General features: G+C 39.9%; 56 protein-coding genes and 1 tRNA gene (2 of these 57 only partly in view). 36 read left to right on the top strand and 21 right to left on the bottom strand.

Translation table 11 applies throughout. From position 1 onward, the window contains the following. Together FZF08_RS06570 and FZF08_RS06565 are read left to right on the top strand one after the other, a co-directional pair. Positions 1–126, top strand: the final stretch of a protein-coding gene (locus FZF08_RS06570) for a glycosyltransferase family 2 protein (protein ID WP_159467826.1). The gene continues 723 nt to the left of window position 1, outside the view; 126 of the gene's 849 nt are visible here — the last part of the coding sequence; its start codon lies beyond the left edge, outside the window; it ends in the stop codon at positions 124–126. A gap of 5 nt (positions 127–131) precedes the next feature. Continuing rightward, a complete protein-coding gene (locus FZF08_RS06565) occupies positions 132–839 on the top strand; it encodes a glycosyltransferase family 2 protein (protein ID WP_159467825.1) in 708 nt (235 codons plus the stop codon). 2 nt (positions 840–841) lie between these two features. Here the strand turns inward: FZF08_RS06565 and FZF08_RS06560 are convergent, their stop codons facing one another. Genes FZF08_RS06560 through FZF08_RS06550 form a run of 3 tightly spaced genes read right to left on the bottom strand, consistent with a single transcriptional unit; the run spans position 842 to position 2960 of the window. Then, positions 842–1735, bottom strand: coding sequence for a glycosyltransferase family 2 protein (locus FZF08_RS06560; RefSeq protein WP_159467824.1), 894 nt, complete (start codon positions 1733–1735; stop codon positions 842–844). After that, on the bottom strand, positions 1732–2097 hold the full coding sequence (locus FZF08_RS06555) for an FdtA/QdtA family cupin domain-containing protein (protein ID WP_159467823.1): 366 nt from the start codon (positions 2095–2097) through the stop codon (positions 1732–1734). The genes FZF08_RS06560 and FZF08_RS06555 overlap by 4 nt, the downstream gene beginning before the upstream one ends. A gap of 2 nt (positions 2098–2099) precedes the next feature. Beyond that, complete coding sequence (locus FZF08_RS06550) at positions 2100–2960, bottom strand: glycosyl transferase (RefSeq protein WP_229216437.1); 861 nt, start codon at positions 2958–2960, stop codon at positions 2100–2102. A 320-nt stretch (positions 2961–3280) separates the two neighbouring features. On the opposite strand from FZF08_RS06550, the gene FZF08_RS06545 reads away from it, so the two are divergent. Beyond that, positions 3281–4069, top strand: coding sequence for a methyltransferase, TIGR04325 family (locus FZF08_RS06545; RefSeq protein ID WP_159467821.1), 789 nt, complete (start codon positions 3281–3283; stop codon positions 4067–4069). 85 nt (positions 4070–4154) lie between these two features. Here the strand turns inward: FZF08_RS06545 and FZF08_RS06540 are convergent, their stop codons facing one another. The 4 genes from FZF08_RS06540 to FZF08_RS06525 form a co-directional block, all read right to left on the bottom strand. Then, complete coding sequence (locus FZF08_RS06540; RefSeq protein ID WP_159467820.1) at positions 4155–4907, bottom strand: SDR family oxidoreductase; 753 nt, start codon at positions 4905–4907, stop codon at positions 4155–4157. A gap of 79 nt (positions 4908–4986) precedes the next feature. Continuing rightward, positions 4987–5937, bottom strand: a complete 951-nt coding sequence (locus FZF08_RS06535; protein ID WP_159467819.1) for an AraC family transcriptional regulator — start codon at positions 5935–5937, stop codon at positions 4987–4989. A gap of 52 nt (positions 5938–5989) precedes the next feature. Then, positions 5990–8632: an ABC transporter permease gene (locus FZF08_RS06530; RefSeq protein WP_159467818.1), complete on the bottom strand. Its 2643-nt coding sequence runs from the start codon at positions 8630–8632 to the stop codon at positions 5990–5992. Next, positions 8629–8955: a PadR family transcriptional regulator gene (locus FZF08_RS06525; protein ID WP_159467817.1), complete on the bottom strand. Its 327-nt coding sequence runs from the start codon at positions 8953–8955 to the stop codon at positions 8629–8631. The genes FZF08_RS06530 and FZF08_RS06525 overlap by 4 nt, the downstream gene beginning before the upstream one ends. A 1193-nt stretch (positions 8956–10148) precedes the next feature. On the opposite strand from FZF08_RS06525, the gene FZF08_RS06520 reads away from it, so the two are divergent. Both FZF08_RS06520 and FZF08_RS31715 read left to right on the top strand, forming a co-directional pair. Beyond that, the gene (locus tag FZF08_RS06520; RefSeq protein ID WP_159467816.1) at positions 10149–11474 is read left to right on the top strand and encodes a Gfo/Idh/MocA family protein; all 1326 of its coding nucleotides are present in this window, start codon (positions 10149–10151) and stop codon (positions 11472–11474) included. A 443-nt stretch (positions 11475–11917) separates the two neighbouring features. Further along, positions 11918–12232 (top strand): hypothetical protein, encoded by a 315-nt coding sequence (locus tag FZF08_RS31715; RefSeq protein WP_229216436.1) that lies wholly within the window; start codon positions 11918–11920, stop codon positions 12230–12232. Positions 12233–12655: 423 nt separating this feature from the next. Here FZF08_RS31715 and FZF08_RS06510 read toward each other — a convergent pair whose 3' ends face one another. Then, positions 12656–13039, bottom strand: coding sequence for a nuclear transport factor 2 family protein (locus FZF08_RS06510; protein WP_159467815.1), 384 nt, complete (start codon positions 13037–13039; stop codon positions 12656–12658). 12 nt (positions 13040–13051) lie between these two features. Beyond that, positions 13052–13969, bottom strand: coding sequence for an aldo/keto reductase (locus FZF08_RS06505; RefSeq protein WP_159467814.1), 918 nt, complete (start codon positions 13967–13969; stop codon positions 13052–13054). Positions 13970–14653: 684 nt separating this feature from the next. Here FZF08_RS06505 and FZF08_RS06500 point away from each other — a divergent pair. The 13 genes from FZF08_RS06500 (at position 14654) to FZF08_RS06440 (ending at position 27091) form a co-directional block, all read left to right on the top strand. Then, a complete protein-coding gene (locus tag FZF08_RS06500; RefSeq protein WP_159467813.1) occupies positions 14654–15526 on the top strand; it encodes an AraC family transcriptional regulator in 873 nt (290 codons plus the stop codon). Between the two features lie 120 nt (positions 15527–15646). Continuing rightward, positions 15647–17059: a TolC family protein gene (locus FZF08_RS06495; protein WP_159467812.1), complete on the top strand. Its 1413-nt coding sequence runs from the start codon at positions 15647–15649 to the stop codon at positions 17057–17059. Positions 17060–17074: 15 nt separating this feature from the next. After that, complete coding sequence (locus FZF08_RS06490; RefSeq protein WP_159467811.1) at positions 17075–18121, top strand: HlyD family secretion protein; 1047 nt, start codon at positions 17075–17077, stop codon at positions 18119–18121. Further along, a complete protein-coding gene (locus FZF08_RS06485; protein ID WP_159467810.1) occupies positions 18121–19746 on the top strand; it encodes an MFS transporter in 1626 nt (541 codons plus the stop codon). Before FZF08_RS06490 ends, FZF08_RS06485 begins: the two co-directional genes overlap by 1 nt. A 60-nt stretch (positions 19747–19806) precedes the next feature. Then, positions 19807–20598 (top strand): isocitrate lyase/phosphoenolpyruvate mutase family protein, encoded by a 792-nt coding sequence (locus tag FZF08_RS06480; RefSeq protein ID WP_159467809.1) that lies wholly within the window; start codon positions 19807–19809, stop codon positions 20596–20598. 254 nt (positions 20599–20852) lie between these two features. Continuing rightward, positions 20853–22592 (top strand): biosynthetic-type acetolactate synthase large subunit, encoded by a 1740-nt coding sequence (gene ilvB / locus FZF08_RS06475; protein WP_200837044.1) that lies wholly within the window; start codon positions 20853–20855, stop codon positions 22590–22592. Between the two features lie 23 nt (positions 22593–22615). Next, positions 22616–23131 (top strand): G/U mismatch-specific DNA glycosylase, encoded by a 516-nt coding sequence (mug, locus tag FZF08_RS06470; RefSeq protein WP_159467807.1) that lies wholly within the window; start codon positions 22616–22618, stop codon positions 23129–23131. 222 nt (positions 23132–23353) lie between these two features. Then, positions 23354–23932 carry a Crp/Fnr family transcriptional regulator gene (locus tag FZF08_RS06465; protein ID WP_159467806.1) on the top strand — a complete coding sequence of 193 codons (579 nt, stop codon included), beginning with the start codon at positions 23354–23356 and terminating at the stop codon, positions 23930–23932. 97 nt (positions 23933–24029) lie between these two features. Beyond that, positions 24030–24563: a YceI family protein gene (locus tag FZF08_RS06460; protein WP_159467805.1), complete on the top strand. Its 534-nt coding sequence runs from the start codon at positions 24030–24032 to the stop codon at positions 24561–24563. 10 nt (positions 24564–24573) lie between these two features. Beyond that, on the top strand, positions 24574–24789 hold the full coding sequence (locus FZF08_RS06455) for a 4-oxalocrotonate tautomerase family protein (protein ID WP_159467804.1): 216 nt from the start codon (positions 24574–24576) through the stop codon (positions 24787–24789). A 25-nt stretch (positions 24790–24814) separates the two neighbouring features. Further along, complete coding sequence (locus FZF08_RS06450; protein ID WP_159467803.1) at positions 24815–25561, top strand: SDR family NAD(P)-dependent oxidoreductase; 747 nt, start codon at positions 24815–24817, stop codon at positions 25559–25561. A gap of 84 nt (positions 25562–25645) precedes the next feature. After that, a complete protein-coding gene (locus FZF08_RS06445) occupies positions 25646–26014 on the top strand; it encodes a nuclear transport factor 2 family protein (protein ID WP_159467802.1) in 369 nt (122 codons plus the stop codon). A gap of 3 nt (positions 26015–26017) precedes the next feature. Then, positions 26018–27091 carry a nitronate monooxygenase family protein gene (locus tag FZF08_RS06440; RefSeq protein ID WP_159467801.1) on the top strand — a complete coding sequence of 358 codons (1074 nt, stop codon included), beginning with the start codon at positions 26018–26020 and terminating at the stop codon, positions 27089–27091. 1087 nt (positions 27092–28178) lie between these two features. On the opposite strand, the gene FZF08_RS06430 is transcribed toward FZF08_RS06440, so the two are convergent. The 3 genes from FZF08_RS06430 to FZF08_RS32035 all read right to left on the bottom strand — a co-directional run bounded on the left by FZF08_RS06430 (position 28179) and on the right by FZF08_RS32035 (position 30740). Beyond that, the gene (locus tag FZF08_RS06430; RefSeq protein ID WP_159467800.1) at positions 28179–29921 is read right to left on the bottom strand and encodes an MOSC and FAD-binding oxidoreductase domain-containing protein; all 1743 of its coding nucleotides are present in this window, start codon (positions 29919–29921) and stop codon (positions 28179–28181) included. Positions 29922–30114: 193 nt separating this feature from the next. After that, the gene (locus FZF08_RS06425; protein ID WP_159467799.1) at positions 30115–30252 is read right to left on the bottom strand and encodes a hypothetical protein; all 138 of its coding nucleotides are present in this window, start codon (positions 30250–30252) and stop codon (positions 30115–30117) included. 362 nt (positions 30253–30614) lie between these two features. After that, positions 30615–30740 carry a hypothetical protein gene (locus FZF08_RS32035; RefSeq protein WP_255463422.1) on the bottom strand — a complete coding sequence of 42 codons (126 nt, stop codon included), beginning with the start codon at positions 30738–30740 and terminating at the stop codon, positions 30615–30617. A gap of 977 nt (positions 30741–31717) precedes the next feature. Here FZF08_RS32035 and FZF08_RS32270 point away from each other — a divergent pair. Together FZF08_RS32270 and FZF08_RS06415 are read left to right on the top strand one after the other, a co-directional pair. Further along, positions 31718–31984 carry a phage integrase SAM-like domain-containing protein gene (locus FZF08_RS32270; protein WP_159467888.1) on the top strand — a complete coding sequence of 89 codons (267 nt, stop codon included), beginning with the start codon at positions 31718–31720 and terminating at the stop codon, positions 31982–31984. Between the two features lie 538 nt (positions 31985–32522). Further along, a complete protein-coding gene (locus FZF08_RS06415) occupies positions 32523–34955 on the top strand; it encodes a sensor histidine kinase (RefSeq protein ID WP_159467798.1) in 2433 nt (810 codons plus the stop codon). Positions 34956–35134: 179 nt separating this feature from the next. On the opposite strand, the gene FZF08_RS06410 is transcribed toward FZF08_RS06415, so the two are convergent. From FZF08_RS06410 to FZF08_RS06395, 4 genes are all read right to left on the bottom strand, one after another. Next, positions 35135–35506: a DUF1634 domain-containing protein gene (locus FZF08_RS06410; RefSeq protein WP_159467797.1), complete on the bottom strand. Its 372-nt coding sequence runs from the start codon at positions 35504–35506 to the stop codon at positions 35135–35137. Beyond that, positions 35503–36342 (bottom strand): sulfite exporter TauE/SafE family protein, encoded by an 840-nt coding sequence (locus FZF08_RS06405; RefSeq protein ID WP_159467796.1) that lies wholly within the window; start codon positions 36340–36342, stop codon positions 35503–35505. The genes FZF08_RS06410 and FZF08_RS06405 overlap by 4 nt, the downstream gene beginning before the upstream one ends. Positions 36343–37049: 707 nt before the next feature. Next, positions 37050–37796 carry a hypothetical protein gene (locus FZF08_RS06400; protein ID WP_159467795.1) on the bottom strand — a complete coding sequence of 249 codons (747 nt, stop codon included), beginning with the start codon at positions 37794–37796 and terminating at the stop codon, positions 37050–37052. 1086 nt (positions 37797–38882) lie between these two features. Continuing rightward, positions 38883–40091 carry an MFS transporter gene (locus FZF08_RS06395; RefSeq protein ID WP_159467794.1) on the bottom strand — a complete coding sequence of 403 codons (1209 nt, stop codon included), beginning with the start codon at positions 40089–40091 and terminating at the stop codon, positions 38883–38885. 553 nt (positions 40092–40644) lie between these two features. Here FZF08_RS06395 and FZF08_RS06390 point away from each other — a divergent pair. From FZF08_RS06390 to FZF08_RS06335, 14 genes are all read left to right on the top strand, one after another. Beyond that, positions 40645–41667 (top strand): alpha/beta hydrolase, encoded by a 1023-nt coding sequence (locus FZF08_RS06390; RefSeq protein WP_159467793.1) that lies wholly within the window; start codon positions 40645–40647, stop codon positions 41665–41667. Positions 41668–41693: 26 nt separating this feature from the next. Continuing rightward, positions 41694–41936 (top strand): hypothetical protein, encoded by a 243-nt coding sequence (locus FZF08_RS31710; protein WP_229216435.1) that lies wholly within the window; start codon positions 41694–41696, stop codon positions 41934–41936. Positions 41937–41938: 2 nt separating this feature from the next. Next, positions 41939–42556, top strand: a complete 618-nt coding sequence (locus FZF08_RS06385; RefSeq protein WP_255463420.1) for an alpha/beta hydrolase — start codon at positions 41939–41941, stop codon at positions 42554–42556. Further along, complete coding sequence (locus FZF08_RS32030) at positions 42516–42725, top strand: alpha/beta hydrolase fold domain-containing protein (protein ID WP_255463419.1); 210 nt, start codon at positions 42516–42518, stop codon at positions 42723–42725. The genes FZF08_RS06385 and FZF08_RS32030 overlap by 41 nt, the downstream gene beginning before the upstream one ends. Before the next feature lie 153 nt (positions 42726–42878). Further along, on the top strand, positions 42879–43202 hold the full coding sequence (locus FZF08_RS06380) for a hypothetical protein (RefSeq protein ID WP_159467792.1): 324 nt from the start codon (positions 42879–42881) through the stop codon (positions 43200–43202). A gap of 541 nt (positions 43203–43743) precedes the next feature. After that, the gene (locus FZF08_RS06375; RefSeq protein WP_159467791.1) at positions 43744–45087 is read left to right on the top strand and encodes a site-specific integrase; all 1344 of its coding nucleotides are present in this window, start codon (positions 43744–43746) and stop codon (positions 45085–45087) included. Continuing rightward, entirely contained in the window at positions 45084–46052 is a 969-nt protein-coding gene (locus tag FZF08_RS06370; protein WP_159467790.1) for a hypothetical protein, read from the top strand. The genes FZF08_RS06375 and FZF08_RS06370 overlap by 4 nt, the downstream gene beginning before the upstream one ends. Positions 46053–46155: 103 nt before the next feature. After that, positions 46156–46470 carry a DUF3853 family protein gene (locus tag FZF08_RS06365; protein ID WP_159467789.1) on the top strand — a complete coding sequence of 105 codons (315 nt, stop codon included), beginning with the start codon at positions 46156–46158 and terminating at the stop codon, positions 46468–46470. Between the two features lie 68 nt (positions 46471–46538). Beyond that, entirely contained in the window at positions 46539–47675 is a 1137-nt protein-coding gene (locus FZF08_RS06360; RefSeq protein ID WP_159467788.1) for an AAA family ATPase, read from the top strand. Between the two features lie 131 nt (positions 47676–47806). Continuing rightward, positions 47807–48700: a PriCT-2 domain-containing protein gene (locus FZF08_RS06355; RefSeq protein WP_159467787.1), complete on the top strand. Its 894-nt coding sequence runs from the start codon at positions 47807–47809 to the stop codon at positions 48698–48700. A gap of 183 nt (positions 48701–48883) precedes the next feature. Further along, positions 48884–49372, top strand: coding sequence for a phBC6A51 family helix-turn-helix protein (locus FZF08_RS06350; RefSeq protein ID WP_159467786.1), 489 nt, complete (start codon positions 48884–48886; stop codon positions 49370–49372). Further along, positions 49362–49616 (top strand): hypothetical protein, encoded by a 255-nt coding sequence (locus FZF08_RS06345; protein ID WP_159467785.1) that lies wholly within the window; start codon positions 49362–49364, stop codon positions 49614–49616. The genes FZF08_RS06350 and FZF08_RS06345 overlap by 11 nt, the downstream gene beginning before the upstream one ends. Positions 49617–49621: 5 nt before the next feature. Beyond that, positions 49622–49783: a hypothetical protein gene (locus FZF08_RS06340; protein WP_159467784.1), complete on the top strand. Its 162-nt coding sequence runs from the start codon at positions 49622–49624 to the stop codon at positions 49781–49783. A gap of 19 nt (positions 49784–49802) precedes the next feature. Beyond that, on the top strand, positions 49803–50456 hold the full coding sequence (locus FZF08_RS06335) for a hypothetical protein (protein ID WP_159467783.1): 654 nt from the start codon (positions 49803–49805) through the stop codon (positions 50454–50456). Between the two features lie 102 nt (positions 50457–50558). On the opposite strand, the gene FZF08_RS06330 is transcribed toward FZF08_RS06335, so the two are convergent. Next, on the bottom strand, positions 50559–50954 hold the full coding sequence (locus FZF08_RS06330) for a hypothetical protein (protein ID WP_159467782.1): 396 nt from the start codon (positions 50952–50954) through the stop codon (positions 50559–50561). Between the two features lie 267 nt (positions 50955–51221). Between FZF08_RS06330 and FZF08_RS06325 the strand changes: the two genes are divergently transcribed. After that, on the top strand, positions 51222–51686 hold the full coding sequence (locus FZF08_RS06325; RefSeq protein ID WP_159467781.1) for a hypothetical protein: 465 nt from the start codon (positions 51222–51224) through the stop codon (positions 51684–51686). A gap of 96 nt (positions 51687–51782) precedes the next feature. Here the strand turns inward: FZF08_RS06325 and FZF08_RS06320 are convergent. The 4 genes from FZF08_RS06320 to FZF08_RS06305 all read right to left on the bottom strand — a co-directional run bounded on the left by FZF08_RS06320 (position 51783) and on the right by FZF08_RS06305 (position 56326). After that, positions 51783–51869 (bottom strand) — tRNA-Ser (locus FZF08_RS06320). 277 nt (positions 51870–52146) lie between these two features. Continuing rightward, positions 52147–52626 (bottom strand): DUF6265 family protein, encoded by a 480-nt coding sequence (locus FZF08_RS06315; protein WP_159467780.1) that lies wholly within the window; start codon positions 52624–52626, stop codon positions 52147–52149. A 708-nt stretch (positions 52627–53334) separates the two neighbouring features. Then, positions 53335–55284 carry a leucine-rich repeat domain-containing protein gene (locus FZF08_RS06310; RefSeq protein WP_159467779.1) on the bottom strand — a complete coding sequence of 650 codons (1950 nt, stop codon included), beginning with the start codon at positions 55282–55284 and terminating at the stop codon, positions 53335–53337. Positions 55285–55474: 190 nt separating this feature from the next. Further along, the gene (locus FZF08_RS06305) at positions 55475–56326 is read right to left on the bottom strand and encodes a neutral zinc metallopeptidase (RefSeq protein WP_159467778.1); all 852 of its coding nucleotides are present in this window, start codon (positions 56324–56326) and stop codon (positions 55475–55477) included. A 599-nt stretch (positions 56327–56925) separates the two neighbouring features. On the opposite strand from FZF08_RS06305, the gene FZF08_RS06300 reads away from it, so the two are divergent. Continuing rightward, positions 56926–57671: the 5' portion of a mechanosensitive ion channel family protein gene (locus FZF08_RS06300; protein ID WP_159467777.1), read on the top strand. It continues 40 nt past the right edge of the window; 746 of the gene's 786 nt are visible here — the first part of the coding sequence; the start codon lies at positions 56926–56928; its stop codon lies beyond the right edge, outside the window.

Here is a 57671-nt window from a genome sequence, read left to right as displayed (position 1 = left end):
CAGGAAAATGAAGGACGTTTGACTTATGCTCTTCAAAACAATTCGGTGTATTGCAGCCAGGGACTAGACCAGTATTTTAACACATTCAACGAAGTGGAACAAGTTGAAAATGAACTTATTGCTTAATTTACATGGTACATGATCAGGTCCTCTCTATTATTTTGGTCACTTACAATGCAGAAGAATTTTTACAAAGATGCCTGGATAGTATTTATATTCAGGAATATCCGCATATTGAGATCATTGTCATGGATGGTGCCAGTACCGATGGAACGGTAGACATCATTCAGGAAAATTCGGACAAACTTGCTTTTTGGAAAAGTGAAAAGGATAATGGAATTTATGACGCAATGAATAAGGCCCTGGATCTTGCCCGGGGCCAATGGATTTATTTCATCGGCGCTGATGACATATTAACACCTGCTTTCTCGAAATTTGCAGAAGAATTGAAGGAGCCTGATCGTATTTACTACGGGAGCGTTTTAAAAGCGGGTAAGAAATATTTAGGACAACTTTCACCTTACCATCAGGCTAAAACTGGTATTAACCATCAAGCCATCATCTATCCGGCTCAGGTATTCTATTGTTACCGGTATGATATGAAATATAAAATCTCTGCTGATCATGTCTTTAATATGCATCTCAACCGGCATGAGAAGTATCATTTTGAATTCAGGGATTTCACTATCGCCATTTTTAACGACAGCGGTATATCTTCACTCCAAAAGGATTCTTTGTTTGAAAGTCGAAAAAGTGGTTTGATTTTACAGCATTTCGGGCTTTTGATTTATATGCGGTTTCAGTTTAAAAGGCTTAAAGCGAAGTGGCTCAAAAGCTGATGTTACCACTTGCTAAAAACGATTCCTTCTTTTCTGTCGAAGATTATTTTGGGGGGAAGTTTCAGAACGTTTGCCAATATTCGTTCACGCCATTTTCTTTTTGGTATTAATCTTACCAAGCCAATCAGCAGGCGGTAAAACGTTAAGCTCAGTATTTTTGGGCCGACTTTTTTCTCACCGTCCAACAACATCTGAACCTGATCGAGATACTGGTTTCTCTGATGGAAACTTTTCTGGTTTTCATTTCTTAACCGAAATCCGGCCAACATAAATGACGTACTGTATAATTTTTCATATCTGAAAAATCTCAGCCATAATTCAAAATCGGCAGCTAAGGAGTAGTTTTGCTCAATGAAGCCGCCTGCTTTTTCCCACAAAGCACGCTTCCAAAATACTGACTCCTGTTGAATAAAATGACCGTTAAAAATATGCAGACGAGGTTGGGACCAACGCTGTGCATATGGCTGATCATTATAAAGAAATGGATGACCACTTTCATCGAAGAACGTATTACTTCCCATGACCCAATGAACGTGTCCGAATTTTTCAAAAATTTTTGCTACCATAAATAGAGATTTCCTGTGATACATGTCATCGGCATTTAGCCAGGCCATAATTTCTCCTGTGGATTTGGCAAAACCTTTCTGCAAACCATGATACAATCCTTCATCTTTTTCGCTGACCCAATAGGCCAGCTGATTTTCGTATTTCTTAATGATATTCACAGAATCGTCGGTGCTGCCACCGTCAATAATAATGTATTCCAGATTTGGATATCCCTGATCAAGCACCGACAAAATGGTATCTTCCAGATATTTCCCCTGGTTATAAGAAGGCGTAACAATGGTAATTTTTGGAAGACCAACGGCTGTATTGGAAACTTTGAGACTGCTCATGGATAAGGATCATAAATATAATCATCCGGATCAAAATGCTCAGAGGCAAGTATCATCAGTATCGTTTCGTTTTCAAAATCTTGCATTTGATGCCAGTCACCAGGTTCAAGTAAAAGACACTGGCTTGCGGAATTCAGTGTAAATTCCTGCTGCTCCTTACCTGTGTTGTTTAATATTTTGCAACTTCCTTTCAGGCATATCGCTGCCTGAATGGTTGTTTTGTGTCTATGTCCCCCCCGAACGGAATCATCGACTCCGTAGATGTAGAAAATGCGTTTGATTGCGAAGGGTATAACGCGTTCGATTACAGTCAGGTTTCCGCGGGTATCAGCGAAGGTTTTCAGGTTAATTAATTCAGCCAAGGCTAATAAAGGTTGGATTGAAGTTTACGTTTTTTTGAGTAATTTTTATAACGGCCTTTCAGTAGAAAATGAATTTTTCTGGACAGGCTGATTTTTATCCACGTTAGGGGTAAAGGATTTTCGTGGAAAACGGCTGTTGGATTTGTAAGCAGGATTTTGGATTCTGCATCACGAAGTGCGTTGGCATAGGGGCTGTAAATCAATCGAATTACATCTTTGTTCAACAGATATTGTTCAGCCGTAAGTCTGAAACTTTCGTTGGCACTATACCGGAAGTCGTGAAAATGATAGAAAACAAGGGGGACTGCCTGGGAATTTTGACTTTTAACCAAAACACGCCCCGCTTTGCTTTCATATGTATAGGTTTTGGAATTCCATGGTGCAACACCGCCTCCAATATGTTGCAATACATGCACGCCGTCAAAGCGGGTTGTCCAGTCGTCAAGATATTTCTGGTCGCCAAATTTCCCGTCTTCAAAACGGTTGTAACACCATTGTATACAGGCTTTTCTCCACCAACTCAAAACCTTTAAACCCGGTTCAGTATTTTTGAACGTTATAAATTGAACACAGTAAATTCCACTTAACTCCGACTGATCATAGTCCGGGCTGTATCGGTGTTCTGTAATCAGCACAGATTTTTCTCCCATTTCATCTGTAAGGACTTTTGGGTCGGAAAAGAATAATAAATCCGCATCAATATACGTGCAATGATCCAGTGGAAAAGTATGTAAGCAATACCAAATCGTTGAAGCGGTACAGGTCCAGCAATATTCTCCCTGTGTTCGTGTTGTCTTTATTGAAAGAAGTTCCGGCGTTTCGAATTCCTTTAGCGAAATAACTGTGACATTAGAAAGATGCATTTTTATGAGTGCCGTATAGCAGGCATCATCAAATGCAAAGATGTACAAATGGAAATTACTGCTTTGCTTAAATAGCGATTCATACATTGCCAGCCCCCTAGAGAGATAGAATGAGTTAAACAGAGTGCAAAAATTTTGCATGAAATGAATTTACAGCTGTTAGGGGGTTATTTGGATACAAATATCAATGAATATTATTAGATGTGACGCTATATTGAAGATAAAAAATTTAAAAAAAACTGATATTATTTGCTCGTTTAAAAGAGCGTTGTGAATAGGCCATTATATATTTAAATTGCCACGAATTTTAATGAAAGCACATGTCGTTATTCAGACTAAAAAAGAAGGAAAAAAACAAAGACGGTTGGTTTGGCAATTATAAAAACTGGGAGGAATTGGCTACAATGTCCGGCGGGTACCAGGCGAAAACAATTTTGGACATAACGAAAGATTCTCTGCTGAAAATCAAAAATGGTGAAGCGGTTTACGAACGTGATTCTGTTTTATTTGATAAAAAATTATATCCTTATTCCGTTATTTCTGCGCTTTTGTACGCCGCTGTGGAATGTGGAGGCACTTTGAATGTGCTGGATTTTGGCGGATCATTGGGTAGTACCTATTATCAGGTCAGGGACCTTATTCCTCCGTCCGTTAAACTTCACTGGAGTGTGGTGGAGCAAGAAGAATATGTGACGTGCGGAAAAGATTTATTTGAGGATGAAATTTTAAAATTTCACTACACAATTAAAGAAAGTGTTACCTCAAAAAAAGCGAATGTATTAATTCTGTCCAGTGTTATTCAATATCTGCCAAACCCCCACGATTTCCTGGATGAAATCAAAGAATTTGGATTTAAGTATATCATCCTTGACCGCACTTCCTTTATCAAAAATGATCAGTCGGACCGGCTCACGCTGCAAATAGTTCCGGCGCATATTTATGAAGCCCAATATCCTGCCTGGTTTTTTAACGAAAAGAGGCTCATGCAACATTTTGATGACTATCAAATTAAAACAGAATTTGAATCTTCTGTTCCGGGAGAGCAGGAAATAGTGATTGATTCTGTAAAAGCAGGGTATGACAAAGGTTTTTTTCTTATTAGAAAATAATTTTTAAACCTTATTCATTTTTCGAGAAAAGATAATACAAAACAAGCGCACAAAAAGGCGCTTGTTTTGTTTGGCAAACAGGATATTACAAATTCATCCCACCAGTCAATTCAATCCTCTGACCATTCACCCATTTTGCGTCATCGCTGCAAAGAAATGCCACGACGCCACCGACATCATCCGGTAGGCCAACACGCCCCAGAGCCGTTACACCTGCAACAAAAGCACGCATTTCAGGAGTATCTTCCATAGCTCCGCCACCGAAAATAGCACCTGGAGCAACTACGTTGGCTGATATACCGCGGGCCCCAAGTTCTTGTGCAAGGAATCTGGTATAGACATCAATCGCACCTTTCATGATCCCGTAAGCGGATACCCCCGGAAAGCTGACACGTGATACAGCCGATGAAATATTGATAACCCGGCCACCATCCTGAATATAATTCAATGCTTTTTGTGTCAGAAAATAGACACCTTTTACGTGTATATTTATCATGTCATCAAACTGAGCCTCGGTAGTGTCTTTGATCGAGTCCGAAAGGCTGGTCCCTGCGTTATTGATGAGAAAGTCGAATCGGTTTGTGCCGAAGTTGGTTTCTAAAATAGTGGAAGCTTGTTGGAAAAAATGATCAAAGCCGCTGATGTCCGCAGTATTAAGAGGTAGGGCGAAAGCTTTACGGCCAAGCGCTGTAATTGCGGCCACGGTTTTCTCCGCTTCTAACGTGTTGCTATGATAAGTAAACAGAATGTCAACGCCTTTTTTAGCAAGACTTATTGCAATATCTTTTCCGATTCCGCGGCTTCCACCGGTTACTAATGCGATTTTTTGAGTTGTCATGAGACTTTTTTGTATTGATTAAAAACAATACAAAAGTCTGATAAAGTAAGAAGGCCAGGTTTGTTCTGGTCAATCATTTTTATGTATAATTCAAACTTTTTGTCTGACTGCGGAAAACTCCCGGAGCAAAAGACGTTTCATTTTTGAAGAATTTTGAAAAATGCGCAAAATCTGAAAAGTCCAGACTATCCGCAATTTCAGCGATAGTCCAGTCGGTATGGCGCAATAATGCTTTGGCTTCCTGGAGAATTCTACCTGAAATGAGTTCAGTTGTTGTAAGTCCGGTAGTTTCTTTAAGTACTTTGTTCAAATGGTTTATATGCACAGCGAGATGATCGGCATACTGTTTTGCAGTGCGAAGAGTCACTTTCTGCTGTGGGCTTTCCAAGGGAAATTGTCTTTCCAAAAGTTCCAGAAACAATGATGTAGTTCTCGCCGAGGCACTATGATTTGGATGAAGCATCACGGTGGATTGCAACTTCTGGCCAAGGTGAATAAGTTCAAGGGTATAAGCGCGTAGGAGATCATACTTATAGGCATAATTGGAGGCAATTTCGCCTTCCATGTTATTGAAGATGCCTTGTGTCCGTGTTATGTCTGAATCTGAAAGCGCATAGACAGGATGTTCGGGTGATTTGAAAATAGGCAGTTCATCCAGTATTACACCGCTGGTAGTGGGATGAAGAAACTCTGCGGTAAATACACAGAACTTTCCGGTTTGCTGGCCCGTCGGCGACCAGTAAAAAGGACTTTTTGGTGTTGAAAAGATTAGAGTTGGTTGCGAGATCTCAACCTCACGATCAGGGTATTCGGCTCGTGATTTTCCAGTCAAAAAGCTGATTTTATAAAACGCCCGGGAAGCGCAGGAGATTGTAGATTTCTCACGCGCTTCCGGCATAATATCTGCCAGATTGAAAACATTAAAATGCCCAACTTCCTGTTGTATTCCTTGCGGCAAAAGTGCGCTCAAATCTGTCGACGTCCCGCTGGAAAGGCTGGAACAAAGTGTTTCAAAAGGGGTTTCAGGCATAATATGTTTTTGTAAAAAACAAATATACGGAAAATTGGATTTCTAACTAACGTCACTCATTCCGCAAGCTTTTGACAGGATTCAGCACAGCGGCTTTTATTGCCTGAAAACTAACAGTGACAAGTGTAATAAGTAAAGCTCCTGACATGGCCGCTGCAAAAATCCACCAGGAAACGATAGTACGGTAGGTATACTGTTGCAGCCAGTCATGCATGAGATAATAGGCAATAGGAATAGCCAGCACACAGGAAATGACAACCAAAACCACAAAATCTTTTGAAAGCATCTGCCACAAATTTACTATCGAAGCGCCAAGCACTTTACGAATTCCAATCTCTTTTTGACGCTGTTCAGCGAAAAAGGATGCCAGACCAAAAAGTCCCAGGCAGCTGATGAAGATGGCCAAAGAAGCAAAAACCGTTGAGAGCTTACCGATCCGTTCTTCGGCATGAAACTTTTGATCGTACTCTTCACTGGCAAACTTGTACTCAAAAGGGCTGCCAGGATTGTGTTTTTTGAAAACGGGTTCCAGCTTTAATAGTGCCTGTTGTACTGTTAAAGCTGGATTGAGCCGGATGTGGAAAAAATAAGCCCAGTCTTCTTTTAACAAAAATATAGTGGGCTGGATCGGCATAAAAGGCGATCCCGTTACAACATCCTGAATAAGGCCAATGATGGTATATTGTTCACCGTTCCATTTGATATGCGTCCCTACTGTTTTCTTTAATCCCATGAATTTGGCTGCACTTTCATTGATCACGATTCCCATGGCGTCAGTAGAAAAATTGCGTGAAAAATCGCGACCTTCTTTAAATTGCCAGCCGACCGTTTTACCATATTCATAGGTAATACCAACGGTCCCGAAATCGCCTGTTTGGTTAGGATCTTTTCCTGGCCAGCTGAAACTTGCATCGCTGCTCCAAACTTCTGACGTTGGGCTGGATGACTTTGCGATGTTAAGGTCGGCGCCCGTTTGCATTAAATCCTGTCTAAGTGCCAGGTCGGGTCTGTGAAGATCAGGCGTATTCATTGCGATAGAAAGCAGTCCCGATCTGTCGAAACCTACCGGTCTGTTTTTAGCGTGCTGAATCTGGCGGAGCACAATAAGCGTACCAACGACAAGGGTGATTGAAACTGTAAATTGAACAACAACTAAAACCTGACGTGGTAGAGCTGCAAAACGACCTGCCTGACAGGTGCCTTTAAGTACTTTGATCGGCCTGAAACCAGATAAATATAATGCCGGATAACTGCCTGCCAGTAATCCTGTCAACATTGTAAAGCCGACGCCAAGTGCCCAGCTTCTTTCATTATGCCAGGGGAAATTAATTTTTTTATCTGCGATTTGATTAAACCAAGGTAGGAGGCCTTGTATCAGGATTATTGAAAGCGTAAAAGAGATCATCGCTAGCAGTAGAGATTCAATGAAGAACTGTGCGATTAGTTGACTGCGTATTGAACCGATAGCCTTGCAAATACCAACTTCTTTGGCCCGTTTTTGCGACTGGGCGGTAGAGAGGTTCATGAAATTAATGCAGGCCAGCAAAAGAACAAATCCACCAATGATGCCAAATAGCCAGACAAACTGAATTCGTCCGCGAACTGGCCGGCCATTTCCCCACTCTGAATATAAATGCCATCGGCTCATGGGGTGAAGAAAAGCTTTGGGGTTGAACCGGGCCTCCTCTTTGGCATGACGGGCTTTAATACCTTCTATTTTTGCAGTCACTTTTTCAAAACTCGTATTCGGGGCAATCTGTACCAGCAACAGAAATGAGTTGTTTCCCCAGTTCGTTTCTGATCGTTTTACCCATGCTTCTTCTTCCACGAAAAACTTCCAGGGAAGTAGAAATGACACATCCCGAAACTCGGTTGCGTAGGGTAGGTCTTCATATACACCTGTTACTTTAAAGTAGTTTTTATTATCAACTTTAAGGATTTTATTGATGGGATCATCGCTGCCAAACAACGCTTTTGAAACTGATTCTGAAAGCAGCATAGAATTGGGATTGTTCAGACCTGTCGCTACGCCTTTAATCATTTTGAGCGACATCATGAAGGGGAAATCCGGTTCTACGCAGTTGCCTTTTTTTGTGAATTTATTTGTACCATAAGTAAGGATATGATCCTCAGTCCAGGAAGATAATGCGATATGGCTGAATTCGCTTGCATACTCATTTTGAAGAGCTGCACGCATGGGAAGAGGTGTAGCGGGAGTAGTGCTGGTTGATCCATTGTAGGTTTGATGCTGCATGACGCGTGCGATTCGCTCATAATTTTGATGATATTTGTCGTAAGACATTTCATCAAATATCCATAAACCGATTAGTATGGCCGTAGTCATGCCTACGGACAAGCCCATAATATTGACTGTTGAAAAAGTGCCGTTTTTGACAAGGATCCTCCATGCGATTTTAAAGTAGTTGTGCAGCGTGTCCGTATGGCTTGGGTTTGAATATTGATTTTCTTTCGATTTTATCGGGCTGGGCCGCATCAGGCTGGGCCGCAAGAGGCTTACCACATCCTGAACATAACGCCATCTTGCCCTGTGTATACCAACCGTCCTGACCCGTTGTTGAAAAAGCTCATCCAGATCGTCTTCCATTTCATTCAGTAAATGCGCAGCACAAAACCAATGAAACAGCTTAGTAGCCATGCGGGGTGGGTTTTCGCGATTCGGTTGAGAAGAATTCATGACCATGCTATTTTTGGAATGGTATCCCACATCTGGTTACGCAGTTGTCTGATTTCTTCAATAGCTTTGAGTCCCGTTATAGTAACAACGTATAATCTTTTGCTGCGACCACCACGCTCAGCTGTCACACCGCCCATTTGAGAAGTAACCAAACCTTTTTCTTCAAGTCGGTGCAAGGCAGTATGCACGGCACCCAAATTGACTGAACGGCCCATTTGTAGCTCAATTTCATTAACCACAGAAGCGCCGTATGCATCTTTTGTACGGATAGCGACAGCAAGTAAAACCACTTCTTCGAACTCGCCGAGATAGGTTCCTTTCATGTGACAGTGTTATTAGTTATGCAAATGTCTAACAAATATCTTGCCATTGTCTAAAATGCGGACAAGAGAAGTTTTGGGTGATATCTGGATATATAATCTGTCCGAAAATGAACAGATTAACGTCCAATTCCGGACGGCTTTAAATAATTTCCTATGAGCGAAAACTAGATTTAGGAATGTGTTGATAATCTTTTGTTTATCTATCGATAAATGGGTTGAAAATATTGTTAACCTTTACCCGGATACTAATATGATCTGCTACAAATATGAAATAGTGGAATCTTCCTTGTCCGTTTCACAGTGGTTTTTTCATTGATATCAATGTTTGATAAACAAATTTGTAAATAGTCCTTGCTTACATTGATACCAACAGCGTAGCGAAGTAATGCTGTTGAATTTTCTGTCTGTTTGACCATCATCAAGAGAATTTGAAGATGAAATATTGTGCATAATAGTTTTTCCTGTCGGCGTCCGCTCGAATTTGACATATCCATCAAACCGCCTACGCGGCAGGATTGCAATAAAAACTAATTGATTAGGGATATTTAAGTTACAGAGAATAAAGGTTGGACAGGAGCACCAGCGTATATCATCGCTTATAAAAAAGTGTCAGCGGCTCGGCGCGGACTGCTGTCCAACCTGAAAAAAAACTATCACAAGTTTGTATTTTCTACAACAATTTCGAAGCACCTTTAAGGTATGCGCGGAGGACAGTTATTTAGGCATTTTGTTGCGGAGTAAGCAACATTCGTTCCTGATGAACGCAGCTGTGCATTTTTAATAATTTCTTATACCGTCTATTTCTTGTGTGAGGCTTAAAACTGGTCTAAGGATTCAAGAGGTAAGCAACAAGTATCCAGCCTGCTCAAACCGTATGCTCCAACTTCTTAATGATAGCCCATTTAGTTCCAATGCTCACACGGATTAAAAGGTAGAAGTTTTTCAGGAAGTCCTGACCATTGTCAGCTATACAAATGCAGTTTACATAACCGACTTCCCTTCCAAGTGGACCTAAAATCTTAAAAAACAACCCAGCTAAGGCACATATTTTTGGAATTGATCTAAAAACAGATCAATTTTAAGCTTTTTCATTGACTTAATGTGGAACTTGCCGGTTTTCAAGACAACCAGAGTTACTACATGCATTTAATACCATTCATTTTTTTCCTAAAAAAATTAACCTTTTTGAATTCATGAACAAAAGAGAGTTTCTTAAAAATGCAGCCGCCTTGTCATCCTTTGCCTTGATGCCCGCTGAATCATGGGCTTTTTCTGCCGACAAACGTTTAAGAACCGCTCACATCGGTTTAGGTGGGATGGGACAGGCCGACCTGGCTTCCATATCAATTCATAGTAACGTGGATGTGGTCGCACTTTGCGATGTTGATGCCACTGTTTTAGCGACTGTGAGCTCTAAGTTTCCAAATGCCAAAACATACAAAGATTATCGCGTGATGCTCAAAGAAATGAGTAAGGATATTGATGCAGTGATTGTGTCAACACCTGATCACACCCATGCACCAGCGTCAATTATGGCCATGGAAATGAATAAACCTGTTTATTGTCAAAAGCCACTTACGCACTATGTAAAAGAAGCCAGGGCAATGGACAAACTTGCCAAAGACAAAAAACTCGTAACCCAAATGGGTATTCAGGTGCATTCTTTTTATGATTACAAACTAGCCACTTTACTAATCCAATCCGGAATTGTTGGGAAAGTACATACTGTAAGAGCGTGGTCACCAAAAAACTGGGGTTATAATGGCCCTGTGCCAGAAACCGGCGATCCTGTACCAGCCAACTTAGACTGGAATTTATGGCAGGGAACTTCGGCAGAAAGGCCTTATAAAGATGGTTTTTACCATCCTGGTAACTGGCGGAAGCTTGTTGATTATGGTTGTGCTACGTTGGGTGATATGGGAGTACATATTTTTGATACGCCTTACAACGCCTTGCAACTGGATGTGCCCAGAACCATTACTACGAATTGCCGCAAGCCAAATGGATTTGGATACCCTGAAAAGAACATGGTTACCTATGAATTTCCAGGAACAAAATATACTGCGGATACCCTGAAATGGGTATGGTATGATGGCGTGGGCGCTGACAAACAAAGGGAAGATCTGATGCTTCCCGACGGAGCTGACCTGCACGACCAGGGCGCCATGTTTATCGGAGAAAAAGGCAGATTGTATTTACCGCATTTCCAGGTTATGCCCAAACTCATCGTTGACGGCAGCTATAAAGATATTGATATTTCGCAGTTCAAATTGAGTGAGCCGGTTCGGGAGTACAGTTCAGAAGTGCACAAGCATTATCATGAGTTTGTGGATGCATGTTTGGGCAAAGCTACATGCAGCGCACCATTCTCTTATGCTTCGCGCCTTACGGAAACCATATTGCTTGGTGTAATTGCCGGCCGTTTCCCGAATAAAACATTGCACTGGGATGCCAAAAAAGCGCAGTTCGCAGAAGAAGATGCCAACCAATATCTGGGTGGCATGTATCGGAAATTCTAGACCTCGAAAGTAGTCTGTACCATCTCAAGGCGCTGTTGTGAAGAAAAGTTTATTGTCTTGAGGGTGAATCAAATGGAAGTTACTCCAATAAAAAACTTTTCAATTTATAGAGAAAAGGTAACAATCTCATCGTAGGTCTAAGCGTCCCGAATGGTCTGGCGATATGGTCTTTTATTCGTGCCAGAGAAGGGTTAAAAAGTCTCTCCCGCCTTCAAGTGGGAGAGACTTACTTTTGGTCGACGGCTCATGTGACGTATTTAGCCAAGGCAATAAATCCAATACCTGTAATCCATTTTTTGTTTATTTCAAGTGAAGGATGGGGAATTTCCTTTTTCCATCCAGGTATTACAGTGGGAACAATGCCTGAGGCATTGTTTTGAATAAAATTGCTCTGGATTTGACGGAACGTTCTGGTCATCGCCGGATCCGGAATTTTTTTGGATTTGGAATCCAGAATTTGTCCGACTTTTGTTGAAGGGCTGTATAAAATTTCAGAAACTGATTTACTACCGGTTCCGGAGGGAATTGATCCGTTAGATGCTGAGAGTTTAATTGTAAATGGCATTACCGCGTGGCAAATGCTGCATAAAATAGCAAAAGTGGAAGCTGGACAAACTATTCTGGTGCATGGTGCAAATGGCGGAGTGGGCACAATACTTACGCAATTGGCTCAGCTAGCTGATGTAACAGTTGTAGTTATGACAACATTGGCACGCAGTCTTCATATAGAATATTTAAATCCGATTTTTATACTTTGAGATGATAAATTCCCAAGTATGATCCAGGGTGGTCTGATAATGTACCAATCTTCCTTCGACTTAGATGAACAATTATTTTTTTGCCGATATAATTTCCTCACCTAATTATTGTGAAAAAAAGAATATTTTGACACAATAATAAAAACAGAAAAGCCCGTAAATGGTTAATTTACAGGCTTTCGATTATCTTACTTGTATAGAGGAAGAGATTTGAGTAAAATTTATTACCACCTAATAATCAATACTTTAAAGTTTGCCAAAAAAACTAAGTCCCGAATTACTCACCTAAATTTTTTAAGTTGAATACATTGTTATTGTACAATTAATATCGGATAATATAAAATGGAAATTAACGATCAATTATGTTTTCAAAAACGCTCTATTAGTACTTATACGCGATGTTTTAAAGTTCATAATATATCATCAGTCCATCGGATGAACCCATTGATTTCGCCATGCGGGAGCTTCAAACGGATCTGTGAAATATTGTGTTTCATGGATCACTTTACCATTCCTAAACTCCATGATGCTTACAGTGTATGCTGCCCGGTCCTGGTAAGTAATATTGTATTCCGTAATCCAGAGATTTCCCTTTCCGGTCATACGTTTCACAACGAAGCCTGATGGTTTACCCGGATGGTTACTCCTGAGTGCCTGCAAATCCTTTTTTCCGAGAATGCGCTCACCCGACTGGGGATAATCACAAATTACATCTTCATCATAAATTTGATGTTCCAAATCAACATCACCGGATGCTGATGCTTGCCAATGCAAGTTCAGGACTTCACGTATTTGTTCTTCTTTCATGGACCGTTTAAATTAGTTCTTGTTCAAATTACCCTGCGGAATGAAACCCGGAACGCCGGTACTCACCACTTGATTGAATCTTTGCCTTGTTTGAATACGATTGATCTGGTCAAATGCATCTTCTGGCAGCAAAGAGACATCAAAATTCTCTCTTGCCCGGTCAGCAGTTTTAGGCGTCGTTAGTAAAGCAGTTCCACGCTGAAGTGCCCAAGCGAGCAGCACTTGTGCCGGAGTCTTTCCAACACGTTTGGCAATAGACAAAATAACTGAATCTTCGAGTGGTCCCGGTTTTATTCCATGACCCAATGGTGCAAAAGCTAAAAAAGTGATATTGTTCGCCTGGCAAAATTCCAGAAGTTCTGTTTCGGGAAGATATGGATGTGATTCTATCTGAACAACGGCTGGCTTGATCCTCGCCGCTTCGTAAATGGGAATAAGATCCTTCAAACTAATGTCAGACAGCCCGATTGCCCCGCATTTGCCGGAATCTACCAGAGACTCCATAGCCCTCCAGGTATCCAGTAAGGTTACGCCCCGGTCGTAAATAATGTTTCCGTCTGCATCTCTGGGCTCCTGCTCATCGCCAGGTTGGAAAGCGAAAGGGGTATGGATTAGATAAAGATCAAGATAGTTAATCCGTAGTCTTTTCAGGCTCGCTTCAAATGCGGGTTTTACACGTTCCGGCTGGTGATTGGAATTCCATAATTTCGTAGTAATAAAAATCTCATCACGCGAAATTCCACAAGCAGCAAGCCCTGCCTGCAATGCCTCACCGACCTCGCTTTCATTTCGGTATCGTTCCGCACAATCGAAGTGCCGAAAACCAGCCTCTAACGCATACTTTGTAGCATTTATCGTGGTAGCAGTATCCGGAATAAGAGTCCCAAACCCAAGTAACGGCATATTAATTGTACTATTTGCTGGCTTCATTTTGTTATATTTTTAATGTTGTTTAATTATTTTACCCATCCCTACTATCCCTTTTCAGCTAGATAATTTGAAATATTTCTCTTTTTGTAAGATTGTTATTTTGACTTTTATAAATTTTTTATTGTACTTGACTAAGTTAAGTGAATCCATGCCGTTATACAATAATATCCTTATGTCATACTCTAATTCTTGTTTTATATATCGATCCTTCCTTCTGAAATTTCATGCGTGACCGGTAATTCACTTCCTTATATTATAAATTTTTAAAATTATTACGTCGCAAAGTTCAACTTAAATTGCGGCTAACATTAGGCGAAAGTTCCTCAGTGTTCGTCAAAATAGCCTGGTCCTAAAATGAAATTTTTCCGGTATAATCGTGAGATATTCCGGCCGCTAGAAAGGAAGAAATTGTCGAAACAGCAAGCGAAGGAAAAGACAGTTATGCTTATTCCAAATGAGATTTTATTGAATTGATAATTTCAAAGAGAATTATTGCAACTTGCAAAAAATGAAGACCATTTTGTTTTACCCCGGACAGCAATGATTAATCGTCAATTAATTGGAAATATCATAGGAAAACGCTCGCTAAGCAATGCATTTTCCGAAAAACTTATAAGGATGTTGCCTTAGAAACTGACTACTTAATTTGTCTTCAATGGTTATTGAAGAATATTTTTTGTGAAGATGAATGACATAAAGACCTTTTCGCTTTCAAGGCATAGCCGGCTTTTCTCTGTACCTGAGAATGGCAAGGATTATCTTTTTGTCAGATCTGGTGAGCATCCATATCAGGAAGAACCATACCGTGCAGAAAGTTATGCCATTGCCTATATTAAAGAAGGTGCAGTAAAATTGAACGTTGGCTTGTCGTCATGGGAAGTTGATGCGCCATCCATTATTACGCTGGCACCTACTGATATCCGTTATTTCAGCAAGCGCAGCGACCATTTAAAAATGGATGTTATTTTTTTTAAAGAAGCTTTTTTGCTGGAAAGGTCTGCAGATCTGTTTTTTCTTTTTAAATATGATTTCTTTGGCAGTAACGATTTACATGTCCTGCCGCTGAAAGAATCTTACTTTGTTAAAATCGATAAGATCTTTGAGTTATTAGACCTGACTCAACAGGCAGGTAACTATCACAAGAGCGAGCTTGTGCGCAACTATATTTTTGCCCTGGTTTATGAGATAGATGGTTATTACCGTCAACATGCAGGGGAATCTTCGTCAGCAGGGAAAGGCAATCCTCTGTTTGGAAAATTCAGGCAGCTGCTCAGGAGTCATTACATGAGTGAACGCCGACTGGATTTTTATGCAAGTCACCTTCATTTAACGCCGAAGTCTCTTTCGGCAGCCGTTAAAAAGCAAACCGGCAAATCTGCCGGACAATGGATTGACGATGCCGTAATTCTGGAAGCCAAAGTTTTACTTCAAAACAAAACGCTTACTGTCTCACAAATTTCCGGGATGCTGAATTTTTCGGACCAATCTGTTTTTGGCAAATTCTTTCGGGCCAATGCAGGCCTTTCTCCGGTTGAATACCGTAAAACGTTCGATTGAGTTTTATATGCTATTATTTGTATTTAAGCTATTTCGACGAACATTGAGGTATTGAGGACCACTATTGATCCATATTTTAAGGGAATTTTGTCTTGTTGAAACTTTAATAAGGTTTGGGATATGGCAAAGTCTAAGATTGGGATCGTCGATCTTGAAAGAGAGGCGGTTGTGGAAAATAGTGGATATTCAGGTAAGAAGAGTAAGGTTGAAATTTGGTCTTTATGTGGGATAGTTTTACTGTTGGTGGTTTCTATCTTCAGTTCAACTGTTGCAAGAGGGCAGGGTGGCTATCAGCTTAGCCTGACAGAGGCGATCGAATTTGCGAGAAATCAGAACAAATGGGTACAGGCTGCGGGTATCGCGGAAAAGGCTGCGGGTGAAGATTTGAAAGATGTTTACAAAAGCGCATTGCCAGTCATTAATGTCGGTGGCTCATACCAGCGTTTTTCGGATCTAACGCTTTTTACGGAAGGATTAAGTCATGCAAGTACCGGAGCGAGAAGACCAACACCGAATGCCGCGACCCTGGGCATTGATGCCTTATATACGATTTATAGTGGTGGAAAGCAGCTTGCTTTGCGGAGCGAGCAAGGTTCGCGTTTAAATGCTGCAAAAATTAATACCAAAGAGCAAACGGGGATAATTGCGCTGCAAACGGCGTGTCAGTACTTTGATCTGGTAAGGCTTAATGAGCAGCAGAAGTTTGTTTTAGAGCAACTTAAAAGAGCCCAGACGCGGATGAGTACGATTAATTCACTTTATGAAAATGAAAAGGTCACCAGAAGCGACGTTCTTCGGGCGGAGGTTAACTTATCAGGCGTTGAACTTTCCCTGGAACAGAATCAAAATGATATAATGATCGTGAGCCAAAAACTGGATATTTTGCTTAATGTTCCTGATTCGGTTAGAATATTACCGTTAGACTCTGCCGGGATGGCCAGGCCGGATATGCGGTCGCTGATCCCGTTGATTGAGGTTGCAGGAATATCTTCTTATGTTTTACAAAAAGCTGCTGAAAATATTGAAGGCCAGCGTGCAAGGGTCAGGGCGCTGCAAAGTGGTAATAAGCCAAATCTGAACTTATTCGGTGCTTATGGGTTGAATTACCCAAATTATCTTTTCTTTCCGCCGGTTGATCAGGCCTATGCAATAGGGTTTGTAGGACTGAAAGCGCAGTATAGTGTTTCGTCACTTTATCATAATAAAGCAAAGGTGGCATCAGGTAGATTAAAACTGAAAGAATTGGAAATACAGCGTGAGGCTTACCGGGATAATGTACAGACGGAGATCGGGTCTTATTTTATAAAGTATGGTGAAGCACTAAGCAGAATAAAAGTTAATGAGCGGTCTGTAGAGCAGGCGCGTGTAAACTACCGTATTGTTTATACGAAGTATGTGAACCAGCTTTCGTTGCTGACCGACCTTTTGGATGCGGATAATCTTTACCAGGAATCCCGGTTTAATTTGGTAAAGGCGCAGACAGATGCGTTTACTATTTACTACCATATTCTTTATAGCAGCGGAAAATTATAAAAAAGCATTGGAAACATGGAAAAGATCAATAATAAAATACATCCGGGAAACCTTGTCATTTCGGTTATTTCTGTAATTGTAATTCTGACAGGGGCAGGATATTTCTTTCGATACTGGCAGTATAGCAGGGATTATGAAGAGACGAACGATGCACAGGTGGAAGCCTACATTAATCCGGTATCGGCAAGAATCGGAGGATACATCGAACACGTAAATTTTGATGAGCATCAGCTGGTAAAAAAGGGAGACACACTGGTTATATTGGATGCGCGTGAATACAAGGCTCAGCTGATGGCAGCAGAAGCGGGCGTACAGGATGCATATGGGCAGCTGGCAGTACTGAAAGCAGGTATTCTTTCCGCTGAAACAGCTACACATGTTAATCGGGATCAGATTAATGGGACGCAGGCCCGTTTTGTACAGCAACAGCAGGATATCAAACGGTATACCAATCTGGTAAAGGAAGAAGCCGCGACAGGCTCGGATCTGGAAGTGGTGAAGGCGCGCTATGACGTAGCAGCAAGTGATTTCAGTGCTGCGCAAAATAGCCTGCAAACGAGCCAGGTACGAATAGCAGAGCTTAAAACTCACTTTACCTTGTTGCATGCGGAAATTAAGCGCAAAGAGGCCTCAATGGAATTGGCGAGAATTAATTTGTCCTATGCAATAATCCTGGCGCCGTATACGGGAAGGCTGGGTCGTAAAAATATTCTGGAAGGTCAGCAGATTCAACCTGGGCAGCCATTGGTCAGTATCATTAACGAAGGTAAAAAATGGATAACTGCAAATTTTAGGGAAACGCAGGTGGCTGGAATGTATGTCGGGCAGCCTGCGGAAATACGGGTAGATGCAATTGGTGAAAAAGTTTTTAGTGGTAAGGTTGCAGCCATCGCAGGTTCTACGGGGGCACGTTTTTCACTTTTACCGCCTGATAATTCCACCGGTAATTTTGTCAAAATCATTCAGCGTGTACCGGTTAAAATTGAATTTGCCGATGGGCATGGCACCAGGATTCTTCCGGGTATGAATGTCAGTGTTGCCATTAAAAAAAGAATATACTGATGAAACCGGTTTATTTTAAGAATTGGATAACAGGCTGGAGTTGGGGTGTACGCATCGCGTTGTTTTTAATGCTCTTGTCAGGTTTGGCACATCTGGGAATGTTTGTAATGACCCAGAACTACCTTGTTGGTTATCTTGGCGCGCAGCCGGAAGATATATCGTTTGCCATCATGTCAACTTATGCGGGCATTATAACGGTTTTGCCGGTACAGTTTCGTTTTTTTAAATACTTTGAAACAAAAGGTTATTTGTTGATCAGTATAATGCTGGCAATTTTCCTGGACGGCCTCTGTCTTTATTGTCAGGATATTAATTTATTTCTGGTCATCCGTTTTTTTCAGGGCTTGCTGGCAGCCAATGTGATCGTATTTTCTTTGATGCTGATCTTTTCGCAATTGCCGCCGCAGAAGGTGCAGATAATTGGTCCGGCAGTATTTTATGGAACAATGCTAAGCAACATAGTTCTGATTGGTTTAGTGGGCGGTTTTGTTGTGGAATCTGCCGATTGGAAGGTAACATACTATTATCTGATCCTGTTTGAGCTGCTGACAATGGTTATGGTTTTGATGATGTTAAGAAAGTCGTCAGGTCATAAGCCTTATCCTTTATATCAAATCGACTGGCAGGGAATGATCCTGTTTGGCTGCGGTGCTCTGGCTGTGGCTTATACCACTATTTACGGATCAAAGTACTATTGGTTTTCCGACGCGAGAATATGTTTCAGCGCTTTTGCTGCTGTGGTCGGGGTATCGTTGTTTTTGTACAGACAACACATGGTTAAAAGACCCGTAATCCATCTTGGCGTATTCAAATCGGTGAATTTTGTAGTGGCCCTTTGTCTTCTTGCAATTTATTACGGAAGTAAAGACAGCGTCAACCTGGGGTATAACTATGCTGGCGGTGTACTAAAATGGAGTACGCTTCAGGTGATTGAACTGGGACTTTGCAATATGTCAGCGATGGTAGGTATGTTGGTTTTTTCTATTCAAATGTTACTAGCGAAAAAGAGCACAATTCGAGTGCTTCTGGTGGCAGGTTTTGGCCTGTTGAGTACATTCAACGGGTGGATGTCAATATTACTGACACCGGACTTATCGTTCACAGATTTGCTGCTTCCGGTGTTTGTACAGGGAATGGCCTCGGGACTTTTATTTGTTCCGATTATGATGTCTGTACTTTCTTCGGCACCGGCCGGTAGCGGTATGAGCGGTTTGATACTTGCTGCCTGCACAAGGTTTACCGCGACATTACATTCCTTTGCCGGATTTTATAATATGCAGTTGTATTTTAACCAATATTATAAAGAGGGATTTCTTACTTATCTCTCATTGGAAAATCAAAATACAATTACGTGGCTGGATAGCTACAGGTCGGGGTATATTTCAAAGGGATTCTCAGCAGACCAGGCCTCAAGCCTGGCAAGTGGAGCTATCTGGCAAAGTCTCACACAGCAAAGCCAGCTTCTGACAAACCGTGCAGTGTTCATGATTTTTGGTGTATTGCTGGCTGCTGTGGCTGTTCTGATCCTGGTGATTCCTGCTATCAAAAAGACTTTTGTGGATTGGAAAAGACTAGGGGTGGTTTGTCCTGGTCAAAGAGAAGTTGGGAGTGGCTCTGCTGTTTAGTAGCTGGTTTTCAATTTAATGCGCATTTAAAGAATATTTTACAAATTACTATTAGATGATATGTCACCAGACTTTGATTGTTCGATCAGTTCCCCGTTTGCCAAAGGCATCGCTTTTAAAAAACTTCATAAAGATGGATTGCCCTTTTTTGTGCCCAACGCCTGGGATGCGGGCTCGGCAAAATTATTAACTGATATGGGCTTTTTGTCCCTGTGCGCCGTCGCTGGTGCCAGGATGGCAAACAATGGAATGAAAACAAGTTTAAAAAGAGATGAGGTATTGACTAATGCGTTTAATATAGTGTCGGCTACAAATTTACCGGTAACGGCCGATCTTGAAAACGGTTATGGAGACTCTGCCGAGATTTGCATGGAGACTGTCATTCTCGCATCAAAAACCGGATTGGTAGGGGGTTGTATTGGAGATTTTACCGGTAATGGTGAAAAGCCAATTTATGATTTCTCTCATGCCGTTGAGCGCATTATTGCTTCCGTGGATGCGGCCAGAAGTTTGCCCTTTCATTTTACATTGACAGCAAGCAGTCAAAATTATCTTCATGGTATTGTGGATCTTAACGATACAATCAAACGGCTTGTTGCCTATGCAAACGCTGGTGCCGATGTGCTGTTTGCACCTGGAATCACCAAAAAGGAGGAAATAGAGGAAATCGTGAAAGCTGTTTCGCCGCGTCCTGTTAATGTTTTAATGGGATATACCGGTTTGGACCTGACCATGGGCGAATTGGCAAAAGCTGGTGTTTGTCGTATCAGTATGAGTTCATCTTTTGTACACGACACCTCTGGTGATATTTATCTCGATGCTCTCAGGTGGCAGAAAAAGCTTAGGTTCTAGGTTTAAAAATGTAATGATAGCTTCAATTAAAAAGCCTTTTGTTCAGGTAAGATAACACAAAAGTGAAATCGGCTCATTGACGTATAGAGCTATGAGGTACTTAAAAATATGTATTTAAAATAATGTTTTTTCGGCTGACTGTTTTTAGGGACGATGCGTTCGGCTGTAGGTGTAAAGATTTCCGGGTTGACCTGACTAATGATCCGGGCGCGGCAAGACCAAATTTAGTATAAACGATATGTGTCATGATGAACATGAAATTAGATGATAATGTAGAAGCGGCCGAGGTTGATGCGGCAATTTCGAGAGAAATCAGTGGTTCGCAGGCGGTTCTTGAGGCTTTAATAGCAGAAGGAGTCGACACAATTTTTGGGATTCCCGGAGGTGCAAACATTGCAATTTATGATGCGCTGTATGATAACAGTACTCAGCTCAATCATGTTCTGGTTCGGCATGAGCAAGGTGGGGTGCACGCTGCGCAGGGTTATGCACGTGTTTCGGGAAAGGTTGGTGTCGTTTTTGCAACAAGCGGACCCGGGGCAACTAACATTCTTACCGGTGTAGCAGATGCACAAATAGACAGTACTCCTCTGGTTTGTATCACAGGGCAGGTATATTCGCATTTGCTTGGAACAGATGCCTTTCAGGAAACAGATGTTATCAATATGTCGGCACCCATAACAAAATGGAACTATCTTATAACCCGTGCAGAAGAGATTCCTTCCATTCTTGCGAAAGCGTTTTACATAGCCCGTAGCGGCAGGCCTGGTCCTGTTTTGATTGATATCACCAAAGATGCGCAGCTCCAGAGTTTTAAGTACGAGGGATATGTTAAATGCAACGATATCAGAAGTTACAGGCCGCGTCCCATTGTCAAAACCGATGCGGTGCAATCGGCCGCAGCACTCATTAACGCAGCAGCCAGACCATTGATCTTATGGGGACAGGGAGTAATATTAGGTAGCGCAGAAAAAGAATTTCGGGTATTTGTAGAAAAAAGCGGAATTCCGGCGGCCTGGACAATACTGGGCGCAGGGGGTATTCCGACAGATCATCCTTTAAATGTTGGGATGCTGGGTATGCATGGAAATTATGCGCCGAATGTGCTGACCAATGAATGTGACGTTTTGATAGCAATTGGGATGCGATTTGATGACAGGGTCACAGGCCGTCTGGATAAATATGCAAAACAAGCCAAAATAGTTCACCTGGATATAGACCGGTCCGAAATCGGTAAGAATGTCACGGCAGACATCGCGGTCTGTGGAGATTGCAAGGAAACACTTCCTTTACTTACAACGTTGATTCTTTCCAAGGAACATGCCGAATGGGTAGGCCGATTTAAAAGCCTTTATGCTGAGGAGTTTGATACAGTAATTCATAAGGAATTAAATCCGTCGGAGGGTGAACTGACGATGGGCGAGGTGCTAAATCAATTGAATGCGCTAACAAAGGGTGAAGCGGTGATTGTTTCAGATGTAGGGCAAAACCAGATGGTTACCTGCCGGTATGCCAGGTTTAACAACAGTCGGAGTAATATCACAAGCGGCGGGTTGGGAACCATGGGTTTTGCATTACCAGCGGCAATAGGATCGAAGTTTGGAGCGCTCCAAAAGGAAGTGATTGCAATTATAGGTGACGGAGGTTTTCAGATGACTTTACAGGAGCTCGGGACAATTATGCAGACCGGGATTAGTATCAAAATAGTTATATTGAACAACCGTTTCTTAGGAATGGTAAGACAATGGCAGGAACTGTTCAGTAATTCCAGATATTCCTTTGTAGATCTGGAAAGTCCTGATTTCGTAGCCCTGGCAGGTTCCTATAAAATTTCCGGAAAATTGATTTCTGAAAGGCAGGAATTGGCAACCGCCTTGAGTGAAATGCTAAGCCATAAGGGATCGTTTCTTTTGGAGGTAATGGTAAAAAGAGAAAACAATGTTTTCCCGATGATCCCGCAGGGAGCGGGGGTGGGTGACATCAGACTGAGATAAAATGTTATTAATCACTATTCAATATGACTAACTCGCTGACTGATATTATTTCAGAAAACCTGACGATCGTTTTCTGTGGGATAAATCCAGGCCTTAAATCGGCAGTCGATGGGCATCACTTCTCAGGTAGGAGCAACCGCTTTTGGCGGGTTCTTTATCTGGCCGGCTTTACTCGCCACGAAATAGAGGCCTTAGATGACCAAACATTATTGGAATATAGCTATGGCCTGACGACAGCTGTGGAGCGCCCAACGACGAAAGCGGATGAATTGTCGAAAGAAGAATTTAGCATGGCCCTGGCTGGGTTCTCTCAGAAAATAAAGACATATAAACCCAGGTGCATCGCTTTTTTGGGTAAGGCAGGTTATTGCGCATTTTCTGGGAAAAAGAATATTGGGTGGGGATTACAGGATGATAGGTTCGAAGGATATATTGTCTGGGTTTTACCAAATCCAAGCGGGCTTAACCGTGGTTTTAGTCTGGGCGCACTGGCAGCAGCCTATGAAGAAATGAGAATGTATTTTAATGCTTTAAATTAATGAAAAAAGACTGACAAATTGCGGCATTACGGAAATCTCCGGATGGACGGAAAATATAATTTGGAATTGCATGCATTTTCCGGTATTTACTAATCGTCATTGATTTTATCTGTGAGATTATTAGAAAAATAATCGGGTGGTTAAATATTTAAGTTGGATTTTCTGTTTTCGCCTTTTCAAAAAAAAGGATAATTTAGAAGTTTGAATCAGCCCAACCTCATCATGGAAGCAAAGGAAATATTGAAACAACATGTTAGAAAAACAGCGATACTGAGTGATGAGCAATTCGAATATTTTTTTTCTCACTTTAAACCAAAATCCTTTAAAAAGGGGCAGGTTCTGATCAGTGAGGGGGAAAAGGTGGATCAAGAATTCTTTGTAATATCCGGATGTCTGAAGGCTTTTTTTATCAATGATCAGATTAAAATGTATATTCTTCAGTTTGCTATGCCAACTTGGTGGACCTCTGATTACGGCGCTTTATATAATCAAAGTAAGGCCACGATCGGTGTCGACTGCATTACCGACGCGGAAGTGCTCTGCCTTTCCAATCAGGATCGCGAAAAGCTTTGTAACGAATTGCATCAGGTTGAACATTTCTTCCGCTGGCGGACTAACAAGGGATATCTTGCTTCCCAAAAAAGGCTGTTGTCTTTTATGAACAACGACACAAAAGCACGCTACGAAGAACTGCTGGCAATGTATCCCCAGCTTTATAATCTGGTCCCCAAACACCTCATTGCCTCCTACCTTGGCGTGTCGCGCGAGACACTCAGCAGACTTTACAATAACCATAAATAATGCCGTTTACGATTGTGATCTAGATCACGTAATCCACTGAATTTTACTGAGGTACTTTGTGCTATCAAATTAAATAACAATTGATAAAACAAAGAACATGGAAACCAGAACATTTGAAGTCGCAAGCGCACGAAGTAACATTAACTGGACGGGCAAAAAAGTAACCGGCGCACATAATGGTACCATTGCCATTAAATCCGGAACAATATCATTGACTGATGATAATCTTGGCGGAAATTTTGTCATTGACATTGCCTCCTTAAAGATACTGGATGTGACAGATCCGGCCACCAACGCACAATTCGAAGGTCACTTATTTTCTAATGATTTCTTTTCAGCAGACCGCTTTCCCGAAGCATTTTTCACCATTACCGGTTCTGCCAAAACCCAGGAGGGAAGCTATTTAGTTAGCGGTAATCTGACCATCAAAGACATTACCAACCCTGTCACCTTTTCTGCCGATTTGCTTATCGATGATGAAACGCTCACTGCATCAGGCAAAATTATCGTGGACCGCACGCTCTATAACATGAAGTTTCGCTCAGGAAATTTTTTCCAGAATCTAGGTGATACATTGATCTACAATGAATTTGAACTGGATGTGAAATTGACTGCTTTAAATACCCTTTAACTTTAAAGCCATGCCATACATAAAAATTGAGGTGACCCGGGAAGGCGTTACCCGTGAACAAAAACAAGCGCTCATAGTAGGAGTGACTAATCTGATCACGGAAGTGTTGGACAAAGATCCAAAGCTCACGCATGTAGTGATACAGGAAATTGACCTTGATGACTGGGGTTATGCGGGAGAACAGGTATCCGTACTCCGGGAAAAAGGAATCACCGCCCACAGATAGTTTCAGCAAAAATATTTAAATTATTATGAAAACACAAACGATCATCGTAACCGGCGCATCTACGGGCATCGGTAAGGCGATAGCAGGTTTATTCCTGGAACACGGACATAATGTAGTCATCAACGGGGCCAATAAATATAATTTACAGGCAGCCTTTGAAGAACTTGGGCATCACGATCGGCTGGTGCCGGTGGCAGGTGATATCAGTCATACAAACACTGGTGAAGCATTGGTTAAAGCAGCCGTAACACGGTTCGGCCGTGTAGATGTACTGGTCAATAACGCTGGTATATTTGAGCCAAAACCGTTTCTGGATGTCACCGAAGCCTATCTCGACCAGTTTTTAAACGTCAATTTAAAAGGTACATTTTTCACAAGTCAGGCTGCGATCAGGCAAATGCTCAAACAAGGTGAAGGCTCGATTATTAATATAGGAACCGTATTGGTTGATCATGCAATTGGCGGTTTCCCGGCTACTGCACCCATATCAAGCAAAGGTGGCATTCACGCACTGACACGTCAGCTGGCAGCTGAATTTGGTAAAAATAACATTCGGGTCAACGGCATTGCACCAGGAATTATCAGGAGTCCGCTGCAGGCAAAAAACGGTGTTAGTAACGCAGACAGCCTTGCTGGTCTTCACCTGATTGACCGTATCGGCGAAACCAATGATGTAGCCGAACTTGCGCTGTACCTGGCGGGCAGCAGTTTTATAACCGGTGAGATCATCAATCTTGATGGAGGCCACGTTGCTGGTCATCATATGGCATAACTACCTGATCAGCAATAAAATATTATAGGTATGCGGAGATGCATCATGCAGAAACGCATACCTTATGCCCCAACCTCTAAAGAAATGAACAATTACACAGATAATGTATCGGCAGTATTGTCAAAATATTTTGACGGCGTTTTTAATGGCAATATCGAATTGCTCAGACAGGTATTTCACTCAGAGGCGCTTGTAGCCGGTGATGTAAATGGGTCACCTTATTTTAAAAAACCTGGCGAATATCTCGATGACGTTAAAAACCGCAAAAGCCCATTTGAGCTGAACGGGGAGTTCAGGATGGAAGTACTGGCAATAGAAATTATTAATTCAATAGCAATTGCCAGTGTACATATGCCGATGCTTGATTTCAATTATTTTGATCTGTTTTTGTTGAACAAGATCAACGGAGAATGGGTTATCGTAAATAAATTACTAACTGATGTAGCCGACTGAGCCATGTGGAATGAATCGAAAATAACCGGACTGTTAGGGATTAAGTATCCAATTCTGCTCGGCCCTATGGGTGGAGGATTTTCAACGCCTCAGCTGTTGGCTGCAGTCTCAAATGCAGGCGGACTTGGCAGTTTTGGAGCCTACACCTTTACTGCTGAACAGATTTTGGAAGCCGACAAGGCGATCCGGATGTTGACCGACAAGCCCTATAATATCAATCTCTGGGTTTCAGATGTTGACGAGGGGCTGGCTGATTTTTCGGAACAGAGCCTTACCAAAATAAAGGAACTTTTTCAACCTTATTTTGATGAGCTGGGGATTCCAATGCCAAATCTGGATACGAATATTGCGTCCAAATTCGAAAAACAGGTAGAAGCAATTTTTAAGATCAGGCCTGCGGTTTTCAGTTTTATATTTGGCATTCCGTCAAAGGAGATTCTTGACGAAGCGCGCAGACTTGGAATCAAAACCGTTGGTGCAGCCACTACCCTGGATGAAGCCTTGTTGCTGGAAGAAGCAAATGTTGATGCCATTGTGGCGGCAGGATTTGAAGCCGGCGGGCATCGGCCTTCATTTCTGAGGCCGGCAAGCGAATCATTAACCGGCACATTTGCCCTGATTCAGCAATTGAAAGCAAAAGTCAAAACTCCTGTGATAGCCGCTGGTGGAATCGTAGATGGCAAAGGCATTGCTGCTGCCTTTACATTAGGCGCAGATGCCGTACAATTGGGAACGGCTTTTCTGGTTACCGACGAATCTAATGCTTCGCCTCTTCACAAGGCAAAGATTCTTTCGGATGAGGCAAAATACACAGTGCTTTCCAAGTCGCTTACTGGCAGAATGGGCAGGATGATCCGAAACCGGATTTCAGAAGAAGTCAGCAACGAAACGGAAGTGCTACCTTTTCCGCTTCAAACCAGGCTGATTGGACCGCTAAGAGAAGCTGCCCTTTTACGGGGAAAGAAGGATATGATTAACTTCTGGTCCGGGCAAAAGACGGTTAATTTAAGACACACCAAAGCGTCGGAGCTCATGGCGTCGTTGGTTGCAGAAACAAAGGAGATCTTACGGTATTAAAATATTCCTCCTATATTTGGTCAAACCTGTTCAGAATCCAAAAGCTTTTATCAGCTGATGAACAATTCTTTTCCCCAACCTTTTCCACGAAGAATTAAATTTGGTCGAAAGTCAGTAATGTATCCCTCAAGTTCGGAATTAGAGATAAGCTGGCTTGCGAAGGTCTTCTGCTTTTTATAGCCTCCAATCAAAAACTGGCGGTAATGTACCGGATTGATTTTTTTGATGGCGGGAGTTGCTTTGTCGTCTTATTTGTAGAGCCGTAGTGGTAGGTCTGGACGGCTCCATTAGCGATAATCCCAATTGAAAGTCCTGAACCATTCGGATTTTTGAAATGCGATATTACTAGGCCATCAACCAATCTATCTGTCGGAGTTTTTATTGTATTATTTTTTTGACGTTTGGGGCTTCTTTCAAAAGCACGATGGGAACATTTGAAAAGCCAAAAGTTGTGCATTTGTTGCTGGCAACTGCGAGGGTCATTTTCATATCTCTCGTTTCACAATCTAACCAGTAGAAGGATTTTTCGTCTGCTAAGGACTGTAATCTGGCGCTTAGAATGTTGCCTGAATTGCGATTGCTCCTTAGAAAACCGGAAAGTTACTTCTCTGTGATGTGATTAGAAAAAGTGGTGTCTGCTAATTGATATATTCCCCTAAAATCATTTCGGTTGTACCTGGTGACTATGGAATCCTTGACTTTGTCAAGGTCTGGATTGTTTATCCGGGATAAACAGCAATTCCATTCGAAACACAGGAAAGAGATATTAAGTAGAAATCGACATTTTCGCATTTTAATGAAAAATGCGAGTTAAGAGTTATATACGGGTGGAAAAATGCAGCTTCGATTTTCCCGAAAGGATGCACAAGTAATCCTTTGGTAGAACGGACCTTACTTGCACGTTGAATGTCAGTCTTCTCAATTAGGTAATTGAAAGAGGATTCTATTGGCTGCCTAACAGAAGATACTGTGCATTTTTAGCGTTTGGAATCACTATTAATATTCTGATAATAAATCTTTTACTCTATAATTAGAACGACTTGGTATCGCTATTTCTCCCCAATTTTCAACCCTTAATTCGCATTAATTACAGATCAAGAGTAATTGCGCCTTTTGGGACAGCAGAGCATATAAGCACGTTCGCATCTGCAGCAGGGGACAGTGGTTCAGATAAATAGGTAATTTCCCCATCTATCAAACCTGTTTCGCAGCGGTGGCACACTCCTGTACGGCATGACCATTTAACGGGAACGTCACAGGCTTCTGCCGCTTCCAGCAGATTACCAAAGTGTGGACTCCACCGGAATGAAATTTTACTTTTAGCAAAGGTAACGAGTGCACCATGGCCGTCATTTAAAATGGGTAGGTGCGCTATTTTTCCCTGATCTGCAAATTGCAAAGGATCGCTGACAAATTGCTCCAACTTAATTTGTTTTTCAGGTATTCCTATTATTTTGAGAGCATCCAGAGTATTCTGAATATACTTTGAGGGGCCACAAATATAATATTCACTTTGAGGTTGCAACCCCTGTTGCGATAATATATGCAGATCAAGATGTCCTTCGATATCATAATCAACTCCTTTATGTTCCGTCTGACCAGGCGCGCTGAATATTGTCAATTGATTAAATGACGAAAGCTGTTTCGCTAATGACCTGATTTCGCTACGAAAGATTTCATAGTCTCCATTTCGAATGGAATTGATAAACAAAATTTCCCTGGATACCCTTTGATGTGCAAGAGAATATAACATGCTGATTAAAGGCGTAATGCCGATGCCTGCACATAGAAAGACCAAAGGACTATTATTGTTGGAAAGTGTAAATGCTCCTCTGGGCGCACTAATCTCAATAATATCACCTTCTTTCAACAGGTCATGCATATATGCACTTCCTATTCCATTACATTCACGTTTAACAGCAATTCTTAGATTGTCTGAACTTGGTGGCCCGCATAGGGAATACGTCCGAATTACTTGGTCAACTGTATCCTTTGAAGGGATCCGAACTGCGATGTATTGTCCTGCTAAGAAGTTCGGGGATGGAGTTCCATCCAGCCTTGCAAATTCAAAAGACTTAACGCCATTGCTTTCTATTTGAATGTGTCGAATAAAAAATTGTTGGAATCCTGACCAGGCTGTTTGGCCTGACGATAAATCTGTTAAACCGGCATTTCCATTAAGGCTTCCGACTTTGAATGTATTTAGTAGATTTAAGAAAGATGTCCTCCATCCCTGACTTAGTGCATTGATCTTTATTGCTTTTTCTAATTCATCTGTTGGATGGTCTTTCAGGTAAAGTAAGCTGTCAATCCGGGTGATGCTCATTTGTTCTTCGCCAGCCTTAATTTTTCTTATTATGTCCCCCGCGCAAACCTCTCCTTCTTTAATCACACGCATATAAAATCCGGGACGGTGATGAGCTACCAACAACGCAGGCATTTCCGGAATTCCTGTGCTTATACCTACCTTAAAGCAGGTAACCCTGGGCTGAGTCACTTCAAAAATAGCCGACCCTACCTGGAAATGGTCACCGATACAAACTTGATCATCAGCAAGACCATCGACTGTAAGATTCTCACCGAATTGCCCATACTTTAGATCTTTTTTCAATAAGGATCTCCAATATTGATAAGACTGGATTTGATAAACCATAACAGCCCGATGCTCTCCACCATGTGCAATCAGGTCTGCCTGTGAATCTCCGTCTAAATTGAGGGATCTGACAAAAACACGGCCAGCAACTGGCTCTTTAAAAATAGAAGTCGTTACTTTCCGACCAGACCATTCGATCTCACAAGGCCTGCTTACATTTACAGAAATCACTTTCATACATTTTGTAATTTGGAATGAATTGGCTATATCTATAATTTAGTTTTGACAGGAGCGGCATTATATGCTTTTCTGAAAGGTAGGTAAAATGCGAAAAGTCTTTAAACCCGGATCTGAATATATTTCCGAAGGGTTCTCGCCTTTTTTTTATTTGGTAATAGGCTTCCAGAAACCTTTCTTCAAAAATACCCATCTAGCGGTAACCTGCATTTTTCATCATACCATATATATAGCCAAAACGTGCTATACCAGAATCAATAACGGCCTTAATCGCTTGGCTGTCCTGAGCATCCAGTTTAGCTACCAATACGTTTCCAAGTTGGTTAAGCAATTACGTTCCAATCCTGGGCTGCAAAATATTGAGCGGTTTGTTTACCTATTCCAGATGAAGCACCAGTTTTAAAATTACTTTTTTTATGATTTTTAATTTGATTATTTTAATTACAAATTTCAGAAAAAAGGTTGGCGTTAGATATGTTTAAAAGCTCATTATCCTTATCTTCAATTAGTTATCATTTTTCTTCCAACCTTTGATATTTCTATTCAGGATAATTGCTAGCACCGGTGCGGCGAATCGGTGAGGATCATATAACCCGATTACAAGGTAATAAACATGCCCCGATCCGCTACTTCTCCGCAGCACGCTTTACTACTAATTGAGCGTCGGCAGATGCTGCAAATGCTCCTGCTTCTTCATTGCTTACATGCATCCATTGTATCATTCAGCTCGTTCAATCTGTCATCAGTTACAGCATAAATCCTGTTGATTTTTGCTTTTAGGATAATATCAACTAGTTGATCCGCAACTCTCTTTTCCATTTTTCTGGCGGTTTAATTAATAATTAGCATGTTTAACATTTACTTCTTTCAAGATTATGTTTAAGGGCATCTTTCAATTCAAAAATCCTTAACCGAGCTTATACAGTGCGATATTGGAAAGTAGCGATTCAAACTTTCCAGTGTATTTTAGTACTACTGGTTATCTTAACTTTGACTTTTAAATAACTCAATTAGACAAGTTTATTTTAAAGTAATATAATCAATTATAACACCAAAATATAACATATTGATTATAAGTATTTTGTAAATTAATCAAACGATTATTCGTAATGTTATTTCAATTTTACACGAAGCTGTATTCATATTTCGCTAGCTTATTCCGCATTGTTTTGCATTGATGTAATATTTAAAAAAGTTAAAATTATGTCCGCTTGGAGTGAGAGCATTACAAAGAATTTCAGTTACATTACATGAATCCAGGTGGTTAATGAATAATGTATAAAAAAATCAAAGCCCTGCAAATCGATTATTTACAGGGATTTTGTTTTTTGAAAATGCATCAAAATATGCAATAATTCTCAATATGTTGGTGAGTAAATCAAGAGTCATGGACTTCGAAATAATGACTAACCAGAATGCGTTTAATTTATTGTATATCAGCTTGTTTGCCTCGTATACATCTTGTTTTTTTTGTGCTGCAAACCTACTTTTGTTCACTTAAAAAAAGTAAGTTATGCTTAGTAAAACATTCACATTACTGTGCTATTTTAAAAAGCCAAAAAATTATGTAAATTGTAAAATGCCAATTTATATGCGTTTTACCGTTGACAGAAAACGCATTGAAATAGCTACAAAACGCGAGATTGTGAGCCTAATAAATGGAATGTGTTGTCAGGAAGAAAGGTAGGTCAGAAAAAAGATGTCCGTGCGCTTAATGCTTTTTTAGATTCCTTGCAAACAAAGGTTTATGAAGCTCAGCGCAATCTTGTCGATGCCGTTAAACCTGTTACCGGGTTATTTCATCTTATGCATTTTACCTCAAACATAAACGGAATATCTCGCACAATACTACTATGAAGTATCTGGTCTATTTCAAAAAAATAGTCTTGATCTGTTTAAAAAATGGATGGATTGTCCGTGATCTGTTTTTTGCTTTCAGCATGTCAAAACAGGAAGTAGATCGTAGACCGCTGGATGAAAACGAATTAAAAGCAATCGAAACAAAAGAATTTCCAAACGAAAGGTTGAGAAAGGTAAGGGACATATTTTTGTTCTGTTGTTAAATCCAAGGTCGAAAGATAGTATATTTTTATACTGCACATCGCTAACGGCTGTTGTGGTAATAAAAATCAGCGTAACCGTGTATTGAACCACTACCAAAACACGTCTGAATGCTCCTTGGTTAATTCTTTGAGCGGTGAAAAATTTCCGAGAGCCTTGATCGGGTTGACTGTGGAAAAGAATAGCAAGGCTAGCCATGATCCAAAGCATAGTTATTGTACCGGTATCCAACCTACCAAGTGCATATTTTTTGACAATAACCGCTTTATTACTTTTGACAGAAACATAATGAAATATGGATCAGTCAGAAGAAATGTTCCTTTAAATAAAAATTTGATTATTAGCCTTGTAAAAACCGGGATAATATTTTAAATTTAATTGAAGAAAAGATATAATATCCTGTTCAGCAGATTCTGACATTTGGCATCAAGTCTGCTAACTCCAATTTATCATAGGTAATACGCAGATTTTAAATATTAACTGTTTTAGTTTCTATTAAAAAGTAACGTTTCTACTGGCAGACTTAAATATGTTGAATAAATGGGGAAAAAAAATAAACAAATTTGGATAACTATATTTTTTTTTCTTCCTCTGATAAGCCAGGCCCAACCAACAAAACTTAGTCCGGAGAAACAACTTCTCTTCCTCCAGCTTAGTTTAAATTATTATACCGTAGTTAAGGAAGGTAGGGTAAATCAGGATAGTAGTCTACTGTTGGTCAGCCGAAAAAATAAAATAAGCAGATCGCCGGTTATCATAGATGATCTGGATAACCAATTACTTTCCATAGATAACAAATGGGTAGACTCAAGGCAAACGAAAATTGCTACTTCAAAATTATCTATGGTTCAAGGCTTAGATCATCTTAAGTTACTTGTCATCTTAGGGGCATACTATGCCTTTCAGCCTGGTTATCGTCAAATGGACAGAGACAGTGCACAGTATTTTTTAACAAAAGCTAAAATTGAAAGTGAATCGTTACATTCAACATTCTGGTTAAACTATACTCTTTGTTTGCTGGGTAAAAACTATTTTAAGGAAAACCGGGTAAAGGAGGGAACTGACTGTTTTAAAACAGTTATCATTAAAAGTCACAAATCTGGTGACAAGAAAATGGAAGCAAAGGCATGGGACATGCAAGGTACGTATATTCCGCCAGGTGCCGCCACCATGAGATTAAAAGTAAATAGCATTGAAAAGGCTAATGAAATTTACAAGCTGACGGGCCAGGCAGCCAGGCAAATTAATAGTCAGATGAATTTAAGTTATCTGTATTTTCTATTAAAAAATCTAAATGGCGCTAAAAACAGTGCACTAGTGGCGCTGTCTTTGCAAAGGAAACTCGGTTTTCCTTATCTCCATTATACTTATGATATTTTGTCACTCATCGACATTATTTCAGGAAATGAGCATAATGCTCTTGAATATGAATTGAAAACAATTAAATCCTCTCTCGCGACCAAAGACAGTTTGGGATTGCCATATTTTTATACAAAAATGGGTCATATCAAAGGCGGTCGCCAGACAACTGCATATGAATTTTCAGACTATTGGCTAAAGAAAGCAATGGTAATATTCAGTAAAAACCGTGATCAGGATATTTATTTGGCGTTAATTAATCACACGGACAATTTAAATGCAAGTGGTAAGTCAATTCAAGCGATTAACCTTTTAAGACACATGCTGAAAGACATTCCTCCAGCCAGCGACCGGATCAAAAATATGGTTTATCAAGCGTTTGCAGATACTTATCACACCTTAAAGAATTACCGATTAGCAGAAAAATATTATATCCTGACTGACGAGATCCAGGAAAGAGATAGCCTCATCACGAAGAATATACGAGCATCTCAGATCAAATACACGATAGGGATGTTCTATTTTGAAAACAAGAAATATAGCAAAGCTGAAAGCTATTTAAAAAAATATTTAGAACTGCCTGGGCCAAAGGATGAAGGAATTTCTGCATTATCAGATGTTCATATGGCATTATATAAAATCGACTCTTTAAATGGAAATTACAAATCTGCATCTGCGAACCTTTATAAGCACATTACTTTTAAAAATAAATATACTAGTACTAATGATGCAAAAAGTATCGCCGAGCTGAAATTACAGGTTCTGATGATCCAGAAGGAAAAGGACTTACAAATTCTCGAGGCTAAAAGTGCTTTGCAGATTCAACAGGCTAGAAATTTGAGAATTTTTATTATTGTCGGTCTCTCCATAGCCATCTTAATTATTAGCTTATTATACAACCGGTATTATATTAACAGAAAGCAAAGCAAGGAGATAGATAAAAAAAATGTACAGTTATTGGATGTGATAAAAGAAAAAAATGAGCTGCTATTATCTAAGGAATGGTTGCTTAAAGAAGTTCATCACCGTGTAAAAAATAACTTACATACCGTTATATGTCTTTTAGAATCACAGGCTGGTTATTTGGAAAATGATGCTTTAAAAGCTCTGGAAATCAGTCAGCATCGCATTTATGCGATGTCGCTAATCCATCAAAAATTATATCAGTCCGAAGACATCAAAACCGTTGACATGTCAGTATTTCTTCCTGAGTTCGTAGGCTATCTTCGCGATAGTTTTGATACTGGAAATAGAATAAGGTTTGAACTCGATGTTGATTCTATTAAGCTGGGAGTATCCTATGCCGTACCGCTTTCATTAATAATTAACGAGGCTGTTACTAATTCAATAAAATATGCTTTTCCTAACGGAAAAAGAGGGATTGTTTTAATTAGTTTAAAAGAATTTGACGATCAGGTTAGCTTAAAAATTTCTGATAATGGTATTGGTATCCCTGTCGAGCAATTAGGCGATTCATCATCTACACTTGGACTAAAATTATTGAGAGGCTTATCCGAAGATATCAAAGCAGATTGTCAAATTGAAAACTATAATGGTACTACAATTACCATTGGCTTTAAAATAGACGAGTTACTGTATGTTGCCGATATCTAGTAAAGTTTTTACAATATGATGGAAGGAGTTTTTGGTGAGAAGATATGCCAATCAAATCCAAATCAACTTTGGCTAGGCTGATCAAATTGTAATGATTAGTTGCGGAACGGGTATGGTAAGTATTTGCCGCAGTTCATGAAATGGCTTATTTTGGGCATGTTATGCCTTCGGCGAATGCTTTATGAAGTGTGTCCGCTGGCGATACTGATTAAAATAATCGCCATTACTAGTAGCGTGATAACTGCATACAAACGGTCTCTCTGCAATGCAAAAATGAAAAAAGAAAGTAAGACCCTCATAACCGGGGTCGTAATAAGTATGATAATGCCTACGTTAATCAATGCTTTGCTTTGCAATTTGATCGCGGCCCAAAATATGTCCGGAACAGATATTCTATGTGCGGTGAATGTGGAAAATTCGCTGACATCCCCGCTGTGTTTTGTTAGAAAGGCGATCCCGCCGATCATCATAAAGAAGAGCGACATTATAACTCCAGATCTTAGCGTTAAGCTCGTCAAGCGTTGCAGGCGGTCGGTATTTGGACTTTTCATTTAATATGGATTTTTAAGCCGTTATAAATCATCTGCATAGCAAGCAGAGATACAACGCCTGCAAATAGCAGACGAAGCAATTGAGGTGAATTTATCTTGGTCAGCAATTTAGCTCCTGTTAAAGACCCGAAAACTACACCTATACCCACAGGCATGGCAATTACGGGATCCATATAACCGCGCTGAAAATAAATAACAGCGCTGGCAGCAGCGGTCACACCTATCATGAAATTGCTGGTAGTTGTAGAAACTTTAAATGGGACGTTCATCACGGTGTCCATGGCAAATACTTTCAAGGCACCTGAGCCAATTCCTAATAATCCTGACACGACGCCTGCAAATAACATGGAAATGAAGCCTCCTATAACATTTTTGATAGTGTAGGGTATAATTTGATCGCTATTAACGTAAGAGCCATTCAATTTTAAAAGTTGAGCCATCTTTGAGAGTTCCTGGCAAGGCACATCTTTCTTTTTGCGTAAGGACATTACCGATGAGAAGATCAAGATGGTACCGATCATAACTGGGATAATGTGGGCAGGGACATATACGGAATAAAGTGCACCGACGATCGCGCCGATTGTTGTTGCGATCTCTAGGAACATTGCCAGACGGAGATTGGTGACATCTTCTCGGATGCGTGCCGCTCCCGCGCCGGATGAAGTAGCGATAACTGATATTAGCGAAGCGCCAACCGCATAGTGGATATTGACATGTAAAAATAGGGTTAGTAAAGGGATAATAATAAAACCTCCCCCTAGCCCGGTCATTGAGCCGATAAGACCGGCAAAATAGGCCCCGATCAAAATTGACAGTGTAAGTATCAGAATGCTCATAACGGATATGCAATAGAATGGTTAACAATAAAACTAGTAATACCTAAGGCTTTTGTATGGAGCCTCTAAAAATTGCTGTTGAAGTCACAGTATTAAATTGTTTCCAGATTTTGATCGCTCATTTGCTGGGTAGCTCGTCTGTGATCGCGATTAACAGATCCCTTTTGAGATGTCGCAACCTCGCGGATTTACGACCCGGATTAAATGCATCCCGCTAAATGTAAATGTGAGGATGGATCGGTGTTTGTTCCGCCTAATCGGTTTCATTTTTCAAATTATTACGTTTCTAATATTTTATGAGACTTCCAACGCTAATCCCGCATCATGTGGTGATCTGTAAATACTTCAATCTAAGTACCGTTATTTATTTGTTTGTTTGGTAATGAATAACTTTCACGAGATCAAATTCTAATCAGTCCCTGACTATCGTTATTAGTTATTTGATAGTAAGTCGATCCAGAAAGCGTAATTTTTAATATATAGGTTTGGATTTGCTAAAACGTTTTTGTTAAAATTCTGTAAATAGGTTCAAGAACCAGGTAAGCAATGAATAGAGAGCTCAGAGTGAGCAGGCTTCCGGCAGGTAATGAATGCCGGCACCCTTATGCAATGCATAAATCATAGTGGAAACGGTTATCGCGGACAATGGAAAACTTACAGACCTCCAGGTCACCTTGAACGGACATGAAAGGGGAATCAAAAAAATCTTACTGCCTAGGACCAGTCCAAAAAAAAAGGTTGAAATACAACAGGCTACTCGCAACAATATTTAATTCGCCATTCAGCTGAAAATATACGGTAAAGGCCAGTGCCAGCGGTGCTGTTAAAATTAAATGAGCAGGCTGTGCTGCAACAGGAGCAGGTGCTTGAAAAATGAGCCTAGATAGTATGATTTTCGACAGGACGATAGAGAATATACTGCCGATGCCAAACGCCATCAAAGAGAATTCATAGATGCCGATTACTGGTAATTGATTGCCGATGATCGGAATATTTAAGGTAACTGCGATGGGCAGTATCCAAACAGGCATCGTATGTTCCGGCTCCTGACGTTCATCTAGCCGATTTCTTGATATATAACTTGCAAATAAAAGCATTAACAATACACCTATATACCATATCCCGATAGCCAGGCGTGGCATTTGAGATGATAATAAGCCAGTAAGTAGCAATAGACAAATAATATAGGTGGCAAAAAACCAGATGGACGCGGGCGACCTGAACTCGGCGATCACCAACGACCGCAATCTTATGAATTTTAAAAGGTAACAAACCGACAGTAGAATAAACGAAACAATCGCGACGTAGCCAGTCACATCTGCAATAACTCTGCTAACTTTCCACAGCTGTGCAGCACGATGCCAGGCGAAACTAAGGCCACATAAACCCATTACGCTACCGAAAATACTTACGGGCATAAATTCAATAAATGATTCTCGGATAGGTGTTGTCATAGTCAGAAGGTTGATGTGTGAAATAAGAAGATGTTTTTTATTTAGAATATAGTTTATCGTGCTGTTAACTATTTCTATGCCATTAGCTAATACGTTGTATATGAGAGTTTTATGTAATTTAAAATAAAATTATATTAGCGGTATTACGAGAATTTTTACAAGTTATTGATATATCAATAACTGACGAGTCTATACTTAATCAGTGGCATGTAGGTAGGGCTTTGATATTTAGCTAATTCACAATCGCAATACCCTTTAGCAGCTTGAATATTTTGCGTTATTATTTGGTTTAAGGATTATCTCGGTGGGCACAAGCCCCAGCGATGGTGACTATTGTTTTTTTTAGCTTTTTTTTTCAAGCCTTTCAATCGCTCAGGCACCGGAGTTAAAAAAAATACTTCAAACAGGGATTTTAAGGTTTGGTGCCATTATCCAAATTCAGCTAGATCCACTAGCAGTATATTGAGGGTTACTAAATTGATCATTAACACATGGTATTTTCCAAATGCAGATATCATACAGGTAGCAGATACTTTCTGAAATGGTTATTATCCGTTCATTGATTACGCGACCGGCGGAAGCATTGATGGAATGATCACTGCGGCTGCACATAGTGTGGCGTATATCGATAAGCGAACTATCGTCATCCCTGGACATGGGCCGATCGGCAATCAAGAGCAACTTATTCAATTTCACGACATGCTGGCCACGATCCGTGAAAGTGAAGCCAGTTAAAAAAAGGTGGAAGAGATTTGAAAGGAGTTATCGCCGCCAAACCAACTGCTTCTTTTGATCCCAAATTCGGCGGCTTTGTTATTAAAGTTGACTTTTTTACCAAATTAGTATTCGCAGGTGTATAGGACCAAGCAAATAATATTCCCAAGTTTTAAGGGATCAATAGTTATGGAAAATTTGAATAAAGTGGCTTGTTTGGCCAAACGTAATCCATGCTAATTGCCAGAGTTGCAGTTCGAGTTTGCTCGCAGATAATTGTTCCTTAAATGGATATATATATCTTTACGGTGTGTTTGTTCTATTACAATAAATAAGCGCGCCACAGAAAAAATGGTTTTCAAGCGTGGAATTTTAATTCTTATTGGTCTCGTGCTTAAAGACTCGAAAACCAATGATAGAAATAGCCAGTTGAAAGCTGGTAAACGTTAATAGAGCAATAGCCCACCCATATGGCACCAGGGCGCCGAAAAGGAGGCTGCCTATGCCAAAGCCCATAAAAAGCATAAAAACATTTAACCCCATTGCCTGTCCAGGCTGGTGTTTTCCAAAATCGCTCACGATGCCTGCGAGTAGAGGCTGACTAAGGTCATAGCCCAACGACAAGGTGGTAATAAAAATGCAGGCCAGCCAAATCGGAATATGTAAAGGAAGTAATCCAACGCTTATCGCACTGATTAAAAAGCCTATCGGCAATAAACGACTTCTCCCATTTCTATCTGCTGCTTTTCCAATCACCGGGCCAAAGAAAAAACCAGGTAGACCATACCCCATTAGCGCCAGCCCGATTTGCATTTCAGTTAGATGGTAATTGTCTTTTAGGTAAAGCCCCAGCCAAGTGAACACCCCGGAATGGAATACTCCATTGCAAAAGACATAAAAGTAGGTCCTCAAGCCGCGCCTTTGCGCCAGCAGTCTGTAATATCCATTAACAATCTTATTTATGGTCAGGCCACTAGTCATTTGCTTTGGGAAACGCAACTGTTTAATCGTCAATTTAAGAAGAATGAGAACGATCGTTGCAAGAATGGCAAGTCCTACAAATAATAACCGCCAGCCGGTATGCGGCGCCATAGCAACACCTAGTGTGGAACCAGTAGCGGCACCTCCTGCCATAGCCCCGAACAGCAACCCAAGAGGCCTGCCCCTTTCTTCAAAAGTAAACAACCTACCAGTCAATGCCACGGAAATCGGAATAACACCACTTGAGCCGACTCCGGTGAGAAAACGCCAGAATATAAACTGATTAATGTCTGCGGCCGTCGCTGTTAGGAATGATATTGAGATGAATGCTAGCAGCGACGCCGTAATGATGCTGGTTGGCAGGAAGCGATCAGCCAGTAATCCGAAAAACAATGTCGAAACGGCATATGGGATTAGGTAAGCCGGTATAAGTATTCCCGTAAATTGTTGAGATACCTTAAAAATTTCTGATAAGGAGGGAATTAACGGAGCGATCATGTATGCTTGAAAGAATATGATAAATGTTGCAGATGCAAGTAGCCAAAGTAACTTTTCTCGGCTGTTATCAGCCAGGCCGGGAATGGAAACATTTTTCGTCATGACGCTTAGGACATTTAATGGTTTGAAGTCTCGGTATACTGCCAGAACCTAATGGCAATTGAGAAATATTTTATCAACTAAAATAAATTATTATACCTTTTATTAATCAATTGATAATAAATTGATTATGCGAGAATGGAGCAGTATCAACTATTGCTATTTCGTTATTTAACCAGTGTTTGGTGAATAACGGTTTCTAGAGTTCGGATTAGGAATGTTTATTAAGGCAATTTGAGATTATCATTTCTATTACAAATTTCACGAAGCCGCAAATTTTCTTGCCACGCACATTGCATTATAATTTACGCCTCCAGTGAATAAACATCTGTGTAAACAATGATCAAAACGACATTGATGATATTTAGATAATTCCCTCCTGTAAAGTGATATTTCGCATCTTTGATTTTTTTATTAAAATTATAATTAACTGATAGTCAGCCATTTTTACAATGGCACTAACTTAGTTAAAGTTTGGAGTGCATATTGTTAGATGGGACTGGATTACCCGGAAAAGAAGTGCTGGATATTTACATAAAAGTTAAAATCAAAAGCAATGGAAACACAAAACAAAAATGATGACGTGGTTATTCCACCATTTGATCAGGATCTCATCCTTTCAGTAGAAGTCAGGGAATTTCTTAAAGTACTAAATGGGCCGGGAAGCGTTCCGATAGAATCGCTCCCGCCGCTAGAAGCACGCAAAGTACTGGAGAAGGCGCAGCTTTCTGTGGAGATCGACATGTCTGGCGTTGAGGAATCGGAATATACTATTAATGCTGATGGCTACGAGGTCCTTTTAAATATAGTACGTCCTGAAGGTGTAGAAGATGTTTTGCCTGTATTCATTTTTATTCACGGTGGTGGCTGGCTTTTAGGTGATTACCCGACGCATAAAAGAATGGTCCGTGACTTGGTGGTACTGTCTGGTGTTGCAGGCGTGTTTGTTAATTACACAAGAACGCCTGATGCAGCATATCCCCGTGCTATCAATGAAATTTATGCTGCTACTAAGTGGGTCGCTGAAAATGGTCCTGAGATCAACGTTGACGGCAAACGCATGGCAGTCGTAGGGAACAGTGTTGGCGGGAATATGACTGCGGTCACGACTTTAAAAGCGAAGGAAAATAATGGTCAGGAAATTAAACTTCAGATCCTGATGTGGCCGATACTAGATGCTGATTTTACAACTTTTTCTTATAAGCGTTTTGGAAAGGACCGCTTCCTGACCACACCGTTAATGAAATGGTTCTACGACATGTACATTCCTGATCCCAAAGACCGGAATGTGATATATGCATCACCGTTACAGGCAACAAAAGAGCAATTGACAGGACTGCCTCATGCACTTATCCAGGTCGCCGAAAATGATGTGTTGCGCGATGAAGGTGAAGCTTATGGCCGGAAGCTAGATGAGGCCGGAGTAAGAACGACAGTTGTACGCTATAATGGTATGATCCACGATTTTGGTTTACTTAATCCTCTTGCCTATATCCATCCTACACGTTCCCTGTTTGAACATGCAGCTGCTGAGCTTAAAAATCACCTTTTTAAGGCAGATGATAAGCTTGGCAATTAATATCCAACGTAACCAAAATTATAGATATGAAAAAGTTATTCACTTCAATTTCTAAGCTGGTCCAGATTATCACAGGCACAGCACTTTTGGTGACATTAAACGCCTTCGACGCAAGATCGCAAGTAAAGTATTATGCCACGGATGAACATCTTAGACCGGCAGTTAAAACTTTTCTTAAAACGCTGAATACCGGTAGTCCGGGGTTAGAAACGCTTACACCTGTGCAGCACGACATGCATTGGTCGATGTCCAAAAAGCTTATAAAGTAGATATGTCTGGCGTTACCATATCCGAAAAGACGATTCAAGCCGAAGGGAAGAATATTCAATTGAGTATTGTTCGCCCGAATGGCTTAAAGGGAAACCTGCCAGTCTTTTTTTACATACATGGTGGTGGTTGGGTATTAGGGGACTTTCCTACACATCAGCATATGGTGAGGAATCTTGCTGTTCTTTCAGGTTGCGCCGGCGTTTTTGTCGACTATGAGCGTACACCAGATGCTGCTTACCCAACGCAGATCGACCAGATCTATGCGGCTACTAAATGGGTTGCGGCACGGGGTGGCGAGATAAATGTGGACGGGCAAAAGCTGGCAGTGGTTGGTAATAGCGTGGGAGGTAACATGACCGCTGTTACAGCGATCAAGGCTAAGGAAAATAACGGAACTCATATAAGTTTGCAGATTATGATGTGGCCGATCCTCGACCATAATTTCGAAACTGAATCTTACCGCGCATTTGGCGACCAGCGATTCCTTACAACGCCATTAATGAAATGGATGTATAACATGTATATAGCTGATGAGAGCAAAAGAGATGACATTCATGCCTCTCCAGTAAAGGCAACAAGTGAACAACGGTCTTCCACCAACGCTGATTCAAGTAGCTGAGAATGATGTTTTGCGCGATGATGGTGAAACTTACGGCCGTCTATTAGAACAAGCAAGGCTGCCGGTTACCACGGTTCGCTATAATGGCGTTATACACGATTGGGGCCTGCTTAACCGGATTGGCCGATCTGCCGCAGACCAAATCTCTGTTCATCCAAGCTGCCGCTGAAATGCGGAAATATCTAAAGTAATTAAATGGAAATTCATCATTACAACAAGTTGATTTGGATAAAAGATGAAAACATTATCCTTAATTGCCCGCATATTGTTGGGCCTGATATATTTCATATTCGGATTTAATTTCTTTCTCAATTTTATTCCCATGAAACATCCGCCAATGGGGAAAGAAGGTGATGCCTCTTTACAAGGGCTGATCGGCTCCGGCTACTTCTTTCAGTTTTTAAAGACTGTAGAAATATTAGGGAGACTCTTTTTACTGATCAATCGCTACACCACTTTCTTTTTGCTAATGCTCTTACCGGTGACAGTAAACATCTTTTTATTTCACACAATTCTGGCTCCTTCCGGAGTGCCCATAGCCGTTGGCATGCTGATATTAAATGTTTTCTTATGTATTTCATATTTTAAATATTACGCCAGCGTTTTCACCGCAAGACCTGAGATCCTTGGTCCGGACAAGACTTAAGGAAATGGATCGTTTTTGGTAGTTAAGTTTGATTGCTCGCTAATGCGTTTGCAATGTTTTATTTTAACTACTGAAATGTGTTTATTCGGTTTCTTTAGATAAAAAAACAGGGATAAGTTTCTTGATAGCATAGCATTCAATTTTTTAATTAATAAAATTATGAGTGCATCACGTAAAAATCAAGATGTAAATTGAGTAAACGGGTTGTAGTACACTGCTTTATGAGCCTTTAGGTGAGCAATTATTTTGCCGATATATATTGCTCACCTAATTTTTGTGAAAAACTGAATATTTTGATACAATCGCGGCAAAGAAAAAGCCCGTAAATGGTTAATTTACAGGCTTTTGATTGCTTTTGATTATCTTACTTGTAGAGAGGAAGAGATTCGAACTTATGCTAAAACTAAGTTCAATATAAAATACTTATGTTCTGTATATCAGTACTTTAATAAATTTATATACAAGCAAAGTTACATAAACATAAATAGAATTAACCGAAAAAAGAGTGTATATTTGAGTGTAATTTAAATTTGCACTCACAATGAGCAACCAAGTTTTTGAAATCAAAAGAAACGTCTATTTCTTTATGGAGCAGCGCAAAGGTGCAGATGGTGAAATTATCGAGACGAACGTCCCAATACGGATGTCTGTTTCCTTTGGCAAAAAAAGGATAATTTTCTTTGCAGGATCACGCATTGATGCAATAAAATGGGAAGGTTACATCCCGACGAAAATAAGGAAAACGACAGACAAGAAACCAAGCGAATTGAAGCAGCGTGTTAAAAATAACACGACACACGCCAAAGGGCAAACCGCCAAAGATATTAACGACAAGCTTTCAAAGCTTGAAAGCGGGATGCATACCTTTTTTAAAACCTGGGAAGTACGTGAAGCGTACCCGGAGCCATCCGATGTCAAAGCTGAATTTTCGCGCCTTATTAATAACCGAGCGGTAAAAGTAGATACTTTCTTTGGTGCGTTTGATGATTTTGTAAAAACAGTAGGCCGGGAAAATGATTGGGGACTTGAAACATTTACAAAATTTACATCGCTTAAAAATCACCTGTTAGGATTTGATAAGGCCTTAACCTTTGAGAAGTTTAATGCTAATCGGATGCTCGACTATATCAATTTCTTAAAGGTTAAGCAGGGGAATAGAAACACGACAATTGCCAAAAATATTGACTTTGTTAAATGGTTTTTGAAGTGGGCCGCAAAGAACGAACACCCCGTTAGTAAATCAGCACTTGATTATAAGTTGAAATTGAAGGGTACGGACGGGTCGCTTAAAAAAGTAGTGTTTCTAACCATTGAAGAATTGAAGCATCTTAACGCCTTAAATATCCCAGACACAAAGGGTTATTTGCAACGAGTACGGGACGTATTTGTTTTTTGCTGTTTTACTGGATTGCGGTACTCAGATGCGTACGCTTTAAAGCGTACAGATGTAAAGGATGGCTACATAACATTTGTCACTCAGAAAACATCCAGCCTTTTAAAAGTTGAGCTTAATAAATATTCCAAAGCGATACTGGATAAATACGAAGATGTTCCTTTCGAAAAGAATAAAGCTTTGCCAGTTATAACAAATCAGAAAATGAACGAATATCTTAAAGAGCTGGGAGAATTGGCCGGTTTTTCTTCATCGGAAACAATCGTTTATTTTCGAGGTAATGAACGCGTTGAGGAAACTCACCCAAAACATGCTCTTTTATCAACTCATTGCGCCCGGAAGACATTTGTTACTAATCTTATTTATATGGGCGTGTCAGACCACGTAATTAGGCAATGGACGGGCCACAGAGATTCAAAGAGCTTTGATGTATACCACAAGATGGTTGATGAGATAAAAGAACGTGAAATGTCAAAATTCGATAATATATGACTACGCGACCATTGCCAGGCAGTTACCTCCACTTTCTTTCATCTTTCCGGTTTTTAGGGGATCGTACTATTATTAATCCTCAATTTGTGAAAAATGAAGTATTCAGGAAAATTGGGATAGAGGAGTTTGAGTCAACTTATGAAGCGACTTCACGTATAATGTTATTGCAACCTGGTACTAAATTTATGGGTTGCGTCCTCGAGCTTCAGGCGGTTTTATATCAGTTACCAGATGAAGCCCGGAGGGTTACGTATGTGAAATCGATTATTAGAGATTTAGCATCAAAAACCTTAAAATATTTCAATTATCAATACGATTCCGAGAGCTATCGCACAATTGAAAATGAAATTGCACCAACTGAATACCAGAACAAAGGCGGTAAAGAAGCTACTGAGATTATTAATAAGTATACCAAGGGAGAAGAATTGAGTACGAAATATGAATCTTACGTGGTTTTGTGCTTAAACCTAAGGCAACAATTTTTGTGGCAACTTGACGCACTATGTCTTGAATTTGAAATTGATTTAGAATCAATTCAGAAAGAAATTAGGATTCAAATACAAAAAAGAGATTGGTCAGTACTTTCATACTATGGACATGATAAGCCGATGATGAAGAAGGTACCAGGAGCGCAAACTAAACTCGAATCGTATTTTAGAACAAATGCCAAAGAGCTAATTGCGTTTGTGAAGGAGCAATATGAAAGCGAACACTTGAATAAACCTGCAAAGAGCACTCCCTTAATTCTCGCATTAAATCCATATCTAACATTCGATTTGTTCCAAAAGGGTGATAAGATAAAGTTCATTAGTGCACTTTCTAAAGAAATTGCACCTAACCAAAGTAATCCCTTTGGCACTGTCCAAGGGATTGGTAAAGTTATAGATGATATGAATACCGGAAAAACAGATATCAGGGTTGAACAGTTTTTGATAAAAATTAAAAGTTATTTGCCTGGTATTTAATACATTAATAAGTAGTTTATTTTAAAGTTTCAACAACGAAAATTTGCGCAAAAAACGAAAATAATCTAAGTATCACTTTTGTATCGAACAAAACGAAACAAATATGATACATTCAATAACTTCTGAAACACCAATTTTTCAATTGTCCGTAGGTCAATTCATTGACCTGATGGCGAAGAAAGACCAATCAACCATTTCCGCTCCGACCGCGAAAGAAAAGCGATACGTATACGGATTAGCGGGATTATGTAAAATCCTTGGTTGTTCCCATCCTACAGCCCAGCGTATAAAAGACTCAGGAAGAATTCCCTTCACTCAGGTGGGACGCAAGCTCATTTTCGATGCTGATGCGGTCTTAGCCGCATTGAATCACCCCGCACCGTTGAAGCCTCACCGTTATGCTAAATCTGGCCTATAAAACTACATAATGAAAATTCCGAACTCGACGAAAGCCCGGAATTTTGACATGCTTTTAATCGAATAGAAATGAATGCTGCAAAAGTACAGACGCATAAAGAACTATCCAACTTACCGCCGAAAAGTATAAGGATTCGAGCACCAAATTGGAATTCCGATATTGAAAAGTTAATCCCGAAAATAAATGAATTAGACAAATGTAGAATTAAACTTTCGGAGCAGTTAGTACCGCCCAAGGTAGCAATATTCATGGCAAGAGGCGACCACCTTGTACCTATAAGTTCACTCGGAAACCTCACAACTATTATAGGGAAACCAAAATCAAGAAAATCTTTCCTTATAACTATGTTAGTCGCGGCGGCTTTAAAACCCGGAGGTGTTGGACCATTTAGGGGAGCCTTGCCAGAAGGAAAGAAACGAGTAGCAGTTTTTGACACGGAGCAAGGCCGTTACCATGTTCAAAAAATGGCAAAAAGGATTTGTGGATTGACAGGTGATCCAGACCCGAAGTATTTGGAAGTTTATTCGTTGAGGAAATATAGCCCGAAGGAAAGAGTCGCAATCATTCGGGATTACATATATAATACCGACGACCTAGGGTTAATTGTCATTGACGGGATCAGAGATTTAATGCGTGATGTGAATGACCCAGGCGAATCAATGGATTTAGTTTCTTTACTATTGAAGTGGTCTGATGAACGGCAAATTCACATTCTTAATGTTTTACACCAAAACAAGGGCGACGGCAATGCCAGAGGCCACTTAGGAGGTGAAATGGTCAATCGGTCTGAGTTTACCCTTTCAGTTGCAATTGACACCCGCAACCCGGATTACTCAATTACAAAAACTGAATTTGGCAGAGAGATACATCCAGATCCAATTACATTCACCATTGATGAAAGTGGGTTGCCGGTCGTCGTTTCTGATTTTCATGTAATGTCTGATACAAAGGCTAAAAAGCCGGAAGATGTAGAAACAGATGAGCACTTAGATATTTTGGCTGAAGTTTTTGGGAAAATCGAAAAACCGAAATACAAACAACTTTGTGATCTCCTCGAATCAGAATTTCGGCAACGTGGATTCACCTTTGGGAAAACAAAAATATCAGCTCTTCCAAAATGGTACCAAGAACAAGATTGGATCAAGTTGGAAGGTACACCCGGAACACGCCATAGTTACTACAACTATAATAATCTACTAGCGTAACCTTACTACTTCACTACTCCCCCCTATTATATAGGGGGGGAGTTATAGTAGTAGTAATGTAGAGTTACCAAAATAGGATGAAGTAGTAAAGCAGTGCTGTAAAGTAGTAAAACCATAACAGTAAACTAAAAATGAAATCACCCCTTGATACCATAGTCACATTGTTTAATAAAGTCACAGATAAAAATCCTGTTGATAAATGTTTATTAGAGATTATTGAAGGATTTAAAAATACATCTGCGATTAAAAAGGTCAGAAGCGAAGGTGCAGAAAAGGCAAAAGTATTACCAGCTTTTACCGTATCGTGCAATTTAGGGCCGGATGGGAAACCGGTAGACTTAACAGGCATAATTTGCTTGGATTTCGACCTCAAACAGAACGGTCATATTGCGAATTGGCTGTACGTCAAAGAAGTTTTGATTTCGGCACCGTTTGCAGCCTTTGTGAGTTTATCTGCATCGGGAAATGGATACTTTATGTTTGTCCCAGTATTACACCCTGAAAGGCATAGCGAATACTTTCGAGCTTTAAGCCAATTGTTCGCTAACATAGGAATTGTGATTGACCCGTCAGGAAAAGACATTACCCGGCGAAGATTTGCGTCATTCGATCCAGATCCGTACATAAACCACAACGCTGAAACTTTTAAAGTAACACTTGAACCGGAAAAGCGAATAAGTGTCATGAAGCCAGCGCATGACCTGGAACAATCAATACTTTGGGTTGAGACAGCTATACAGCAAATTGAACTCAGAGAAATTGATTTAACGCCCACTTACGAAAAATGGCTTAATGTCGGATTTGCCTTTGCAGCGGAATTTGATGAAGAGGGGCGCAAATACTTTCACCAGATAAGCCAGTTTCATCCTAATTACTCATTCGAGCAATGCGATGAACAATATGACAGGTGTGTAAGTCGTGACCATCGCAATGGCATAACGATAGCTACCTTTTATGATTTGTGCAGTAAGAATGAAATTAATATTAAGAGCTTAATAGATTTCAATCACCTTTTAACAAACTAAGTAGGAAGAACATGGAAAAACAAAATACACATTCACCTGACAGAACAGAAATAGCATTGCGTATGCTTCAAATAATTGTTTTGGCATCGAATCCTAGGCAGCCAGCAGTTTCAATGCTTATGCTTCAACAATCAATTCGAACCGCTGACAAATTCATAGAACTATTACAAACTAAAAAATCAAATGAAATACTCTAAAACTATCGTCAATAGAATTTGCCAGTTGATTGAATCAGACAGCTACACTATAACGGAAATCTGCAAGATAGTTGGAATTTCAAAAAGTACCTATCATGAGTGGGCTAAGAAATCGGACTTTTCGGATCTATTAGCCTCAAAAAGAAGTGACTTTGAGGATTTGCTTGTGGTTGAGGCAAAACGTAGCCTGATGAAGAAAATTAGAGGCTACACAGCCACGGAAATTAAAACGGTGACGGTGCCCTCAAAAGTTGATGGCGAACCCGTCATGGTCAAAGAAAAGATCCTAACGGAGAAACAGGTTGCGCCGGACACCGTTGCCCTCATATTTCTATTAACCAATAAGGCTCCAGAAGAGTACAAGCACCGCCAAACTGTGGAAGCAAAGATTGAGAACCGTATCGGTCAGTTAAGCGACTCCCAAATAAATAAAGTGATTGATCAAGTATTAAATAGTAATTCAGATGGAAATTAAAAATGAAGCATTCAGGGATTTAAAACCCGGCTCACCCGAACATCGGGCGGTTGTAGTAGAGGCACTGCGAAACAATAATGTGGATCACCTGAAAGCACTAAGAGGACGTTCAGGAAAAACGATCAGGATTGTTACAAACTGGTTTTTTTATAACCTGATTACTAAAGATAATATCAGGCCGGACGTAGTAATAATCTTTGCGCCGGAAACGCGGGAACAAATGGAAACTTTTTTAAACAAATAATAAATATGGAAATCGAAGATCAAGCAAGCATCGATGATAATGAAATCGATAAAATTATTCAATTAAGCCATGCAACGGGCAATACAAAGCCAGCATCGGCATTACCACCTTTGACTGAGACAGAAAAGGAGATGGACAGAGTTATTAAATTTAGTATTGGAAATTAACATTTAAACTAGAATAAATATGGAAACGAAAAAATTAATAAAGGAAGATAAAAACCTCTTAAATGCCATTTCTGGCGATCTGGGACAGTTTAGGCCCTTACTGACAGAAATGCGTACCGCATTCGAAACTTTAAACCTTGGAGCTTTTTCAGCAGAAATATTTGAAGTTATTAAGCTTAACCCTCGTGATATAATCCAACGCTCCGATGCAGCAACTGAAGCAGAGCTGAATCAATCGGGTATTAAAAATGCTGCATTACGTAAAATTGCCTCAGAATCAGCAGAAAACGATTTGGAACGTTTCAAAAAAGCGGTGTCTCAATTAAAATCATTTACGCCCAAAACTTATTCCAGAGAAGTCGGTTTAAGCCTTGAGTTTATTAATTTTGACGAGGAAGATTTCAAAGCAGACAGGGAGGCTATTGCTGAAAAATATGCTCGGTACTATCTTGAGCCGGGTAAAGCAACTGACCTATGGCTCGAACTTGAAACTATTGCTACTGGTTACAACTCAATATTTGAAAAGCTTAAAAAAATCGGGGGGAATTACCAAAATACTTTCGCAATTCTTGATTATTTTTATGTTCGGGATGAAAAAGGCAAATTGATACCGAATATAGAAACTGTTTCCGGTATTGCGTACCAGCTTAATAAGAAGAAAGCAACCGCGTAATAATTTTCTTGAAATTAAAGAAGTCTAATTCATCGCTGCGATGAATTAGACTTTTGTTTATTCTTAGGTTTGATAAAAAAACTGTACGGTAAATCTTTATTATTACTGCTTCAAATATGTATGATAGGCAACTCCTTTGGGGTTTCTTACAAGAGTCCCTGAATTTTCAAGGTTAAAATTTGATACTATCTCTTTCTTTGTCGATTTGTCAACAGACTTTAAAGAAACAGCTTTATCAGTTATTGCATAAATTCCTTCACTATCATAGGATCGTATTTGACCGTTCCGGGTAGAATAAATTTCAAAGTTCGTATTATCCTTGAAATTTATAACCTGATAGCATACTCCGCCGTAAATAGCTTCTGCAACTATATCAGCAGTTTGCCACTTAGATTCAAAAAAAATGTTATTTACAACTTTGGGTTCAGGGTCACTTTTTGAGCAAGATAATGAAACGAACAGAATAACGGCAAAAAATAGGTAGGTAAAATTCTTCATGTTAGAGGATTGATTTTATTAAGTACCGTGAATACGGATTGTATAAAGATAGCAGTTCAAGGTGTGGTCCGAAGGATTAAATATAAATGATTAGCGCATTGTCCATTCTTCCAGGCTCTTTTTATATGTGTAAAAGATTCGTTATCAAATAATTATAGGTCTATCGCACTTTGAAGCATTATTCTAAGTATGTGAATATTATTATTTAACGGTTGTAAAATACGTGTCGATTTAACTATTATTGACCGAACCTTTAATAATACTTAAATGCCTGATCCGATTAAGTGCCCGAAATGTTCTTCAACACAAATATCCTCACAGCAAAAAGGCTACAGTACTGGAAAAGCAGCCGCCGGAGTTATTTTAACCGGTGGGGTTGGTTTGCTGGCTGGGCTACATGGGAGTAGTGATATAAATGTTTTTTGTCTTAATTGTGGTAATAAATGGAATCCAAAAACTTATTTTCAACAGAAAGAAAGAGAAAGAACTCAGGCAGCAGCGGTATACAAAGAAAAATGGAAGAATAACTTTTATAGGTTGTATGAATCGGGAAATATGGATGAAGCTACTGAAATATTGAAAATACAGCGTGGTGCCATGCTTAATGAAATTGGGGTAGATAAAATCTATTCGAAACTTAAATCAGAGGACAATTTTGGATTGGTTTTAAAAATTATTCTGTTTAGTTTGATGGCAGCGATGATTATTTGGTTTCTATCCTGCATAGATTAAATCAAAAAAGAAAACCCCGAACACTTATGTTCAGGGCTTTTCTGAGTGTAAAAACGAGTGCAAATTATGCAACTATCTGATTGTCAATACATTTTGTAGAGAGGAAGAGATTCGAACTCTCGATACAGTCACCCGCATACACACTTTCCAGGCGTGCTCCTTCAACCACTCGGACACCTCTCTTTGTTTTAATCAGGGTGCAAAGTTAGCTTTTCTAATCTAATAAACAAATGAAATTAGCTAATGACAATTATTGTCAAGCCGTTTATTTCCGGGTCATTTGGCAGTTTGCTGATAATTAAAAAGTTATCTGATTTAAGAGGTAGCATTCATTAATAAATAAATGAATAGGCAAGAATCAATCTGCAAAACGTTCTTATGCTATCTTGTCCGGTTCAAAATATTAAAAATTTAGCAGGTATTTAAGGGGAAGGCAAAGGGGTAACTTCAATTACACAAATTATATCTTCCGTTTATAGGCGAAAATCATCTTTTCCATTTCATTATTTTTATTCTTCTCTTCCAGAATTACTTCCAGATTTTCGTTTGTCAGCTGATAAATGAGTCTTAGGGATTTGTCTTTAGCTTCAAAAACTGCCTTATTTTTAGAAATTGAAACGAGAGGATATTCCAATGGAGAATTTTTATCTTCCCAACCAATACTACCCGGATTGAAATGACGTAATTTCATGATGGGAATATCGTCAATCTGTTCAATGACAACAAATTCGTAAAAAACAACCTTTCCATCCTTCACACACCGGTAACTGGATATAAGCGAATTGCCCATAGGCGGCCCCCAGAATTCCTCCATATCTCCCCATTCATGCTTCATCACCCATGTACCCGACATAAAGGCCAGGTCGTTGATAGAGGCTTTGAATTCCTGAGCATAGGTATTAAATGATAGTAATAGCAGTACCAGTAGTTTTGTTTTCATAAATACGGATCAATTATTTTTCATCGGGAGCGGCCTGGGCCATTTCCCGAATGGATGCCCATCCTATGGGACTGCCTTTGTATCGAATATAAATCACCATTGCCCGGCCTCGTGCAAATGAAATCGGGCCGCCATTTTTCGGTGTAACCTTAATCGTAAATATACCTTATTCAATCGCTGTGTCACCATTGAATAAGGTATTTTCTATATGGTTTCCTACAAATTCCATTTTGGTCGTTTTGAATGTTTCTTCAAGGCCTTTAAGCATCGGATCCCGGCCTTTATACAATTATTTCCACCAAAAGCCTTGATCACTTTTGGATGATGCAAAGAAGTGATGGCTGAGATATCGCCCCTGCCAAAAGCAGAACGTATTGCTTCGGTAGTTTTATCAATGTTTTTTGATCCTGTTTTAAATTATTTCGGTGACTGGACGTACTATTAATTTGAACTAAGATAAATGCAAAGCCTAACACCAGGATTTTCATAAGTTCATTTTAATTTTAGCAATCGTTGTAAATCAAATCATCAAAAATTGATTTATCTCAAACGACGATCACTTAACAAGAAATGAGAAAATACTTTGACCATTGCCGTGATTGAATTGACGAACTGCAATGTTGAAGGATTATTTAATTCCCAGGTAAACGAAAAGAGCCCACAAGCTTTTGAAAGTATGCAGGCTCTCCGCCGGGTATTGTTATCGCTTTATTTTTCTAAAACTACCTTGGTACTTGACTTCCCAACTTTGAGTATGTAGGTTCCGCTGGACATTTCATCTGTCTTGAAAGTATGCAAGCCGGAGCCCTCTTTTTCTATTAATTTTTGTCCTTGTAAATTATAAAGAGCCGCAGGACTATTAATATCAGAACTTTCCAAAATAAAATCACCTTTGGCAGGATTTGGATAAACTTTTAAAGTATTCATTTCCCAATCGACATAGATCATTCTGGAATAAGCCGAAGTGCCGTCATAATCAATTTGTTTCAATCTGTAATAGTTGTCAGGGAGCGGATTAACATCGGTAAATTGGTAATTGTTGCTGGATTTAGAATTGCCCTTTCCATCCAGGGTTGCTATCGATATAAAACTTTTTGCATCACTGCTTCTTTCTATCTCAAATCCGGAATTATTTGTTTCAGATGTTGTTGACCAAAAGATGAGATTTCCCTTTTCTGTTTTTTTAGCTGAAAAGTTTACCAGAGTCACAGGAAGAGGTGTATTCGAAAAGTTATATATATCGCTCAGCAGACCTAATGATGATGCAACGGTATTGTTAACCTGAACACGATATGCCCCATCATCCGTTACGGTAAACGTACTATCTCCTGTTTTATATAGTAGCACCTGTCCGTTTCTGAACCAGAAATATTGATTTTTTGATAGTGTTCCACCCGCTGTGACTGACAAAGTTTTACCATTTCGGTTTATCTTTAATTGCGTTTTTTGCGGGGCATAACCATCCAGTTTGGGAGCATTGGACTCTATTCCGTTGAATGTGAAATAATTATTGTCAATATAAATTGTTCCACTGTCCGGGATATTGGAAAAGTCAGGCACTGTACCACTTAACTGGTTATCATTTAGATACAAAGATGTCAGTTTTGGGAGTTTGGTAATAGATGAAGGAATATTTCCCGCCAAACTATTTTGAAACAAGTATAAACTTTCAAGCGCCGTCAACTTACCAAGATCATAGGGGATTTCTCCTGCTAACTGATTGTTCCCCAGGTTCAAAATAGTCAGTTTTGTCAGGTTTCCAAGTTCAGAAGGAATTGTTCCACTCAACTGATTGCCATAAAAATATAGTTCCTGAAGGTTTGCCAGGTTTCCAAGGGTTGATGGAATGCTTCCTTTGAGTCTGTTACCGGAAAACCACAAATGGACTAATGTTTTAAGGTTACCGATTTCGGCAGGGATAAGGCCGCCAAGCAAGTTATTTGTTAGAAATAAATTTTCAATACTCGCAAGATTCGCAAATGATGCGGGTATAGAACCTGTAAATATATTATCACTAAGATTTATCTCACGAAGAGTATTCATATAACCCAATGAATCAGGCAAATCTCCTGTTAACCTGTTACCTCGCAGTTCTAAATATTGCAGTTGTTTTAGATTTCCTATGGCATTGGAAAGACTTCCTGTTAATTGGTTACTGGTCAAGTCAAGCGTTTGCAATGAAGGCATGTTATACAAGGAGACCGGAATAGAACCACTCAACTGATTATTTGATAGAGAAAGGCGCCTGACATTTGCCCAATAAGCGAATTTCGGGGGGATATTACCGGTAAGCTGATTGGCACTCAACTCAATAATCTCTAATTTTGAAAGAGTACTTAACTCTGACGGAATTGTTCCTGACAATTTATTTACTGACAGACCGAGATATTTAAGTTCAGTAAATTCTCCATTTTCTATCGGTATCGTTCCTGACAAATTATTGTTTGTCAGATTAATTTCTGTGACTCTGCCTCCTTCACAGGTTATTCCCCACCAGCCGCACGGACTTCCCGGAGTGTTCCAATTTGTACTGTTAGTCCACTGAGGCCCGTTGGTTGCGTTGTACAACTTAACAAGTGCAGTACGATCTGCTTCCAACGATTGAGCATTTACTTGAAAGTAAAATAAAGTAAGGGTAAGTAATAAAATTTTTTTCACTGAATGAACTGATATGAGGGGTTGGAAATTAAGTTAAAAACAACTTCAATGTTGCATGACAAACATAGTACAATTTGAATGTAACTTATAGGCGCAAATGTAACATTAGCAGTCTTTTTTTGATTGTGTGGTGATAAAAAAAGCCCGGACATATAAATCCGGGCTTCAGGTAAATTTTTATAAAGCTCAATTACTGTATATCATCAAACTTTCCCTGATTCAAGTCTCCTGTATCAAACCCCTTTTTGAACCAGTACATCCGTTGTTTGGAAGTTCCGTGCGTGAACGCATCAGGAACTACATAACCTTGGGATTCCTTTTGCAATTTGTCATCACCAATGGCGTTGGCAGCGGTTAGTGCAGCTTCCAAATCTCCCGGTTGCAAAATATTACTCATTTTCTCTGCGTGATTAGCCCATACACCTGCTAAAAAATCTGCCTGTAATTCCAGTTTTACGGATAGTTTGTTATAGTCTTCTTCGCTCAAACGCTGACGTTGTTGTTGAAGTTTATCAGTAATTCCCATCAGATTTTGAACATGATGGCCAACTTCATGTGCCACAACATAAGCTACTGCGAAATCGCCCGGAGCATTAAATTTATCCCTTAATTCATCGCAGAATTCAAGATCGATATATACTTGTTGATCGGCAGGGCAATAAAATGGGCCCATTGCAGAGGATGCACCTCCACAAGCACTTTGCGAAGAATTTTCAAAAATCTGCAAGGTTGGCAATTTATAGGTACTTCCGTTTTCTTTATAAATTTCCGTCCAGACATCTTCGGTACTCCCCAATATGGCTGATACCATATCGGCAGTTTTATCATCAGGACGCGGACCTTCCGGGCGCGTTTGAACCTGCTGTTCTGACGACTGGTTATTTTGGATCGTATTCAAAATCGCTGACGGATCCTGTCCCGTTAAAAGGCCGATCACTACAACGATAATAACGCCTATACCGCCAACCGCAACCTTACCTCCACCCGACATGCCCCGCCTGTCATCTACATTTCCACTTCTTCGTAAATCCTGCCAATTCATAATAGTATCGTTTAAGTCTTTTGATTGATCTGTTTAATAGGACATTTATTACATTCGAATAGTCTTGTTACGAATAACCTGTAAATAATATGCCACGGGATTACAATTAAGTATTTTCATAGATCATTGCCAAAATTTATTTCTGCCGGCGAATTTAGCCATTACAAAGATCAGGGGTAATTTATCCTCAAATGTTGCCAACTATTACCCTCCAAATTTCTGATAGGCCTGTATTACTGCTTCACCAATTTAATTTTTGAAATCACGCTAATACAAATCCGGATATTGATAAACTACTTTCACAGATTTCTGTTGGAACTATGAAATTTATTTTGATTTGTTGAATTTCAAAGGTCTGTTAATTATCTAAATACTAATATATTATCGATTTTGTGAATTTACGTTTTAGCTTATATTCTGTTTTTAGATTAAAGTACTGCTTTAACTATAAATTCCAGTTTAATAGCCTATTCTGCCTTTACTTGTACGAAAAGTAGAGGATAAATAATTTCAAAAAACATATTCATAACAATATAATGGCCTTTGGAATGAAAATTTCACGTATAGTCCCATATCAATTATTTATTAACATGCTGCTAATGAAAATAAATGAATTTTATGACAAGGCGTATCTTTGGATTCTGGACAAAGGGCCGTCATTTTTGCTGGGTATTATAATACTTATTGTTGGTTTCTGGCTGATCAAAACGTTATCCAAATATATGTCTGCCCACATGGTCAGGAAAGAGATTGATCCCTCACTAACTCCTTTTTTGTTAAGCCTTACCATTACCGTTTTAAGAGTATTGCTGATCATTGCAGGTATGCAGATCATTGGTATACAGATGACCGTTTTCGCTGCATTAATCGGAGCAGTTGGCGTGGCGGCAGGTCTGGCTTTGTCCGGAACACTGCAAAATTTCGCTAGTGGAGTATTAATATTGTTGTTAAAGCCATTTCATGTTGGAGATAATATCTTAGCTCAGGGGCAGGAGGGGACGGTTACGGCAATCAAAATATTTTATACGATCATTACCACCTTCGACAACCGGAAAGTGGTAGTTCCAAACAGTAAACTTTCCAACGAAGTTATTATCAACATAAGCGGTTCCGGAAGCAGAAGGCTGGATATCGAACTTAAATTCAGCAATGCTATTGATTTTAAGGAGGTCAAAAAAATTATTGGAGGCATCCTGAACAATGCTCAGAATGCCCTTAAATCTCCTGAAAGAAGAATTGGCGTTTCTTCGATCGAACCTGACGGTTATAAAGTGATGGTCAATGTCTGGATCAATGCTCACGGTTTTATTGATACCAAAATGGCGGTTCAGGAACAAATTATGGA

It is taken from the genome of Dyadobacter sp. 3J3 (assembly GCF_009801115.1).
In the GTDB taxonomy this organism is placed as follows: domain Bacteria; phylum Bacteroidota; class Bacteroidia; order Cytophagales; family Spirosomataceae; genus Dyadobacter.
Note: the sequence above shows the minus strand (reverse complement) of the source record. Positions and strands in the feature narration are given on the sequence as shown.

Coding starts and splice junctions, on each gene's coding strand:
- FZF08_RS06565 (WP_159467825.1), top strand. CDS start 132: ATGGTACATGATCAGGTCCTCTCTATTATTTTGGTCACTTACAATGCA.
- FZF08_RS06560 (WP_159467824.1), bottom strand. CDS start 1,735: ATGAGCAGTCTCAAAGTTTCCAATACAGCCGTTGGTCTTCCAAAAATT.
- FZF08_RS06550 (WP_229216437.1), bottom strand. CDS start 2,960: ATGCATCTTTCTAATGTCACAGTTATTTCGCTAAAGGAATTCGAAACG.
- FZF08_RS06545 (WP_159467821.1), top strand. CDS start 3,281: ATGTCGTTATTCAGACTAAAAAAGAAGGAAAAAAACAAAGACGGTTGG.
- FZF08_RS06540 (WP_159467820.1), bottom strand. CDS start 4,907: ATGACAACTCAAAAAATCGCATTAGTAACCGGTGGAAGCCGCGGAATC.
- FZF08_RS06535 (WP_159467819.1), bottom strand. CDS start 5,937: ATGCCTGAAACCCCTTTTGAAACACTTTGTTCCAGCCTTTCCAGCGGG.
- FZF08_RS06530 (WP_159467818.1), bottom strand. CDS start 8,632: ATGAATTCTTCTCAACCGAATCGCGAAAACCCACCCCGCATGGCTACT.
- FZF08_RS06525 (WP_159467817.1), bottom strand. CDS start 8,955: ATGAAAGGAACCTATCTCGGCGAGTTCGAAGAAGTGGTTTTACTTGCT.
- FZF08_RS06520 (WP_159467816.1), top strand. CDS start 10,149: ATGAACAAAAGAGAGTTTCTTAAAAATGCAGCCGCCTTGTCATCCTTT.
- FZF08_RS06510 (WP_159467815.1), bottom strand. CDS start 13,039: ATGAAAGAAGAACAAATACGTGAAGTCCTGAACTTGCATTGGCAAGCA.
- FZF08_RS06505 (WP_159467814.1), bottom strand. CDS start 13,969: ATGAAGCCAGCAAATAGTACAATTAATATGCCGTTACTTGGGTTTGGG.
- FZF08_RS06500 (WP_159467813.1), top strand. CDS start 14,654: ATGAATGACATAAAGACCTTTTCGCTTTCAAGGCATAGCCGGCTTTTC.
- FZF08_RS06495 (WP_159467812.1), top strand. CDS start 15,647: ATGGCAAAGTCTAAGATTGGGATCGTCGATCTTGAAAGAGAGGCGGTT.
- FZF08_RS06490 (WP_159467811.1), top strand. CDS start 17,075: ATGGAAAAGATCAATAATAAAATACATCCGGGAAACCTTGTCATTTCG.
- FZF08_RS06485 (WP_159467810.1), top strand. CDS start 18,121: ATGAAACCGGTTTATTTTAAGAATTGGATAACAGGCTGGAGTTGGGGT.
- FZF08_RS06480 (WP_159467809.1), top strand. CDS start 19,807: ATGTCACCAGACTTTGATTGTTCGATCAGTTCCCCGTTTGCCAAAGGC.
- ilvB (WP_200837044.1), top strand. CDS start 20,853: ATGAAATTAGATGATAATGTAGAAGCGGCCGAGGTTGATGCGGCAATT.
- mug (WP_159467807.1), top strand. CDS start 22,616: ATGACTAACTCGCTGACTGATATTATTTCAGAAAACCTGACGATCGTT.
- FZF08_RS06465 (WP_159467806.1), top strand. CDS start 23,354: ATGGAAGCAAAGGAAATATTGAAACAACATGTTAGAAAAACAGCGATA.
- FZF08_RS06460 (WP_159467805.1), top strand. CDS start 24,030: ATGGAAACCAGAACATTTGAAGTCGCAAGCGCACGAAGTAACATTAAC.
- FZF08_RS06455 (WP_159467804.1), top strand. CDS start 24,574: ATGCCATACATAAAAATTGAGGTGACCCGGGAAGGCGTTACCCGTGAA.
- FZF08_RS06450 (WP_159467803.1), top strand. CDS start 24,815: ATGAAAACACAAACGATCATCGTAACCGGCGCATCTACGGGCATCGGT.
- FZF08_RS06445 (WP_159467802.1), top strand. CDS start 25,646: ATGAACAATTACACAGATAATGTATCGGCAGTATTGTCAAAATATTTT.
- FZF08_RS06440 (WP_159467801.1), top strand. CDS start 26,018: ATGTGGAATGAATCGAAAATAACCGGACTGTTAGGGATTAAGTATCCA.
- FZF08_RS06430 (WP_159467800.1), bottom strand. CDS start 29,921: ATGAAAGTGATTTCTGTAAATGTAAGCAGGCCTTGTGAGATCGAATGG.
- FZF08_RS32035 (WP_255463422.1), bottom strand. CDS start 30,740: ATGGAAAAGAGAGTTGCGGATCAACTAGTTGATATTATCCTAAAAGCA.
- FZF08_RS06415 (WP_159467798.1), top strand. CDS start 32,523: ATGGGGAAAAAAAATAAACAAATTTGGATAACTATATTTTTTTTTCTT.
- FZF08_RS06410 (WP_159467797.1), bottom strand. CDS start 35,506: ATGAAAAGTCCAAATACCGACCGCCTGCAACGCTTGACGAGCTTAACG.
- FZF08_RS06405 (WP_159467796.1), bottom strand. CDS start 36,342: ATGAGCATTCTGATACTTACACTGTCAATTTTGATCGGGGCCTATTTT.
- FZF08_RS06400 (WP_159467795.1), bottom strand. CDS start 37,796: ATGACAACACCTATCCGAGAATCATTTATTGAATTTATGCCCGTAAGT.
- FZF08_RS06395 (WP_159467794.1), bottom strand. CDS start 40,091: ATGACGAAAAATGTTTCCATTCCCGGCCTGGCTGATAACAGCCGAGAA.
- FZF08_RS06390 (WP_159467793.1), top strand. CDS start 40,645: ATGGAAACACAAAACAAAAATGATGACGTGGTTATTCCACCATTTGAT.
- FZF08_RS31710 (WP_229216435.1), top strand. CDS start 41,694: ATGAAAAAGTTATTCACTTCAATTTCTAAGCTGGTCCAGATTATCACA.
- FZF08_RS06385 (WP_255463420.1), top strand. CDS start 41,939: ATGTCTGGCGTTACCATATCCGAAAAGACGATTCAAGCCGAAGGGAAG.
- FZF08_RS06380 (WP_159467792.1), top strand. CDS start 42,879: ATGAAACATCCGCCAATGGGGAAAGAAGGTGATGCCTCTTTACAAGGG.
- FZF08_RS06375 (WP_159467791.1), top strand. CDS start 43,744: ATGAGCAACCAAGTTTTTGAAATCAAAAGAAACGTCTATTTCTTTATG.
- FZF08_RS06370 (WP_159467790.1), top strand. CDS start 45,084: ATGACTACGCGACCATTGCCAGGCAGTTACCTCCACTTTCTTTCATCT.
- FZF08_RS06365 (WP_159467789.1), top strand. CDS start 46,156: ATGATACATTCAATAACTTCTGAAACACCAATTTTTCAATTGTCCGTA.
- FZF08_RS06360 (WP_159467788.1), top strand. CDS start 46,539: ATGAATGCTGCAAAAGTACAGACGCATAAAGAACTATCCAACTTACCG.
- FZF08_RS06355 (WP_159467787.1), top strand. CDS start 47,807: ATGAAATCACCCCTTGATACCATAGTCACATTGTTTAATAAAGTCACA.
- FZF08_RS06350 (WP_159467786.1), top strand. CDS start 48,884: ATGAAATACTCTAAAACTATCGTCAATAGAATTTGCCAGTTGATTGAA.
- FZF08_RS06345 (WP_159467785.1), top strand. CDS start 49,362: ATGGAAATTAAAAATGAAGCATTCAGGGATTTAAAACCCGGCTCACCC.
- FZF08_RS06340 (WP_159467784.1), top strand. CDS start 49,622: ATGGAAATCGAAGATCAAGCAAGCATCGATGATAATGAAATCGATAAA.
- FZF08_RS06335 (WP_159467783.1), top strand. CDS start 49,803: ATGGAAACGAAAAAATTAATAAAGGAAGATAAAAACCTCTTAAATGCC.
- FZF08_RS06330 (WP_159467782.1), bottom strand. CDS start 50,954: ATGAAGAATTTTACCTACCTATTTTTTGCCGTTATTCTGTTCGTTTCA.
- FZF08_RS06325 (WP_159467781.1), top strand. CDS start 51,222: ATGCCTGATCCGATTAAGTGCCCGAAATGTTCTTCAACACAAATATCC.
- FZF08_RS06315 (WP_159467780.1), bottom strand. CDS start 52,626: ATGAAAACAAAACTACTGGTACTGCTATTACTATCATTTAATACCTAT.
- FZF08_RS06305 (WP_159467778.1), bottom strand. CDS start 56,326: ATGAATTGGCAGGATTTACGAAGAAGTGGAAATGTAGATGACAGGCGG.